Annotated in this window: 31 protein-coding genes and 1 tRNA gene (1 of these 32 running past the window's edge); 17 read left to right on the forward strand and 15 right to left on the reverse strand. The window is 72.2% G+C overall.

What is annotated here, in order from left to right; translation table 11 throughout:
• The 11 genes from ACIRPK_RS24960 to ACIRPK_RS25010 all read left to right on the forward strand — a co-directional run.
• Window positions 1-209, forward strand: the end of a protein-coding gene (locus ACIRPK_RS24960; RefSeq protein WP_403041830.1) for a glutamate synthase subunit beta. 1252 nt of this gene lie to the left of the window's left edge; the window shows 209 of its 1461 coding nt (coding positions 1253-1461); its start codon lies off the left edge, out of view; its stop codon occupies window positions 207-209.
• Between the two features lie 577 nt (window positions 210-786).
• Window positions 787-1041 carry an acyl carrier protein gene (locus ACIRPK_RS24965; protein ID WP_313068733.1) on the forward strand — a complete coding sequence of 85 codons (255 nt, stop codon included), beginning with the start codon at window positions 787-789 and terminating at the stop codon, window positions 1039-1041.
• Window positions 1028-1888 (forward strand): alpha/beta fold hydrolase, encoded by an 861-nt coding sequence (locus ACIRPK_RS24970; RefSeq protein WP_403041834.1) that lies wholly within the window; start codon window positions 1028-1030, stop codon window positions 1886-1888. The genes ACIRPK_RS24965 and ACIRPK_RS24970 overlap by 14 nt, the downstream gene beginning before the upstream one ends.
• Window positions 1889-2061: 173 nt before the next feature.
• Window positions 2062-8826, forward strand: coding sequence for an SDR family NAD(P)-dependent oxidoreductase (locus ACIRPK_RS24975; RefSeq protein ID WP_403041836.1), 6765 nt, complete (start codon window positions 2062-2064; stop codon window positions 8824-8826).
• A gap of 93 nt (window positions 8827-8919) precedes the next feature.
• Window positions 8920-16140: a beta-ketoacyl synthase N-terminal-like domain-containing protein gene (locus tag ACIRPK_RS24980; protein WP_403041839.1), complete on the forward strand. Its 7221-nt coding sequence runs from the start codon at window positions 8920-8922 to the stop codon at window positions 16138-16140.
• 41 nt (window positions 16141-16181) lie between these two features.
• Entirely contained in the window at window positions 16182-17792 is a 1611-nt protein-coding gene (locus ACIRPK_RS24985; RefSeq protein WP_403041841.1) for a PfaD family polyunsaturated fatty acid/polyketide biosynthesis protein, read from the forward strand.
• The gene (locus ACIRPK_RS24990; protein ID WP_403041843.1) at window positions 17789-19417 is read left to right on the forward strand and encodes an acyl-CoA dehydrogenase family protein; all 1629 of its coding nucleotides are present in this window, start codon (window positions 17789-17791) and stop codon (window positions 19415-19417) included. Before ACIRPK_RS24985 ends, ACIRPK_RS24990 begins: the two co-directional genes overlap by 4 nt.
• A gap of 28 nt (window positions 19418-19445) precedes the next feature.
• Entirely contained in the window at window positions 19446-21233 is a 1788-nt protein-coding gene (locus ACIRPK_RS24995; protein WP_403041845.1) for an acyl-CoA dehydrogenase family protein, read from the forward strand.
• Window positions 21220-21468: a hypothetical protein gene (locus ACIRPK_RS25000; protein WP_403041847.1), complete on the forward strand. Its 249-nt coding sequence runs from the start codon at window positions 21220-21222 to the stop codon at window positions 21466-21468. Before ACIRPK_RS24995 ends, ACIRPK_RS25000 begins: the two co-directional genes overlap by 14 nt.
• A complete protein-coding gene (locus ACIRPK_RS25005) occupies window positions 21465-22178 on the forward strand; it encodes a 4'-phosphopantetheinyl transferase family protein (RefSeq protein WP_403041849.1) in 714 nt (237 codons plus the stop codon). The genes ACIRPK_RS25000 and ACIRPK_RS25005 overlap by 4 nt, the downstream gene beginning before the upstream one ends.
• Window positions 22179-22253: 75 nt before the next feature.
• Complete coding sequence (locus tag ACIRPK_RS25010) at window positions 22254-23582, forward strand: NAD(P)/FAD-dependent oxidoreductase (RefSeq protein ID WP_403041852.1); 1329 nt, start codon at window positions 22254-22256, stop codon at window positions 23580-23582.
• Between the two features lie 7 nt (window positions 23583-23589).
• Here ACIRPK_RS25010 and ACIRPK_RS25015 read toward each other — a convergent pair whose 3' ends face one another.
• Window positions 23590-24216, reverse strand: a complete 627-nt coding sequence (locus ACIRPK_RS25015) for a MerR family transcriptional regulator (protein ID WP_403041855.1) — start codon at window positions 24214-24216, stop codon at window positions 23590-23592.
• A 123-nt stretch (window positions 24217-24339) separates the two neighbouring features.
• On the opposite strand from ACIRPK_RS25015, the gene ACIRPK_RS25020 reads away from it, so the two are divergent.
• Entirely contained in the window at window positions 24340-24750 is a 411-nt protein-coding gene (locus ACIRPK_RS25020; protein WP_403041905.1) for a DUF3291 domain-containing protein, read from the forward strand.
• A 40-nt stretch (window positions 24751-24790) separates the two neighbouring features.
• Window positions 24791-26254 carry an MFS transporter gene (locus ACIRPK_RS25025; RefSeq protein ID WP_403041858.1) on the forward strand — a complete coding sequence of 488 codons (1464 nt, stop codon included), beginning with the start codon at window positions 24791-24793 and terminating at the stop codon, window positions 26252-26254.
• Window positions 26255-26299: 45 nt separating this feature from the next.
• Here ACIRPK_RS25025 and ACIRPK_RS25030 read toward each other — a convergent pair whose 3' ends face one another.
• From ACIRPK_RS25030 to ACIRPK_RS25040, 3 genes are all read right to left on the reverse strand, one after another.
• Window positions 26300-27193 carry a hypothetical protein gene (locus ACIRPK_RS25030; protein ID WP_403041860.1) on the reverse strand — a complete coding sequence of 298 codons (894 nt, stop codon included), beginning with the start codon at window positions 27191-27193 and terminating at the stop codon, window positions 26300-26302.
• An 81-nt stretch (window positions 27194-27274) separates the two neighbouring features.
• Window positions 27275-29089, reverse strand: coding sequence for a bifunctional metallophosphatase/5'-nucleotidase (locus ACIRPK_RS25035; RefSeq protein ID WP_403041863.1), 1815 nt, complete (start codon window positions 29087-29089; stop codon window positions 27275-27277).
• 154 nt (window positions 29090-29243) lie between these two features.
• Window positions 29244-29903, reverse strand: coding sequence for a LuxR family transcriptional regulator (locus ACIRPK_RS25040; RefSeq protein WP_403041865.1), 660 nt, complete (start codon window positions 29901-29903; stop codon window positions 29244-29246).
• A 224-nt stretch (window positions 29904-30127) separates the two neighbouring features.
• On the opposite strand from ACIRPK_RS25040, the gene ACIRPK_RS25045 reads away from it, so the two are divergent.
• Window positions 30128-32896: an AAA family ATPase gene (locus tag ACIRPK_RS25045; RefSeq protein ID WP_403041867.1), complete on the forward strand. Its 2769-nt coding sequence runs from the start codon at window positions 30128-30130 to the stop codon at window positions 32894-32896.
• A gap of 14 nt (window positions 32897-32910) precedes the next feature.
• On the opposite strand, the gene ACIRPK_RS25050 is transcribed toward ACIRPK_RS25045, so the two are convergent.
• Genes ACIRPK_RS25050 through ACIRPK_RS25060 form a run of 3 tightly spaced genes read right to left on the reverse strand, consistent with a single transcriptional unit; the run spans window position 32911 to window position 36056 of the window.
• The gene (locus ACIRPK_RS25050) at window positions 32911-33372 is read right to left on the reverse strand and encodes a hypothetical protein (protein ID WP_403041870.1); all 462 of its coding nucleotides are present in this window, start codon (window positions 33370-33372) and stop codon (window positions 32911-32913) included.
• Window positions 33359-34975 carry a substrate-binding domain-containing protein gene (locus ACIRPK_RS25055; protein WP_403041872.1) on the reverse strand — a complete coding sequence of 539 codons (1617 nt, stop codon included), beginning with the start codon at window positions 34973-34975 and terminating at the stop codon, window positions 33359-33361. The genes ACIRPK_RS25050 and ACIRPK_RS25055 overlap by 14 nt, the downstream gene beginning before the upstream one ends.
• A gap of 1 nt (window position 34976) precedes the next feature.
• Window positions 34977-36056 carry a hypothetical protein gene (locus ACIRPK_RS25060; RefSeq protein WP_403041875.1) on the reverse strand — a complete coding sequence of 360 codons (1080 nt, stop codon included), beginning with the start codon at window positions 36054-36056 and terminating at the stop codon, window positions 34977-34979.
• 249 nt (window positions 36057-36305) lie between these two features.
• Between ACIRPK_RS25060 and pyk the strand changes: the two genes are divergently transcribed.
• On the forward strand, window positions 36306-37736 hold the full coding sequence (pyk, locus tag ACIRPK_RS25065; protein WP_403041878.1) for a pyruvate kinase: 1431 nt from the start codon (window positions 36306-36308) through the stop codon (window positions 37734-37736).
• Window positions 37737-37912: 176 nt separating this feature from the next.
• Here pyk and ACIRPK_RS25070 read toward each other — a convergent pair.
• Window positions 37913-37985: transfer RNA gene (locus ACIRPK_RS25070), tRNA-Leu, on the reverse strand.
• A gap of 98 nt (window positions 37986-38083) precedes the next feature.
• On the opposite strand from ACIRPK_RS25070, the gene ACIRPK_RS25075 reads away from it, so the two are divergent.
• Window positions 38084-38737 (forward strand): ANTAR domain-containing response regulator, encoded by a 654-nt coding sequence (locus tag ACIRPK_RS25075; RefSeq protein ID WP_403041881.1) that lies wholly within the window; start codon window positions 38084-38086, stop codon window positions 38735-38737.
• 58 nt (window positions 38738-38795) lie between these two features.
• Here the strand turns inward: ACIRPK_RS25075 and ACIRPK_RS25080 are convergent, their stop codons facing one another.
• The 7 genes from ACIRPK_RS25080 to ACIRPK_RS25110 form a co-directional block, all read right to left on the reverse strand.
• The gene (locus ACIRPK_RS25080) at window positions 38796-39512 is read right to left on the reverse strand and encodes an ABC transporter ATP-binding protein (protein WP_403041884.1); all 717 of its coding nucleotides are present in this window, start codon (window positions 39510-39512) and stop codon (window positions 38796-38798) included.
• The gene (locus ACIRPK_RS25085) at window positions 39509-40345 is read right to left on the reverse strand and encodes an ABC transporter ATP-binding protein (protein ID WP_403041906.1); all 837 of its coding nucleotides are present in this window, start codon (window positions 40343-40345) and stop codon (window positions 39509-39511) included. The genes ACIRPK_RS25080 and ACIRPK_RS25085 overlap by 4 nt, the downstream gene beginning before the upstream one ends.
• A gap of 8 nt (window positions 40346-40353) precedes the next feature.
• On the reverse strand, window positions 40354-42105 hold the full coding sequence (locus ACIRPK_RS25090) for a branched-chain amino acid ABC transporter permease (protein WP_403041886.1): 1752 nt from the start codon (window positions 42103-42105) through the stop codon (window positions 40354-40356).
• 5 nt (window positions 42106-42110) lie between these two features.
• Window positions 42111-43040 carry a branched-chain amino acid ABC transporter permease gene (locus ACIRPK_RS25095; RefSeq protein ID WP_403041888.1) on the reverse strand — a complete coding sequence of 310 codons (930 nt, stop codon included), beginning with the start codon at window positions 43038-43040 and terminating at the stop codon, window positions 42111-42113.
• A 131-nt stretch (window positions 43041-43171) separates the two neighbouring features.
• Complete coding sequence (locus ACIRPK_RS25100) at window positions 43172-44401, reverse strand: branched-chain amino acid ABC transporter substrate-binding protein (protein ID WP_403041890.1); 1230 nt, start codon at window positions 44399-44401, stop codon at window positions 43172-43174.
• A 288-nt stretch (window positions 44402-44689) separates the two neighbouring features.
• On the reverse strand, window positions 44690-45112 hold the full coding sequence (locus tag ACIRPK_RS25105) for a hypothetical protein (protein WP_403041892.1): 423 nt from the start codon (window positions 45110-45112) through the stop codon (window positions 44690-44692).
• Between the two features lie 314 nt (window positions 45113-45426).
• On the reverse strand, window positions 45427-45879 hold the full coding sequence (locus tag ACIRPK_RS25110; protein ID WP_403041894.1) for a PaaI family thioesterase: 453 nt from the start codon (window positions 45877-45879) through the stop codon (window positions 45427-45429).
• Window positions 45880-46081: 202 nt separating this feature from the next.
• Between ACIRPK_RS25110 and polA the strand changes: the two genes are divergently transcribed.
• Window positions 46082-48760: a DNA polymerase I gene (polA, locus tag ACIRPK_RS25115; RefSeq protein ID WP_403041907.1), complete on the forward strand. Its 2679-nt coding sequence runs from the start codon at window positions 46082-46084 to the stop codon at window positions 48758-48760.
• Window positions 48761-48851: the final 91 nt, after the last annotated feature.

Below are 48851 nucleotides of genomic sequence, written 5' to 3' on the forward strand. Positions count from 1 at the left end.
ACGCCCGGGGCAACATCGACCGGGACGCCAAGTTCTCCACCAACGTGGACGGCGTGTATGTCTGCGGCGACGCCGGCCGAGGCCAGTCGCTGATCGTCTGGGCCATCGCGGAGGGCCGTTCGGCCGCCGCCGCGGTGGACAGGTACCTGGGTGGCAAGACCGCGCTGCCCGCCCCGATCCGCCCGACCGACCGCCCCCTGGTGGTCTGACCGACCCTCACCTGATACCGCCGGACGCCCGTTGTCCGGCCGCACCAACCGCTTGCCCGTCAGAGCCGCCGGGCTCATGCGGTACCCACGGCACCTGCCCCCTCCCCGACCAAGTGGGGGGCAGGTGCCGTTCCGCGTTTTCCGGGTGTTTCCTCCCCGGCGGTTCAGCGCCGGTTCAGCGGCCGTTGGGCCGGGCGGGGCTGACGGAGTGACCCTGAGTGTTCGCTGAGGGTGCGCGCCGATCTGACGACAACTGTCGTACCGTTCCTGGGTTTTGGCACGATCTGCCACATTGCGTCAGGTACAGGCTCTGATCCGGGCCGGTCAAGTTAGTTGACGGTTGAATAGCAGGTCACCCAGGGCTCACAGTGGAACCAGTGGCGATCGGGCCCGGGTTCGAAGTCGACGGCCCCCGGCACCACTTCTCTTCGGTGCTCAACGCCCGCTTCCCACTGCCCGCTCTCTCTTCGTACTGCGTACGGACCGTCCCGTCAAGGGCGTCCGGCGCACCCGAAACCGTCGATGCGGTGCCGGTCAGGCTCGGCCGGCCCCAGAGGAAGGACCAACCGTGGCTCAAGTGACGGCAGTCGAGGCCCAGCAGTGGCTGATCGAGAAGATCGCCCACCGGCTCGGAGTGGCGCCCGGGGAGGTCTCGCCCGAGCAGTACTTCGACGAGCTGGACCTGGACTCCACCGAGGCGCTGATCCTGGCCGGCGAGATGGAGAACTGGCTCGGCTTCGAACTCGGCACCACCACGCTCTGGTACCACCCCACCATCAAGGACCTGGCGGCGCACATCGCCGAGGAGTGCGGTCAGCGTGCCTCCGCGTAGACCCGGGCCGGTCCCGGTCCTCCCGTTACGCCCGGCTGCCGAGGGCGGTCCCACCGTCCACCTGGTGCACCCCGGGGCGCTCGCCGCCCAGGTCCACCGCACCCTCGCCGAGGCCCTCCCCGAGGGTGTCGGACTGACCGTGCTCGACATCTCGGCCCTCCCCGAGTACGGGGAGGCGGCCCTCACCGGCGGCCGGGCCGACACCACCGTCGAGGCGCTCGCCGACTGGCTGGCCACCGAACTGACGCAGCCTCAGTTCGCTTTGGTGGGATGGTCGTTCGGCGGAGTGGTGGCCCAGGCGGCGGTCGGGCGACTGCCCGCCGGCCGGCGGCCGGAGCGGCTGGTGCTGCTGGACAGCATCGCGCCGACCGAGGAGTACCAGCAGCCCGACGAGGCCCTCGAACCCCCGCTGCTGCTGGGCTGGTTCGCGATGTACCTGGGTGCCAAACGCGGCCGCCCGGTACCGCTCGACCCGGCGGCCCTGGCCGGTCGCGGCGTCGACGACGGGCTGCCGCTCGTCCTGGACGCCGCCACCGCGAGCGGGGCGCTCCTGCCGGACACCCCGCTCCCCGGGCTCCGCAAGCTCTACGACACCTATGTCGACGGGCTGTTGCGCAACAACCGGCTCACCGCGCCGTACCGGCCGAGGCCGTCGAGCGTCCCGCTGGTCCTGGTGAAGGCCGAACGCAGCCTGATTCCCGAGGACCCCACGCTCGGCTGGCAGCCGCTCGCCCCGCACGGGCTCGACCTGGCGGTGGCACCCGGCGACCACTACACCATGCTCACCCGACCGGACGCGGCCCAGGTCATCGCCCGCCTGGTCCACCCGGCCCCCGGGCCCGTCTGACCCTCCCCGTCGGGTCCGGCCCGCCCGGCCCGCACCCTCGCCGCCCGACCCGGCCCGCTCCGACGCCTGCCGTCGGACCGGCCCCAGGTCCGCGCACACCACCCGGTCCGGCCCGTGCCCGCAGCGGGCCGTGCCCGGGTGGCCTCCGGCCACCGAGACCAAGAGAGCCCGCCGTGAACTCTTCGCAGCCTGCGCACTCCTCGAACAATCCGACCGTTCCACCTCAGGACAGCGCCGCCAGACCGAGCGAACGCGAGCTGGACCGCCGGCTCGCCCGCGACCCGATCGCCATCGTCGGCCTGTCCGCCCTGTACCCCAAGTCCCGTGACCTGCGGGAGTTCTGGGGCAACGTGGTGGCCGCGGCGGACTGCATCGAGGACGTCCCGTCGACCCACTGGGACCTCGACGAGCACTACGACCCGGATCCGACCGCCCCGGACAAGACCTACTCCCGGCACGGCGGGTTCATCCCCACCGTGGACTTCAACCCGATGGAGTTCGGCCTGCCGCCGACCACCCTGGAGGTCACCGACGTCCTCCAGCTGCTCAGCCTGGTGGTCGCCCGCGACCTGCTCAAGCACGCCGGGGCCGAACAGCCCTGGTACGACGCCTCGCGCACCGGTGTGGTGCTCGGCATCACCGGCGCCAACCAGCTCACCCAGCCGCTCTCGGCCCGGCTGCAGACCCCGGTGCTCAAGGAGGTGGCCCGCAGTGTCGGCCTCTCCGAGCGGGACGCCGAGGAGATCGCCGAGAAGTTCAAGCTGGCCTTCGCGCCCTGGGAGGAGAACTCCTTCCCCGGCATGCTGGGCAACGTGGTGGCCGGGCGGATCGCCAATCGGCTCGACCTCGGTGGCACCAACATGACCATCGACGCCGCCTGCGCCAGCTCGCTCGCCGCCGTGAAGACCGCCGTCAGCGAACTGCTGGAGGGGCGCGCGGACACCATGCTGGCGGGCGGCTGCGACGCCGAGAACACCATCTTCATGTACCTCTGCTTCGCCAAGACCCCGGCGTTCTCCAAGGCCGGCCGGATCCGGCCGTTCGACAAGGACGCCGACGGCACGCTGATCGGCGAGGGCATCGGGATGCTGGCGCTGCGCCGGCTGTCCGACGCCGAGCGGGACGGCAACGAGATCTACGCCGTGATCCGGGGCATCGGCTCGTCCAGCGACGGCCGGTTCAAGTCGATCTACGCCCCCCGCAAGGAGGGTCAGATCGTCGCCCTGGAGCGGGCCTACGAGGATGCCGACTGCTCACCGGAGAGCGTCGAGCTGTTCGAGGCGCACGGTACCGGCACGGCGGTCGGCGACGCGACCGAACTGTCCGCGCTGGCCGCGGTGGTGTCGGGGGCGACCGAGGCGAAGCAGTACGCCGCGGTCGGCAGCGTGAAGTCCCAGATCGGGCACACCAAGGCGGCGGCCGGCGCGGCCGGGCTGATCAAGCTCTCGATGGCGCTGCACCACAAGCTGTTGCCGCCGACCATCAACGTGGACGAGCCGAACCCGGCGATCGACTTCGCCAACAGCCCGTTCTACGTCAACACCGAGAGCCGCCCGTGGATCCGGGACCCCGAGCGGGAGCACCGCCGGGCCGCGATCTCCTCGTTCGGCTTCGGCGGCACCAACTTCCACTTCGTGCTGGAGGAGTACGGCGACGGCGACGACCTCAAGGTGGTCTTCCCGGTCGCCCGGGTGCACCAGTGGCACGCCCCGACCGTGGCGGCGCTGGCCGGTGCGCTGGCCGGCCCCGCGCAGTCGGGCCCGGCTCCGGCCGACCACCCCCGGGTGGCGCTGGTGGCCAGGAACGACGCCGAACTGGCGGAGCTCACCGCGCTGGCCGTCGCCGAGCTGACCGCCAAGCCGGACGCCTCGGACTGGGCGCACCCCAAGGGCGTGTACTTCCGCCGCCGGGCCGCCGAGACCGGCAAGGTCGGCGCGCTGTTCGCCGGCCAGGGCAGCCAGTACGTCAACCCGGGCCACCGGGCCGTGCTCGCCGTACCGCCGCTGCGGGCCGCCTTCGACGCCGCGAACCGGCAGTTCACCGGGGCCGAGCCGCTCTCCCGAGTGGCCTTCCCGGCGCCCGCCTTCGACCCGGCCGCCAAGGCCGGGCAGGAGGACGCGCTCCGCCGCACCGAGTACGCGCAGCCCGCGATCGGCGCGCTGGCGGCCGGTCAGTTCCGCTACCTGAGCGAGCTGGGTTTCGTGGCCGACGGCCACCTCGGCCACAGCTTCGGCGAGTTGACCGCGCTCTGGGCCTCCGGCGCGCTGGACGACGACGCCTTCTTCGAGCTGGCCCGGGCCCGGGGAGCAGCGATGGCGCCGCCCGCCGAGGCCGGGTTCGACCCGGGCGCGATGGCCGCGCTCAGTGCCACCGACGTCCAGATCGCCGAACTGCTGGGCCGGTTCGGCGGGTTGACGGTCTGCAATCGCAACGCGGCCGACCAGATCGTGGTCGGCGGCGGCACCGAGGAGGTCGAGCAGCTGGTCGCGGCGGCCAAGGCGGCCGGAGTCCGGGCGAGCCGGCTGCCGGTCTCGGCGGCCTTCCACACCCCGTACGTGGCGCACGCGGTCGAGGCGTTCCGGGCGAGTGTCGAGCGGGTCGAGATCCGCGCGCCGCACAGCCCGGTGTACGCCAACACCCCGGGTGCGGTGTACGGCGCCGACCAGGCCGCCAACCGGCGGGTGCTGACCGAGCAGTTGGTGAACCCGGTGCACTTCGCCGACCGGGTCGAGGAGATGTACGCGGCCGGGTTCCGCACCTTCGTGGAGTTCGGGCCCAAGGGCGTGCTGACCCAGCTGGTCCGCCGCATCCTGGGCGACCGGCCGCACGTCGCGGTCCAGCTCGACCCCGGGCCGGGCGCCGACGCCGACCTCGCGCTGAAGCGCGCGGTGGCCCAACTCGTCGTGCTGGGGCTGCCGTTGTCGGTGGCCGACCGGTACGTCCTGGTGCCGGAGCCGGTCGCGCCGGTGAAGGGCATGACCGTCCCGCTGAACGGCATCAACCACGTCCCCGAGCACCGGCGGGCCGCCTACCGGGAGGCCATCGACCACGGCTACCGGGTCACCCTGCCGACCGTCGAGGTCCAGGTCGAGGTGCCGGTGCACGTGCCGGTCGAGGTGCCGGTCGACGTACCCGCTTCCGTTCCCGTTCCGGCCCCCGTGGCCGCCGTCGTCCAGGAGACCGAACCCGTGGACCACGATCGTCAGCCCGACCGGCTGTCCGAGCTGATCACCGATCACCTCGCCCTGCACGACGACTACCTGAACGGGCAGTTGCAGAGCGCCGAGCGGCTGGCCGGACTGCTGGAGAACGCCGCCGACCAGGGCCGCCTGCCCGAGATCCTGGGCGGCGTGACGGCGGTCAAGGAGCACGGCCTCGCCATCGGCCGGACCCACCTGCGGGCGAACGAGATCCTCCGCGACCTGGCCGCGCTCGAACTGGGCGGCGCTCCGGCTCCCGCCGTGACCGTCGCCCCGGTGGCGGCTCCGGTGCCGGCTCCCGTGCTGGCCCCCGCACCGGCCCAGGTCGCGCTGCCGCCGGCTCCGGTGGCCGCCGCCCCTGCCCCGGTGGTGGCACTGCCCTCGGCGCCGGTCGCGACTCCGGCCTCTGCTCCGGCCCCTGTTTCGGTTCCGGTTCCGGTGGTTGCCGCCGGTCCGTCGGCGGCGGAGGTGGCTGCCGCGCTGCTGGCGGTGGTGTCGGTGAAGACCGGTTACCCGGCGGAGATGCTCGAACTTGAGATGGATGTCGAGGCGGACTTGGGGATCGACTCGATCAAGCGGGTCGAGATCCTGGGTGTGCTGTCGGAGCAGTTCCCGAGTGAGGTGCACGTCGGTCCGGAGCAGCTCGGCGAGCTCCGGACGCTGGGCCAGATCGTCGAGTTCATGTCGGCGAGTGCGGGCTCTGTTCCGGTTCCGGTTCCGGTGGTTGCCGCCGGTCCGTCGGCGGCGGAGGTGGCTGCCGCGCTGCTGGCGGTGGTGTCGGTGAAGACCGGTTACCCGGCGGAGATGCTCGAACTGGGCATGGATGTCGAGGCGGACTTGGGGATCGACTCGATCAAGCGGGTCGAGATCCTGGGTGTGCTGTCGGAGCAGTTCCCGAGCGAGGTGCACGTCGGTCCCGAGCAGCTCGGCGAGCTGCGCACGCTGGGTCAGATAGTCGAGTTCATGGCCGGTGCCACGGCTTCCGCCGGGCCGGCCGCCCCGGTGGCGCAGGCTGGTCCCTCGGCGGCCGATGTCACGTCGGCCCTGCTCGCCGTGGTCGCCGCGAAGACCGGCTATCCGGCGGAGATGCTGGACCTGGAGATGGATGTCGAGGCGGACTTGGGGATCGACTCGATCAAGCGGGTCGAGATCCTGGGTGTGCTGTCGGAGCAGTTCCCGAGTGAGGTGCACGTCGGCCCGGAGCAGCTCGGTGAGCTGCGCACGCTGGGTCAGATCGTGGAGTTCATGTCCGGTACCACGGCCCCGGCGGCTCCCGAGCCGCAGCCCGAGCCGGTCGCGGCTCCCGCCCCTGCTCCCGCTGCCGCCCCCACCGCCGTGGTCCCCGGCCGGCTCGGCCGGGCCCAGGCCACGCTGGTCGACCTCCCGCTGCCGGACCGGCTGGTGGGCGCGTACCCGTCGGGTGCCGGCGCCCTGCTGGTGGACGACGGCGGTGAGCTCGCCCCCGAGCTGGCCGTGCGACTGACCGCCACCGGCTGGCAGGTCCAGCTGCTCCGACTGCCCGGGGTGACCCGGCAGCTGCCGGGGGTCCGCGACTTCGCCCTCACCGGCTGGGGTGTCACCGAACTGGCGGAGAAGATCGACCAGTTGACCCCGGTCAGCCTGGCCGTCACCTTCTCCACCCGGCCGGACAGCGACTGGGCGGACGGCGTCCGCCGGCTGTCCCACGCGCTGCTCACCGCCAAGCACCTGGTCGAGCCGCTGACCCGGGCCGCAGGAACCGGCCGCGCGGGCTTCGTGACCGTGACCCGGCTGGACGGCGGCTTCGGTCTGCACGGGGTCGAGGAGGCGCTCACGCCCTCCGGCGGCTTCGGCGGTCTGGTGAAGACCCTCGCGGTCGAGGCGCCCGAACTGTTCTGCCGCGCGGTCGACCTGGCGCCCGGGCTGTCTGCCGGCACCGCCGTCGCGCTGCTGCTCGACGAGCTCTCGGACGCCGCCACCGAGCCGGTCCAGGTCGGTCACGACGGCACCCGCCGGGTCGCCCTCGGCCTGACCGAGCAGTCCACCGCCCCGCTCGCCGGCGAGGTCGCCCCGCTGACCGCCGAGGACCTGATCGTGGTCACCGGCGGAGCCCGCGGCATCACCGCCCGCTGCGTGGTCGACCTGGCCACCGCCCACCGTCCCGGCTTCCTGCTGCTGGGCCGCACCGCGCTCGGCGACGAGCCCGCCTGGGCCCACGGGGTCACCGGCACGGCCGAGTTGAAGGCCGCCGCGGTCGACCAAATGAGGACGGCGGGGGAGAAGCCGACCCCGAAGCGGGTCGAGCAGCTCTTCCAGTCCGTGGTCGGCGAGCGGGAGATCCGCCGCACGCTGGCCGAGGTCGCGGCCGCCGGCAGCCGGGTCGAGTACCTGGCCGTCGACATCACCGACGCCGCCGCGACGGCTGCCGTGCTCGCCCCGTACGCGGGGCAGGTCACCGGTGTCGTGCACGGCGCCGGGGTGCTGGCCGACCAGCTGATCAGCGCCAAGAAGGCCTCCGAGATCGAGCGGGTCTTCGCGCCCAAGCTGACCGGGCTGCGCTCGGTGCTGGACGCGCTGCCCGCCGACGGACTGCGGCACGTGCTGCTGTTCACCTCGGTGGCCGGGTTCTTCGGCAACCGGGGCCAGTCCGACTACGCGATGGCCAACGAGGTGCTGAACGCCTGGGCGGCGGGCTGGAAGCGCAAGCACCCGCAGACCCGGGTGACCGCCCTGAACTGGGGCGCCTGGGACAGCGGGATGGTCTCCCCGCAGATCAAGGCGGTGTTCCAGGAGCGTGGCATCACGCTGATCCCGGAGCCCGTCGGTACCGCCCTGTTCACCGGGCAGTTCTCGCCGGAGCACGGCAACGACGTGGTGACGGTGCTCGGCCCGACCACGCCGCTCTCGGTACGGGAGACCGCGGTTGTGGCCGCGACCGTGCTGGAGCGCAGGCTCGACGTGCTGGCGGCCGAGCCGATCGTCGCCGACCACGTGATCGGCGGGGTGCCGGTGCTGCCGGCCGCGCTGGCCCTGGGCTGGGCGATCGGTGCGGTCGAGCGGCTCAGCGGGGGGACGGTCCGTCAGGTCCGCGACTTCGCGGTGCACAAGGGGGTGCTGTTCGACGGCACCGAGCAGGGCAGCTTCCAGCTCAGCGCGGCCCCGGCCGGGGACGGCGCCACCACCGAGGTGACGATCCGTTCGGTGGCCGCCGACGGCACCGTCCGCCCGCACTACGCGGCCGGGGTGGTGCTCGGCGCCGACCCGGCGACCGAGACCAGCCGGCCGAGCGTGGCCGGACTCCCGGCGCTCGGCCAGGGCCGGGACGCGAGCGGCTTCTACACCGACGGGACGCTGTTCCACGGCGAGTCGCTGCGCGGTCTGCGGCGGGTGCTCACCGAGCAGGAGTCGCGGCTGGTGCTGGAGGCCGCGCTGCCCGAACACCGGCCCGGCAACGGGGCGTTCGGCGGCCAGCTGTACGGCCCCGGCACGGCGGACCTGCTGCTGCAGGCCGGTCTGGTCTGGATGAAGCTGTACCGCGCCACGGCCAGCCTGCCGCTCTCGGTGGCCCGCGCCGAGTTCCACCAGGAGCTGCCCGACGGCAAGCCGTTCCTGATCGTGGTCGAGCCGGTCTCCAGCAACGGCAGCACGGCCAGCCTGACCGTGACCGCCTGCGCCCCGGGCGGGCGGGTGCTGGCCCGGCTGGGCGGGGTGAGCCTGGTCTCCACCCCGCAGCTGGCCGCCAAGTTCGTCACCAACTAGGCGTACTCGCCCCCCTCGGCCCGGTTCCCGGTCGGCCACCTCCCCTGTGGTGGCCGGCCGGGCCCGGCCGACAAGCTCCGGAAGGACCACAACGTGAGCAAGTACGCCATCGTCGGCCTGTCCTGCCTCTTCCCCGGGGCCGGGACGCCCGAGGAGTTCTGGCAGAACCTGAGCGGCGGCGTCGACAGTCGCCGGGAGGGCGGGTCCGAGGTCTTCGGCCCGGCCGCCGACCCGCGCGACGAGGACCCGGCACACCGGATCTACTGCAGCAAGGGCGGTTTCGTCACCGGCTTCGAGTTCGACCCCAGCGGCTACCTGCTGGACGCCGACCGGCTGGCCCGGCTGGACCGGGTCTTCCACTGGTCGCTGCACGTGGCCCGGGAGGCGCTGCGCGACAGCGGCTACGCCGACCGCGCCGAGGTGCTCGCCCGGACCGGCCTGATCCTCGGCAACTACTCCTTCCCGACCCCGGGTTCGGCCCGGCTCAGCCTGCCGCTGGTGGACCAGGCGGTCCTGGCGGGCCTGCGGCTGGCGGGCCTGGAGGGCCTGGCCGCCCCGGCGGCCCCGGCCGCCGAACCGGAGGACGCCCGGGTCAGCGGCGCCCCGGCCCGGGTGGCCGGCGCCGCCCTCGGCCTCGGCGGTCCGCGGTTCGCCCTGGACGCCGCCTGCTCCTCCGCGCTCTACGCCCTCAAGCTCGCCTGTGACCAGCTCGCCGCCGGCCAGGCCGACCTGGTGCTGGCGGGCGGGGTCTGCGCACCCGACCCGACCCTGATCCACCTCTCCTTCTCCGATCTGCACGCCTACCCCGAGAACGGCTTCAGCCAGCCCTTCGACGCCGCCTCGGCCGGCATCCTGACCGGCCAGGGCGCCGGCATGGTGGCGGTCAAGCGGCTGGCCGACGCCCAGCGCGACGGTGACCGGATCCACGCCGTGATCGACGGCATCGGCCTCTCCAACGACGGTGCGGGCCGCCATCTGCTGGTCCCCAACGCGGCCGGACAGCACCGCAGTTACCAGCTCGCCTATGCCGAGGCCGGAGTGGCCCCGGGCGACATCGACTACCTGGAGTGCCATGCCACCGGTACCCCGATCGGGGACACCACCGAGGCCGACTCGGTGGTCCGCTGGTTCGGCGAGCAGGGCTCGGTGCCACTGCTCGGCTCGGTCAAGGGCAATATCGGCCACCTGCTGACGGTGGCCGGTCTGAGCAGCCTGCTGAAGGTCGTGCTGGCCATGCAGCACGGCGAACTCCCGCCCACCATCGGCGTGTCCGCGCCGGTCAACGCGGCGATCGGCGGTGCGCTGGTGCGCGAGCGGACCAGCTGGCCCGCGCACGAGGGGCCGCGCCGCGCGGCGGTCTCCGCCTTCGGCTTCGGCGGCACCAACGCCCACGTGGTGCTGTCCGGTGCGGCCGACCCGGCGCAGGCCGAACCCCCGGTCGCCGCACCGGCGCTGGACATCGTCGGCCTGGGCGCGCACTTCGGCTCGCTGGAGTCGCTGGACGCGTTCGAGCGGGCCCTGCACGACGGCGGCGACGCCTTCCGTCCGCTGCCCGAACTCCGCTGGCGCGGACTGGAGTCCACCACCGGCGGTGCACTGGAGCAGGCCGGCTTGGGCGCCGGGACGCTGCCCGAGGGCGGCTTCGTCGACCAGGTCGCGATCGACCCGGCCGACTACCGGATCCCGCCCGCCGACCTGCGCAACTACAACCTCCAGCACGCCCTGATGGCCAAGGTCGCCGACGAGGCGCTGACCGACGCCGGTTTCGACCGGACCGCCCCGGCCGGGCAGTCCGGGCCCGCCCCCCGGCGGGTCGCGGTGCTGGTCGCGATGGAGATCGAGCCCAGCGCCCACCTGCACCTGGCCAGGTACGGCCTGGCGGGCCGGCTGCGCGAGGCGTACCGGGCGGCCGGTCTCGACCTGACGGACAGTCAGGTCGAGGAGCTGGCCCAGGCCGCCCGGGACGGTGTGCACCAGCCGATCGTGGCCAACGAGGTGCTGAGCTACATCGGCAACATCATGGCCAGCCGGATCTCCTCGCTGTGGAACCTGACCGGCCCGTCCTTCACCATCTCCTCCGACGGCGCGGGCACCGCCGAGGCGCTCGACATCGCCCGGCTGCTGCTGCTCGACCCGGAGATCGAGGCCGTGCTGGTCGGCGCGGTGGACCTGGCCGGTTCGCCGGACGGGCTGCTGCTCCGGTCCGCCCCGCCGGTGGCGGGCGCCGGGCTGAGCTTCGGCGCGGGCAGCCAGGGCTGGCGGATCGGCGAGGGCGCGGGCGCGGTGGTGGTCACCCGTCCCGGTGGCGACCGACCGGTCTACGCCCGGCTGGACGCCTCGGTGGTCCGGCACGCCGTGCCGGTCGGCGGCGCGCTGCCGCAGGCGGACCCGGACCTGCTCGCGGACGTCGCCCGGCAGGCGCTGGAACTGGCCGGCATCGGCGCCGACCAGGTCGGCTACCTGGAGGCGCACGCGGGCGGCACACCCGCCCTGGACGCTGCCGAACTGACCGCGCTGGCCGCCGTCTACCCGGCCGGGCGGACCGAGCTCGCGCTCGGCAGCGCCAAGGCGCAGCTCGGCGACACCCAGGGCGCCGCCACCATGGCGGGACTGCTGCGCGCGGTGCTCGCCCTGCACCACGGCTACCTGCCCGGCGTCCCCGGCTGGCAGCAGCCGGCCGAGGAGCACACCGAGCGGTTCGCGGCCGGCGGCTTCTACCTGCCGGAGACCTCCCGCCCCTGGCTGCGGACCGAGCGCTCGGCCCGGCGGTACGCCGGGGTCAGCTTCCTCGGCGCCGGCGGCGCGCACGGCCACCTGGTGCTCTCCGCCGGGCAGACCCGGGGCTCAGTCGTCGAGCGGGACTGGCGACGGGCCGCAGGCCCGGTGCTGCTCGCGCTCGGCGCCGAGGACCACCCGGGCCTGCTCGCCGACCTCGACCGGCAGCTGGGGCTGCTGGCGGACGGCGCCGACCCGTACGCGCTCGCGGTGGCCGCCGCCGAGCGGCTGACGGAGCGGCAGACCGCCCGGGCGGTCCTGGTGGCCACCGACGCGGCCGGACTGCGCGGGCAGTTGGAGGCCGCCGTCCGCGACCTGCCGGGTGCGCTGGAGCGCGGCGAGGAGTGGGCCACCCCGGCCGGCAGCTTCGCCACCGCCCGGCCGATCGGTCCGGACGGCAAGGTCGCGCTGGTCTACCCGGGCGCCTTCAACTCCTACCCCGGCCTGGGCCGGGACCTGTTCCGGGCCTTCCCCGGACTGCTCACCCGGTTCGAGACCGAGGCGGAGCAGCCGGACCGGGCGTTCCGCTCGGCCATGCTCCACCCGCGTGGTCAGCAGGCCTTCGGCAAGCGGGAGTTGATGGCGCTGGAGGAGAAGCTCGGCGGCGACCTGCCGTTCATGCTGGCCACCGGCACCAGCTTCGCGATCCTCTACACCGACCTGGTGCGCGAGCTGCTCGGCGTCCGGGCGCACGGCGCCTTCGGCTACAGCCTGGGGGAGAGCAGCATGCTGTTCGCCACCGGCGGCTGGCAGCGCGAGGCCCGCCGGGACGACCGGATCAGCGCCACCCCGCTGTTCAAGGACCGGCTCACCGGCGCCCGCCGGACCGTCCGCGAGCTCTGGCAACTGCCGGACGACACCCCGGATCCGGCGGTCTGGGCGAGCTTCGTGCTGCTCACCGACGCGGACCGGGTGCGGGACGCGCTGGCCCGGTACGACCGGCTCTTCCTGACCCATGTGAACACCCCGACCGAGGTGGTGATCGCCGGGGCACCGGACCAGTGCCGGGCCCTGATCGCCGAGTTGGGCTGCCCCTCGGCCCGCTCCCCGGTCAACTCGGTGATGCACTGCCCGGTGGTGGACGGCGAGCTGGCCGGTCTGGCCGAGCTGAACGACCACCCGGTCGGTTCGCCCGGCGACCTGCAGCTGTTCAGCGCGTACGACTACGACACCGTGGCCGGGCTGTCCCGGGAGACCGTGGCGGAGCGGATCGCGCACACGCTGCGCAGCACCATCGACTTCCCCCGGCTCACCCGCACCGCGTACCAGCAGGGCTTCCGGTACTTCATCGAGGTCGGCCCGAGCTCCACCTGCACCCGCTGGGTGCGCGAGTCGCTCGGCCAGGACGCCCACGTGGCGGTCTCGGTCGACCGGCGCGGGGTACCGGCCGCCAGGTCGGTGGCCCAACTGGCCGCCCGGCTGCTGGCGCACGGCGTACCGCTGGACCTGTCCGCCCTGCTGGGCGTGCTGCCCGCGCCGGCCCGCAGGCGGCTGCGCTTCCCGGTCGGCGGTGGCCCGGCCATCCCGGCCGCGGTCGCGGCGGCGGTCGGCCCGGTGCTGAGCCGGGCCCGGGTGCCCGCGATGGCCGGTGCCGCCGGGTCCGCTCCCGTACCCGCCGCCGCACCGCCTCCCGCCGCCGCGCCGGTGCCCCCGGTGCCCGCCGCTGCCGCGCGGGTGCCCTCGTCTTCTCCGTCCGGACCAGTCGGTCCCGTCCCGCTGGAGGGCCACGCCCCGATGCCTGTCGACCCGTCAGTCGCCGATCCCGAGGTCATCGCCTTCGACGGCGAGCCGATCTCCTTCCTGCCCTGGGCCGAGCCCGAACCGGTCGCCGACCCCCGTCCGGCGGCGGCCGCCCCGGAGCGCCCGGCGCCGGTCGGCGGGTCCGCCGCCACCGAGCTGGTGCGCGAGCTGCGCGAGCAACTGCTCGCCACCCACTCGGTGGTGATGGAGACCCAGCGCGTCCTGCAGGAGTCCACCCTCGCCCGGGCCGAGGCGCTGCTCACCGAGGCCCCCGCCGACCCCGGGCTGCCCGCCTTCCCGGCGCCCGAGCCGATCAGCTTCTCGGTCCAGACCGCGCTGCCGGCCGCCCCGCCGCCCGCCGCCCGGCCCGAACTGCCGCCCGCCGCCCAGGACGTCAGGGCGCCCCGGCCGGACGGGGTGATCTGGGACCAGGCCGACCTGCTGGAGTTCGCCACCGGCAGCCTGGCCAAGGTCTTCGGCGCCGACTTCGCCGAGATCGACGGCTACGGCAAGCGGGTCCGACTGCCCGCCCCGCCGTACCACTTCGTCACCCGGGTCACCGACCTGAAGGCGGAGCCCGGTGTCTACCAGCCGTCCTTCATCCGCACCGAGTACGACGTGCCCGAGGACGCCTGGTACACCGTCGACGGCGGCGTGCCGCCGGCCGTGGCGATCGAGGCCGGTCAGTGCGACCTGCTGCTGATCAGCTACCTGGGCATCGACTTCCGGAACAAGGGCCAGCGGGTCTACCGCCTGCTGGATTCCACCCTGGTCTTCCACGGCGACCTGCCGAAGGCCGGCCAGACCCTGCGCTACGACATCTCGATCAACCGCTTCGTCACCCAGGGCGAGACCACGCTCTTCTTCTTCTCCTACCTCTGCTACGCCGACGGGGAGTTGATCCTCGAACTCAAGGACGCCTCGGCCGGTTTCTTCAGCCAGGCCGAGCTGGACACCCCGCTCGGCGTGGTGACCACCGAGAAGCAGAAGGCCGCCCGGGCCGCCCTGACCAAGGGCTGGTTCAAGCCGCTCGCCGACACCGACCACAACCGGCTGACCGGCGCCGACCTGGAGCTGCTCGCCCAGGGCCGCCCCGGCGAGGTGTTCGGGCCGCACCACGCCCAGGACGCCGGGCTGAACCCGGCGCTGCGCCTGCCGGTGGCCAAGCTCCGGATGATCGACGAGCTGAGCATCGACCGCACCGGCGGCCCGCGCGGCCTCGGCCTGCTCACCGCGAGCAAGCGACTGGAGCCGAACGCCTGGTACTTCGAGTGCCACTTCCCCGACGACCCGGTGCTGGCCGGCTCGATGGTGGCCGAGGGCGCGGTGCAGGCCCTGCAGGCGTACCTGCTGCACCAGGGCATGCACCTGGTGCTGCCGGACGCGCGCTTCCAGACCATCATCGGCCTGCAGACCGAGGTCCAGGTCCGCGGCCAGATCACCCCGCAGCACTCGGAGATCCGGTACGAGATCGAGGTGATGGAGCTGACCCTGCTCCCGCGCCCCTCGGTGATCGCCGACGTGCTGGTCCACCTCGGCGACAAGCCGGTGATCCGGATGCACAACTTCGGTATCCAGATCCGGGAGAAGGAGGGCACCCCGTACCGTCCGGGCGAGGGCGGCGTGCCGGTCTTCCTGGGCCGCCGGAACCGCTCCGGCGAGCCCGCGATGATCAACGAGCTGCACCTGGCGCACGCCGCCAAGGGCGACCTGGGCACCGCGATGGGCCCCGAGTTCGACGTCTACGCGAACAGCCGGGCGCCGTACATCCCGAACGGGGACTTCCAGTTCGTCGACCGGATCATGTCCCTCAAGGGCACCCGGGGCGACCTGAACCCGGGCTCCGAGATGGTCACCGAGTACGACTCCCCGGCCGACGCCTGGTACTACACCCACAACTCGCACCCGCACATGCCCAACGCGGTGTACATGGAGAGCTCGCTGCAGGCCGCCATCCTGCTCGGCTACTACCTCGGCGCCACCCTCAAGCGGCCCGAGGAGCAGTACGCGATCCGGAACCTGGACGGCCGGGCCACCCTGGTCAAGGACCTGGACCTGCGCGGGAAGACCATCCGGCACCACTCCAAGCTGCTGATGACCAGCGCGATGTCCGGCGCGGTGCTGCAGAACTTCAGCTACGAACTCTCCGCCGACGGCGAGGTGTTCTACACCGGTGAGTCGCTGTTCGGCTACTTCAGCGACGCCGCACTGGCCAACCAGGCCGGGCTGGACGCCGGGAAGTTCGTCGCCCCCTGGATCGAGCAGCAGAAGCCCGCCGCCGAGCGGGTCCGGCGGATCGAACTCCCGGCGGGCGCACCGGCGTTCACCGACCCGAGCGGCGGCCGGCTGCACCTGCCGGGCGGGCACTACGCACTGGTGGACCGGGTCGACCTGGTCGCCGACGGCGGCCGGCACGGCGCGGGGTACCTGCACGGGTACCGCGAGGTACGGCCGGACGAGTGGTACTTCGACTGCCACTTCCACCGCGACCCGGTGATGCCCGGCTCGCTCGGGGTGGAGGCGGTGCTCCAGGCGCTGCGGCTGTTCGTGCTGGAGCAGGGCCTGGCCGAGGGGGTCGCGAACCCCCGGTTCGGGCCGGCCACCGAGATCGAGACCAGTTGGAAGTACCGGGGTCAGATCCTCCGGCACGACCGGGAGTTGAGCTTCGACGTGCACGTGAAGGAGATCCGCCGCGAGCCCGGACGGGTGGTGGTGATCGCCGACGCGGACCTGTGGAAGCCCGGGCTGCGCATCTACGAACTGACCGACGTGGCCATCGAGGTCCGCTCCGAAGCCTGACGACCCCCCCACCTCCACGCGCTAGGAGAGACACCCCACCCATGGACACCTTGGAATCCACCCCGTTGCGCTGGTACGGGGAGAGTTACCCCGCCACCGACGCGGCGGGCATCTACCAGGCGCTCGCCGAACTCGACCGCCCCTGCTTCATCGTCCGCACTCCCGAGGGCATCGGCGCCGCCGCCGAGGGCCGGGCCGCCGCGAGCGGCACCCGGCGCGGCGGGGCGGCCGGACTGCCGCTGCTGGCCGCCGTCGCCGCGCTGCCCACCCACCGGCTCGGCTCGCCCGAGTTCAGGGCCGCGCACGGGGTCCGACACCCGTACCTGGCCGGCGCGATGGCGGGCGGCATCGCCTCCGCCGACCTGGTGATCGCGCTCGCCAGGGAGGGCTTCCTGGCCTCCTTCGGCGCCGCCGGGCTGCTGCCCGAGACCATCGAGGCGGCGCTCACCCGGTTCGCCGAGGAGATCCCCGGCCTGCCGTACGCCGTCAACCTGATCCACAGCCCGAGCGAGGAGCGGCTGGAGCGCGAGGCGGTCGAGCTGTTCCTGCGCCACGGGGTGCGCTGCGTGGAGGCGTCCGCCTTCATGGCGCTCACTCCGCACGTGGTGCGCTGGCGGCTGGCCGGGCTGCGGCAGGGCCCGGACGGCCGGGTGCTCGCCGAGCACCGGCTGATCGCCAAGATCTCCCGGACCGAGACCGCCGAGCGTTTCATGCGCCCGGCCCCCGCCGCGATGGTCAGCACGCTGCTGACCCAGGGTCTGATCACCCACGAGCAGGCCGAACTGGCCAAGTACGTCCCGATGGCCGACGACATCACGGTGGAGGCCGACTCGGGCGGCCACACCGACCGCCGGCCGCTGCCCGCGCTGCTGCCGAGCATCCTGCGACTGCGCGACACCGTGCAGCGCGAGCACCGCTACCCGGCCCAGATCCGGGTCGGCGCGGCGGGCGGCCTGGGCACCCCGGTCGCGGTGGCGGCGGCCTTCGCGATGGGCGCGGCGTACGTGGTGACCGGTTCGGTCAACCAGTCCTGCGTCGAGTCGGGCGCCTCCAAGGCGGCCAAGACCCTGCTCGCCGAGGCTGGCATCGCCGACTGCGAGATGGCGCCGGCCGCCGACATGTTCGAGATGGGCGTCGAGCTCCAGGTGCTCAAGAAGGGCACGCTGTTCCCGATGCGGGCCAAGCGGCTGTACGAGCTCTACCAGGCGTACGACGGCCTGGAGGCGCTGCCCACCGAGGAGCGGGTCCGGCTGGAGACGCAGATCTTCCGCCGCCCGCTGGACGAGGTCTGGCAGGACTGCGTCGGCTACTTCTCCCGCCGCGACCCCGAGCAGCTGGCCCGGGCCGAGGGCAACCCCAAGCGGCGGATGGCGCTGGTCTTCCGCTGGTACCTCGGGATGTCCTCGCGCTGGTCCACGGTCGGCGACCCGGACCGCACGCTGGACTACCAGATCTGGTGCGGCCCGGCGATGGGCAGCTTCAACGACTGGGTGACGGCCAGTTACCTGAAGACCCCCGGCAACCGCCGGGTGGCCGAGGTCGCCCAGCACCTGATGCGCGGCGCCGCCTTCCACACCCGGGTGGCCCAGCTGCGCACCTCCGGCGTCCGGATCCCCGCCTCGGCGGCCGACTACCGGCCGGTGCCGCTGTGAACACCCACGCCGAGGAGCTCGACCGCGAGCTGGGTGACCCGACGGATGCCGCCAACCCGTTCGGGTACGCGGCGGCCGTCGGCCGGGACGAACGCGACGAGTTCCCCGAGGAGCTGTGCGCCGTCCTGCGCAAGCGGGACTTCCACCTCAACTACCTGCCGGCCGAACTGGGCGGCAGCTTCCGGTCCTTCGACCACAGCCTGACCCTGGTGCGGACCGCCGCCCGCCGGGACCTGAACGTGATGCCCGGCACGATGTTCAGCATCACCGCCGCGACCTGCGTCCTGCTGCACGGCTCGACCGCGCAGCAGGAGCGGGTGGCCGCGATCCTGCACCGGGGCGGCTCGGTGGCCTTCGCGATGTCGGAGGCCGAGCAAGGCAGCGACCTGCTGGCCAACACCGCCCGGCTCACCCCGGCCGGCGACGGCCGGGAGCTCAGCGGCACCAAGTGGATGGTCGGTCTCGGCCACCGCAGCGAGGCCGCCTACCTGGTGGCCCGGACCGGGGAGCGCGGGCCCGCCGCGTTCTCCGCGATCCTGCTCGACCTGGACGACCGGGTCGAGCGGGGCCCCCGGGTGCCGACCGGCGGGATGCGCGGGATCGACTTCGCGCACCTCACCTTCGACCGGCACCCCGTCCCGGCCGACGCCCTGGTCGGCCGGGACGGGGAGGCCCTGGAGGCGGCGGTCAAGGCCCAGCAGGTGGTCCGCCTGATGAGCACCGCGGGCAGCCTCGGCTGCGCCGACACCGCCCTGCGGCTGACCCTCGACTTCGCCGGGGGGCGCCGGATCGGCCGCACCCCGCTGCTGGATTCCCCGTACCCGCGCCGGGAGTTGGCGATCGCCTCGGCGGCGCTGCTGGCCGCCGACGCGGTCGCGCTGGCGGCCGCCCGGGGCATCCACGTGGCACCGGAGAGCTTCAGTGTCTGGGGCTGCGCCGCCAAGCACGTGGTGGCGGAGGCGGTGGAGGACCTGATGCTGCGCTGCGGCACGGTGCTGGCCACCCGGTCGGTGCTGCGGACCGAAGGCCCGGGCGGTGGCCTGTTCCAGAAGCTCCAGCGGGACGCCGCACTAGTCCGGGTGGTGGACACCAGCACGGTGGCCAACCTGCGCTCGTTCGCCGGTCAACTCCCCGCCCTGCTAGGCAAGCCGGCCGAGCCCGACCCGGCGACGGTCCGGACGGTCTTCGACCTGACCGCCGAGCTCCCGCCGTACCACCCGGCCCGGCTGGACCTGAACGCCCGAGGCCGCGACCTGGTCACCGGCGGCCCGCTGCCGACGGCCGACGGCAGCGGGCAGGTGGCCCGGCTCCGGGCCGCGCTGGCCGGGCTGCCGGAGGAACTGGCCGGGGCCGACCCGAAGGACAACGGCCTGGTCGACCTGGCCGAGCGGTTCGCCTGGCTGCACGCCGCAGCCGCCTGCGTGCACCTGCACGCGGCCAATCGGGACGACGAACTGCTCGGCCGGGCCGACTGGTTGGCGGCAGTGCTCGGCTACCTGCTGGCCCGGGCCGACGGCACCGCGCCGCGCCGGGTGGCCGGGCCGCTGCTGCCCGCGCTGGCGATCGCCCGCGAACTGCACGCGGCCAACCGCCTGTTCTCCGCCGTCCCGGTCCACCTGGCCTGATGTCCAGCCTCACAGGAGAGAGAACCCCGTGCCGAAGGCAGACCTGACCGAGCTCGCCGCGCGGCTGGAAGCGCACCTCGGAGACCCGCACGACCCGACCAGCCTGATGCCGTTCGAGCAGATCCTCGACCACGACGAACGGGAGGAGTTCCCCTACGCCTTCGTCAACCTGCTCCAGCGCTGGGGCGTGCACGAGTACGTGATCCCGAAGGCCCAGGGCGGCAAGGCGGGTGACGTCGAGGTCGGCTTCAACCTGCTGCGCCTGATCGCCCGCCGCGACCCGACCTCGGCCACCGCCCTGATGCTCACCAGCCTCAGCTTCATGCCCGCCTGGATCGCCGGCACGGACCAGCAGAAGCAGTACGTGGTGGACCTGATGAAGCAGGGCAGCAAGCTGGCCTGGGGCCTGTCGGAGCGTCACCACGGCAGCGACGTGCTCGGTAACGAGATGCGCGCCGAGAAGGTGGACGGCGGCTACCTGCTGACCGGCGAGAAGTGGCTGATCGGCAACGCCACGGTGGCCGACGGTGTGAGCGTGTTCGCCCGGACCGACCCCAAGGGCGGCCCGGCCGGCTACTCCATCTTCCTGGTGGAGAAGCGCAACACCCCGGCCGGCGCGGTCGAGGAGCTGCCCAACGAGCGGCTGCACGGACTGCGCGCGCTCGACATGAGCGGCATCCGGCTGGACGGCGTCTTCGTCCCGGACGAGGCCCGGCTCGGCCACCAGGGGCAGGGTCTGGAGATCGCGCTGAAGAGTGCCCAGGTGGCCCGCACCACGATCGGCTCGATGGCGCTCGCGGCGGTGGACACCGCGCTGCGGGTGACCCTGGACTTCACCGAACAGCGCGAGATCTTCGGCAAGAAGGTCAGTGACATCCCTTACTCCCGGCGGCAGTTGACCGAGGTGTTCGCCGATCTGATGATCGCCGACGCGGTCAGCCTGGGCGCGGTGCGCAGCCTCCAGGTGGTGCCCGAGCAGACCAGCGTCTGGTCGTCGGTGGCCAAGTACTTCGTGCCGACCCTGCTGGAGCGCTCGATGGCCCAGCTGAACATCGTGCTGGGGGCCCGGCTCTACCTGCGGGCCCACCCGCACTACGGCATCTACCAGAAGATGCTCCGCGACCTGCTGGTGGCGATCTTCGCCGACGGCAACACCGTGGTGAACCTGAAGAACATCGCCCTCCAGCTGGACGGCCTGCTCGGCACCGCCGCGCAGGACACCGCCGCCCGGGCCGCCGCCGAGCAGCGGGTCCCGCAGCTGTACGGCATCGACCAGGAGTTGCCGCCGTACCGCCCGTGGGACCAGGAGCTGTTCAGCCGGGGCCGGGACGATGCGCTGCTGGCCGCACCCGCCACGCTGGACCGGCTGCGCGAGCTGGCCACCGAGGCCAAGGGCGACGAGCGGGTCTGGCTGACCCGGGCCGCCGAGGTGGCGGCCGGGCTGCTCGGCCGGGCCGAGCCGATCCACCGGCAGGCCGGTGAGCTGCGGGCCGCCCTCGGCCGCGAGTACGGCCAGTCGGCCGAACTCTTCGACCTGGCCAAGCAGTACAGCACCCTGCACGCCACCGCCGCCTGCCTGCACACCTTCGTGCACTCGGGCGCCGTGCTGGACGACCCGCTGCCCAGCGGCGCCCTGCTGCTGCTCCAACTGGAGCGGCTGCACCGGCTGTTCGGCCCGCACGAGTCGATCACCGACGCGGCCGTGGTGGACGAGGTGATGCGGGTGCTGCGGCACCTGCACCGGGAGAACCGGCTGTTCTCCTACTGGCAGTTCCCGCTCGCGACCCGCACCGGAGCCGTCCATGCCCAGAGCTGACACCAACCGGGCCCACCGCACCCACGCCCGTGCCGAGACCCGAACCGCGATCTGCAACGGCTGCCAACAGCGCTTCGACAAGGAGGAGTTGGACCACACCCTGAAGGTCTGCCCGGCCTGCCGGAGCGGCTTCCGGCAGTCGATGGACGAGTGGCTCAAGCACCTGCTCGGCCTCGGCGCGCTGGCGAACCCGCCGGAGCAGCGGCCGGCCGCCCCCTACCGGGTGCGCCCGTGAACGGCCAGACACCCGTGGGGGTCGACGGCCACCTGTACCTGCTGACCGAGGCGGGGGTGGACCGGTTCGCCGAACGGTACGGCGGCGACGTCCTGCTGACCCGGGAGGAGCGGCTGCGGATGGCCCGGCAGCGCACCGAGGCGGCCCGCCGCCGGTTCCTCGGGGCCCGGCTGCTCTCCCGGCACGCACTGAGCGACCGGGACGGCCGGCCGATGGGGGAGTGGCGGTTCCGGACCAGCGCGGCCGGCCGCCCCGAGCCCGAACCGGACGGCCACGCGCTGCGGTTCAACCTCTCGCACACCGACGGCCTGGTGGCCTGCCTGGTCACCGAGGGCGGCTCCTGCGGGGTGGACGTCGAGCGGACCCCGGCCCGGCCGGACGCGGTGACCCACCTGCCGCGCTGGTTCGCCCCGGCCGAGCGTGGCGAACTCGACCTGATGAGCGCCGGGTTGGCGACCGGAGTGGCCGCCTACTGGGTGCTCAAGGAGGCCTACCTGAAGGCCATCGGCACCGGCCTGCGCCGGGAGCTGGACGGCTTCGCGTTCTCCGCCCCCTGGCGGGCACCGATCCGGCTCACCGATCCGACCCTGCCGCCCGGCGAAGCGTCCCGCTGGCGGTTCGAACTGGTCAACCCCGCCCCGGGGTTCGTGCTCGCCGCGGTGGTCGAGAACGGCGCCGCCGGCCGCCTGCACCGCACCTGGGTCGGCTGACCCGCCGCACCCCGTACCCCGTACCTCGCAGCACCCCGCTCGCCCCGAAGCCCCGCTCACAGTGAGGAAGCCTCCATGTCCAGCAGCACTCCCCCCGCCCGTCCGCTCGGCCGCAAGCCCCGGGTCGCCGTGGTCGGCGCGGGTGTGGCCGGCCTCTCCGCCGCCTACCGGCTGCGGGAGCACGCCGAGATCACCCTGTTCGAGCAGGACGACCGGCCCGGCGGCCACGCCAACACCATCGAGGTGGAGGAGAACGGCCGCACCCTCGGCATCGACACCGCCTTCGTGGTCTTCAACCAGCCCAGCTACCCGAACCTGACCAGGTTCTTCGCCGAGCTCGGGGTGGAGACCAAGCAGCACCTCGGCGGCTTCAACTTCTTCGACCTGGACAGCGGCCTGCAGTACGGCACCGCCGAGATGGCCCTGCCCGAGGAGGAGGTGAACAACCGCTACTCGGAGGAGTTCCGGACCATCTGGCGGGAGGCCCGCCGGTTCCACGAGGAGGGCCGTAAGAACTTCTTCCGCAAGCGCACCGACCTGCCGCTGGGCGAGTACCTGGACCGGGGCGGCTACAGCCAGGAGTTCCGGTACGGCTACGTGATCCTGCTCTGCACCGCCGTCTGGTCGGTGCCCGCCGAGCTGATCTGGGAGATGCCGGCCACCACCGTGATCGCCTTCTTCATGGCGCACGACGAGGGCGGCCTGGGCGGGCGCGGGGTGGAGTGGCGGACCGTCAGCGGCGGTTCGATCAACTACGTCCGCAAGGCGATCGCCGCGATCGACCCCAAGCTCCGGCTGGCCGAGCCGGTCACCGGTGTGCGCCAGGAGCCGGACGGCGTCACGATCGCCACCGTGAACGGCGCCGAGCGGTTCGACTACGCGATCGTGGCCACCCACGGCGACCAGGCCAGGGAGCTGCTCGCCAACCCGGACGACGTGCAGCGGAACACCCTGGAGAAGATCCGCTACAACGCCTCGACCGCGATCCTGCACACCGACCCGACCGCGATGCCGGGCGACCGGGAGCGCTGGGACAACTGGAACTACGGCAAGGTGACGGTGGCCGGTGCGGTCCGCCCGTACGTGGCGTACTACATGAACCGGCTGCACGGCTTCGAGGCCGAGCAGGACTACTTCGTCACGCTGGACTACCCCCGGGCGCTGCGCGAGGAGTCGGTGATCCGGGAGCTGAGCTACTCGCACCCGGTGATCGACATCGACCTGCGCCGGCTGCAGCAGACCATCTACCAGGTGAACGAGGGCACCAGGGTCAAGCTGGCGGGCTCCTACTTCCACTCCAAGCAGCTCTACCACGACCAGATCGGCTCGCACGAGGCCGCGTTCTCCTCCGGCGCCGAGGCGGCCGCCCAGCTCCTCCGGGAGCTGGACGGCCGGCAGGGCTGAGCCACCGTCAGGGCCGGGGATGCCGCTTGGCGGACTCGTTCTCCTGGGCCATCCGGCGCAGCGCCAGCAGGACCGGCTCCAGCAGGATGGTGAGCAGGACGGCCCGCTCGACCCGCTCCAACGGATCCTCGGTGTCCTCCAGTTGGGCCAGGTCGAGCTCGGCCGTCCGTTCGGCCAGCCGGGCGTACGGGACCAGGGTCTGCCAGTCGGCCGGCAGGCCCAGGTCCCGCAGGGTGTGCAGGGTGTCGGTGACGGTGGTGCGGGTAGGAGCCTTCTCGCTGATCTCCCAACCCAAGGCGGAGATCAACTCGTCCGCGGGGGTGGGCTCTTGCGGTTGGTCCGAGGAGGAGTCCGGCTCGTCCGTGGAGATGGCGCCGAGGGCCAGGCCGAACAACAGGTGGAGGTCGGTGGAGTGCTCGTCCAGCGCCCGCAGCACCTCGCGGGTGGTGGACACCGACAGTCCGCGCACCGCGATCAGGGCCCGGGCCAGCCGTAGCCGGCGCAGGTGGTGCTCGTCGTACTCGGCCTGGGTGGCCGAGGTAGCCACACCCGCGGGCAGCAGCTCCTCCCGCAGGTAGTACTTGATGGTCGCCACGGGGACACCACTGCGCCGGCTCAACTCCGAGATCCGCATCTTCTCCGCTCTCCACTGGAAAATTGGGTAGCTCTACTGTCTAATATAGATAGTGCCACACTCCAATGGTGTGCAGCACCCCTGCGCGGACGCCCGTACCGGTACCACCGAAAGGCCGTGACCATGCCCACGCTCCCCTGGACCACCCCGAACGCCCCCCGGCCCGACGCCCAGGTCCTGGTGATGGCCTCGCGCCTGGAGGTCGGTTCGCTGAAGCACTCCGCGCGGTTCTTCCTCAAGTCGCTGGCCGCCTGGCGGCAGGTGCGCAGCGCCCCCGGGGCGGTGGGCGCCTCACTGATCGCCCAGCCGCTCAAGGGCGTGTTCTGGACGCTCTCCGCCTGGGAGGACCGCAAGGCCCTCTACACCTACGCCAAGACCGAGCCGCACCACTCGATCATGACCTCGCTCCGCACCGTGACCAAGGCGTCCACGTTCGTCTTCTTCGAGGTCGGGGCCGAGCAGCTGCCGATCACCTGGACCGACGCCAAGCACCGGATCGCCGAGCAGCAGCGGCTCGACGCCGCCGCCAAGTAGCACCCACCGCCCAGCTTCGTCTCACGAGGAGAACCCCACCATGTCCGTCCCCGAAAGCCGTCCGGCCCCGGCGGGTACAGCCGCCGGGCGAAAGTTCCCGCTCTGGCTGGTGATCGTCGCGTGCAGCCTGCCGATGTTCATGGTCGCGCTGGACAACCTGGTGGTCTCCACCGCGCTGCACACCCTGGCGGTCGACCTCAAGGCCGGCACCCAGGACCTCCAGTGGTTCGTCAACGCCTATGTGCTGAGCTTCGCCTGCCTGCTGCTGACCGGTGCCGCGCTCGGTGACCGGTTCGGGCACCGCAAGGTCTTCACGCTCGGCATCGCGCTGTTCACGGTGTCCTCGATCGGGTGCGGACTCGCCGACACCAGCGGTCAGTTGATCGCCGCCCGGGCGATCCAGGGCTTCGGTGCGGCGGCCGTCATGCCGCTCTCGCTGACCCTGCTGTCGAACGCGGTGCCGGAGAAGATGCGCAGCCTGGCGCTCGGGCTCTGGTCGGCCGTCAGCGGCCTGGCGATCGCGCTCGGCCCGGTGGTCGGCGGCGCGGTGGTGGAGGGGCTGGACTGGGAGTGGATCTTCTGGATCAACATCCCGGTCGGCATCGTGGCCGTCCCGCTGGTGCTCGTGGTGGTGAAGGAGAGCCGCGGCGAGCGGGCCCGGCTCGACCTGCTCGGCATGGTGCTGGCCACCGCCGGTCTGCTGGCGCTGGTCTGGGGCATCGTCAACGGCAGCGAGGACGGCTGGACCGACGGCCGGATCGTGGGCGCGTTCGGCGCGGCCGTCGTGCTGCTGGTGGCCTTCGTGGCCTGGGAGCGCCGGGTCGAGCACCCGTTGCTGCCGCTGCGGTTCTACCGGGTCAGGGCGTTCACGCTCACCAACATCGTCTCCGCCTCGATGTACTTCGGGGTCTTCGGCTCGATCTTCTTCCTGGCCCAGTACCTGCAGATCGCCCCGCCCCGCACGCCGCTGCACGCCGGTGTGCTGACGCTCTCCTGGACCCTGATGCCGATGGTGATCGCCCCGATCGCCGGTGCGATCACCGACCGGGTGGGCGGTGGGCGGCTGATGGCCCTCGGCCTGTTCCTGCAGGCGGTCGGCCTGTCCTGGATCAACCTGGTGGCCTCCGCCGACACCCCGTACTCGCAGCTGGTCGGCGGGATGCTGGTGGCCGGGGCCGGCATGGGCTTCGCGATCGCGCCGACCGCGGCCGTGGTGCTCGGCGCGGTCGGCCCCGAGCACCGGGGCAAGGCCTCCGGCGCCAACACCACCGTCCGGGAGATCGGCGGGGCGCTCGGCATCGCGGTGCTCAGCAGCGTCTTCACCGCCCACGGCAGCATGGCCACCCCGGCCGCCTTCGCGGACGGCCTGCACCCGGCGGTCTGGGTCGGCGTGGCCGTGGTGGTGGCCGGCGGCCTGTGCGCGCTGGCCATCCCGCGCAACCCCCGGCCCGCCGCCGAGCCCGCTCCCGTGCTGGTCGACACCCCCGCCCCGGTCGCGGTCTGACGGGTCCTCAGCGGGCCCGGGGCGCACGGTGCGCCTCGGGCCCGCTCACTGCTGGTCCGGCGGCAGCTGGGGCAGCCCGGTGCCGAGGTCCAGCACCACCCGGTCGCCGAGCGGCCGGGCCAGCCGGACGGTCACCGGGCTGAACCTGAGCACCGCCGCGCACGCCTCGGCGGCCGGCGGCAGCAGGTGCCCGATCAGCACCACCACCCGGTCGGTCTCGTACGCCTCGGCGCCGGTCACCCGGTCACAGCCGCCCTGCGGCAGACTGCCGGTGACGGTCAGTCCGTCGGGGGAGACCGAGGCCGGACCGACGGAGCGGGCGCGCAGCTCGTCCGGCACGGCCCCACCCGGTGGGGACGGCTGCTGCGGGGCGACCGCCGGGTAGGCGAACGGCTCGGTGTACCCGGCGACGGTGAACTCCCAGACCGGGACGGCGGCCCGGCCCCGGCTGGTGGCCACCGGGCGGGTGCCGGCCCGGACCTCGGTCACCCGGAGCCGCCTGCACCGCTGGTCGGGGCAGGACCTGCCGTCGACCAGCTGCCGGAACACCTGCTCCGGCGGGAGCAGCGGCAGGGTCAGCCGTCCGCCGTCCCGCCAGACCACCTCGGTGTCGGCCGGCGCCGGTGGCACTGCCGCCGTCAGGTCCAACTGGCCACCGAGATAGCCGAGTTTGTCGCCCTCGTCGTGGAAGGCGTCGGCGGGCAGCCACTCCTGCCGGGGGTCCAGCGGGTAGTACCCGGAGCGCCAGACCTGCTCGGCCGCCGACCCCGGCCAGGCCGCCGCGAGCCGAGCCGCGAGCTGCTGGACGGTGCCCGCCGAGGACGCCGAGGACGCCGAGGGCAGCGGGGCCGGCGGAGTCGCGGTCGCGTCGTCCGGTCGGATCGGGCCGCAGGCGGTGAGCAGCAGCGCCGCGAGGCCCAGCAGGACGGTCTTCTTCACTGTCGTCCCCCGTACGGGAAAGCCGAATTGGCGGCACTGGGACGTCCGGTGCCGCCCATCGGTTCCGCTGCGGAGCGGAGGCTAGAACAGCGGGACCCCGGCCCGGACCAGGCGCCAGGTGCCGCCGCCGAAGTCGGCCGGGTCGATGACGCCCTTGGCCTTCACCCAGCTGATCATCGTGTTCCGGATCTCCTCCGAGTTGGACCACGCCACCGGGGCCTTGGCCACGTGCGGGAAGTTGCCGCCGCCGTTGGCCCGGTAGTTGTTCACCGCCAGCACGAACTGCGCGGCCGGGGCCACCGGGGCGCCCTCGAAGGTCAGGTTGGTGATCCGCGAGCCGACCGGCTGGGTCAGGTCGATGTCGTAGGAGACGCCGTAGATCGAGTCGTAGTTGTAGTCCGGAGTGTTCGCCTGGTTGGTCAGGGTGGCCAGGTCGACCGGGGCACCCACCGCGAGCTGGGCGAAGTACTTCGCGGAGTACTCCAGGTAGTCCTTGACCTGGGCCCCGGTCAGCACCCGGGCCTCCAGGGTGTTCTCGTAGATGTACAGCCCGGCGGCGTCCCGCAGCTTGACGGTGCCGGCCGGGATCACCGCGGTGCGGTTGAACGGCGCGGCCTGGGCCAGCACCGGCAGCGCGGCGTACGAGGTGCCCACCAGGGCGGCCTTCACGGTGTCCGCCTGCACCCGGCCGATCAGGTCGATGATCGGCACGTCCTTGAACGGGGCCTCGGCGATCGAGAGTTCGGCCTTGCAGGTGCCGATCACCTGGTTGACGTAGGCCACCGTCTTCTTGTGCTGCTTGTCGATCAGGCGGACGATCCCGGCGTCCTCCGGGACGGTGTTGGAGTTCAGCACCCGGGAGGTCACGCCGGTCACCGTCCACTCACCCCGGGCGTACTCCACCTCGAAGTCGAAGCAGGTCAGCCGCTGGCCCCAGGCGAACGGCTCGGAGAGCACCACGGTCCTGCCGGTCTCCCGGTTCACCACCAGGCGCTGCGGGATCTCCTTGTGCGCGTGGCCGACCAGGATTGCGTCGATGCCGGGCACCGCGGCCGCCAGCTCGCCGGAGACGTTCTCGCCCCAGGGCAGCTGGTCGCCCCAGGAGCTGGGCTCGTCCACGCCGGAGTGGCAGGCCACCACGACCACGTCGGCACCGGCCGCGCGGAGCCGGGGCACGTACTTCTTCGCCTGCTCGACGATGCCGGGGAAGACCAGCTGGCCGGTCACGTTGGCCTTGTCCCAGATCGCGATGCCCGGGTTGGTCAGGCCGAGGATGCCGACCCGCAGCGGCCGGCCGCTGCCCAGGTGCATCTCCTTGATCACGTACGGCGGGAAGGCCGGGCGCTCGTTCTTGGCGTCCAGCGCGTTGGCGCCGAGCAGCGGGAAGTCCAGCTGGCGCTCGAAGGCGCGGAGCAGCGGGATGCCGTAGTTGAACTCGTGGTTGCCGAGCGCGGCGGCGTCGTAGTCCAGCGCGTTCATCACCGCGGCCATCGGGTGGACCGGTCCGCGCTTGCCGGTGATCGGCTCCACCCGGGCGTAGTAGTAGGCGAGTTGGGTGCCCTGGATGGTGTCACCGGCGTCGATCAGCAGGGTGCGGTGGCAGCCCTTCTCGGTCCGGACCTGCTTGACCAGGGTGGCGATCTTGGCCAGGCCGATGTCGTTGTGCGCCTTGTCGTCGTACTCGGCGTCGGTGAAGTAGTCCCAGTTGAGCACCCGGCCGTGCAGGTCGGTGGTGCCCATCACGGTGAACGTCTGCTTCTTCGGGGCCTTGCCGCGCTGCTCGGCGGGCGCGGCGGCGGCCGGGGCGGCCGTCAGCAGCGGCAGTCCGCCGGCCAGGGCGGCCCCGGCGGCGGTGACCGCCGAGCGGGCGACGAAGTCACGACGGTTCAAGGACATGGACGACTCCAACGTGGGGCGGACGGTCCGTCAGCAGGGGTGGTGACGCGCGTAGAAGTCTGCCCGCAAAAGTCCGCGCGGAACAGCCCCCGGCACGTTTCCAGCAGGTGAGAACCAGAAGTCCCGGACGTGACGGCCTGCCCCGGGGCAGGGCCTAGATGTAGCCCTCACGCAGCGCGTGGGCCACCGCGTGGGCCCGGTTGCGCAGGTTCAGACGGCTCGTCAGCCCGTGCAGCACGTTCTTCACGGTGCGCTCCGAGTAGGAGAGCTTGCCCGCGATCTCGCCGGTGTCCCAGCCCTCGGCCACCAGCCGCAGGATGTCCGACTCGCGCTCCGAGATGCCCGGCGGCGTGAAGCCGGGCAGCCCCTGGACGCTCCGCTGCAGCCGTCCCATCTGGGTGATCAGCCGTCCGAGCAGGTCGCCCGGCAGGTCGCCCTCGCCGCGCGCGGCCGCCAGCACCGCCTGCTCCAGCCGCTCCGCCGTGGCCTCCCGCCGCCGCAGGATCGCCGACACCCCGCACTCGACGGCCTCCAGCAGATCCGCCTCCCGGATCTGATCCACCACCAGCACCACCCGGTGCTCCTCCAGGTGCACCAGCCGACGCAGCGTCGCGGTCACCGCCCGGTCCACCGTCTCGGCCACCAGCACCGCCACCGAGCCGGGACAGCCCTCACCGTTCTCGGCGATCTCCAGGCCGGCGCACCGCCGGAGCTGGCTGACCGCCCCGGCGTGCGAGATCGGGTCGGTCGCCTGGATCAGCACCCGGACCACGGCCGGCGCTCGGAGCGTTTCGGCGACGTACTCGATGGTCACGGCTTCCCCCTGCTGTTGTCTTTCCCCGGACAGGGGGAGAACGGTCGCACCCGGGCCCCACCCCGGCCCCATGCTCACCGCGCGTGGTGCGGCCCTACCATCGTGGTAGACCACGAGATCGGCCCGTGAGAGCAAGCTCACAGCGATCTGCCGACGGTCCGGGCAACCTGGCAGCCCGGTCGACCCGTGGCATTGAACGGGTGCGACCGGAGGGTGAAACACAGATGATCAGCAGTGCCGCCGGCGCGTGCGCCGGCCAGCACGGGTTCGGGCCTGAGTTGGTCGAACGGCACTCCGTGCTGGACGAGGCGGCCCGGCTGGCGGACCAGGCCCGGCACGGCCGGGGCAGCCTGCTGCTGCTCACCGGCCCGACCGGGGTCGGCCGCAGCGCCCTGCTGAACGCCCTCGCCCGGTCCGAGGCGGCCCGCCCGATGACCGTCCTGCGCGCCAACTGCGCCGCCGACGAGGCGGGCCACCGGTACGCCGCCGCCCGCCAACTGGTCGGCGCGGGCAACGAGCTCGGCCCCGGACCGGACGGCGTCACCCCCTGGGAGCTGCTCCGCGAGCACGCCGTCCGGCGGCCCCTGCTGCTGCTGGTCGACGACGTCCAGTACGCCGACGCCCCCTCGCTCAGCTGGCTCCGCCAGCTCGGCCGACGGCTGGAGCGCCTCCCGGTGCTGGCCGTGGTGACGGAACGCCGCGAGCCAGGCCGGGCCGGCCGGACCCCCGGATTCGGCCAGGACCTCCCGGCCGACGCCGTCCACCCGTACCGGATCGGCCCGCTCACCCGCCGGGGCGTCGCCGAGCTGCTCGCCACCCGGCTCGGCGGCCCCGCCCCCGAGGACCTGGTCGACGACTGCCTGCGCGCCACCGGCGGCACCCCGCTGCTGCTGCACGCCCTGCTGAACGCCCTGCTCACCGACCTGAACGGGCCGGGACACCCGCTCGGCGACACCCCCGGCGGGGCGTTCCAGGACGCGGTCGGCCACTGGCTGCGCGCCGCCGCCGAACCCGTCACCGGCGCCGCCCGGATGCTCGCCCAGCTGTCCGGCCACCGCACCGGCGGCGCCGACCTGCCCACCCTGGCGGGCGACAGCACCGGCCGGGTCGCCGACTGGCTGGTCGGCCTGCGCGCCCACGGCATGCTCCAGGACGGCAGCGCCGGACGGCTCGACGAGTTCGCCCACCCCTGGCTGCGCACCGCCGTGCTGGCCGACTGGAGCCAGGAGCGCCGGGCCGAGGTGCACCACCGGCTCGCCGTGCTGCTCTACGAGCGCGGCGAGCCCGAGGAGCTGATCGCCGATCAGCTGCTGCACACCGAGGTCGGCGGCACCGAGTGGGCCGCCGACGTGCTGATCGGCGCGGCCCGCACCGCGCAGCGGGCGGGCCGGACCGAGCGCGCCGTCCGGCTGTTCCGGCGGGCCCTGCGCGAACCGCTCACCGGCCACCGGCGCGGTACCGTCCTGGTCGAACTCGGCTGCCAGGAAGTCACCCTGGGCCCGCCCGAGTCGGTCACCGGCACCCGGCACCTGGCCGAGGCGGTCCGGCTGCACCAGTCCGACGAGACGGTGTTCGAGGCCGCCAACGCGCTCGGCTCGGCGCTGGCCGGGCGGGGTGAGACCGCCGCCGCCGTGGAGGTGATGGAGGACCTGGCCGAACGCTTCGCCGACCACCCCGAGCTGGCCCGGGCCGTGCACGCCGCGGCGGCCCTGATCGCCTCGCACGACGGCGTCAGCTGGCTCCAGGTGGTCGAGGGGCTGCGCCGGATCGAGTCCCGCACCCCCGGCGGCCTGGCCCCGGCCGCACTCGGCATGCTGACCGAGTACGACGCCACCAGCGGACTGCTCTCCGCCGCCGAGACGGCGGCCCGGATCGAGCAGTTGACCACCCAGGCGCCGGACACCTTCTCCCGCAGCTACGTCAACGCCACCGCCGCCACCCTGGCGCAGTGGGCCGACCTGCTCCCGCTCGCCGACCGGCTGGTGGCCGACGGACTGGCCGCCCACCGCGGCACCCCCCTGCACCCCGCGTACCAGAGCCTGCTCAGCGTCCGCGCCGAGAGCCGGATGATGCGCGGTCAGTACGCCGTGCTGCTGGCCGAGTTGAACAGCACCGAGGACCACCGGGGGGTGCTCGCCCTGAACAACTCGCACCTGACCTCGCAGGCGGTGCTCGCGCTGCTGGAGACCGGCCGTCCCGCCGAGGCCCGCGAACTGGCCGACGCCGTCCTGGCGGAGACGCCCGAGGGCAGCGGGGGCTCCTGGGAGTGGAACGAACTGCGCTACGCCCGGGGCCTGCTCCGGCTGGCCGCCGGTGAGCCCGCCGAGGCCCTGGCCGACCTGCTGGAGTGCGGTCGGCGGCAGAGCGAGCGCGGTGCCGACAGCCCGATCGTCACGCCCTGGCGGTCCGCCGCCGCCGACTGCCACCTGCTGCTCGGCCAGCCCGGTGCGGCCGCCGAACTCGCGGCCGAGGAGCTCAGGTTGGCCCAGGTCTGGGGCACCCCCCGGGTGGTCGGCCGGGCACTGCGGGTGCTCGGCGCCAGCACCGGGGGCCGGCGGGGCCTGACCACGGCCCGCGAGGCGGTCGCGCTGCTGCGTGGAGACGGCCTTGAGGTCGAATTGATCCCCGCGCTGCTCGGCCTCGGCCGGCTGCTGCTCTGCGGCGGCCGCCGGGCCGCCGCCCGGGACACCCTGCGGGAGGCGGTCACGCTGGCCGAACGGATCGGCGCCCGGCGGTTGGTGACGGTCGGTACCGGATTGCTGCTGGAGTCCGGCGCCCGCCCGGTCAAGCAGGCGCACACCGGTGCCCAGGCCCTCACCGACAGCGAGCAGCGGGTCTGCCGGCTGGCCACCGAGGGCCACTCCAACCCCGAGATCGCCGAGCTGCTGCACCTGGCCCTGCGGACCGTGGAGACCCATCTGACCAACAGCTTCCGCAAGTTGGGCATCCGCCGGCGGGCCGAGATCGCCGCCAGGCTGTCCGAGGCCGACTGACCCGGCCGGCCAGGTCAGAGCAGCCCCGACATCCGGTCCAGCTCCGCCTTGAGCGCCGCGGTCGGGTCCACCCCGCCCGGCGCCAGGGCCTCCCAGCAGCGGGCCCGGACGTAGCCGTCCAGCGCCACCGGCAGCTCCCAGCGCACGATCCGCTCCACCCGGCCCGGGTCGGCCGCCCCGAGGGCCGCCAGCACCTGCTCGGCGCCCACCGAGCTGGGGAGCCCGATCGCGGCCACCCGCTCGGCCAGCCCGGTCAGTTCGACGCCCGGGCCGAGGGCGGCCGGCGGCGTGGACATGGATGTGGACGCGGACGGCGGCACGATGATCGCCCCCGCCAGGTACAGCGCCACGATCACGGCCGGCCCCCAGCCGCCGGTCAGCCCGGCCAGCGACAGCCCCACCCCACCGGCACCCGCGGCGCACCCGACCAGGTTGCGCCGCGACTCCAGGTACCTCAGCACCTTACTGATAGCCACGGATCTCCTCGAACGCCCCGTCCAGGGAGCCCGTACCGTCGAACAGCTTGCCGCCGGTCAGCTCGGCGATGCCCTGCAGCTGGGCCTTGGCCGCCTCGCCGAACTGGATCGGGAAGACCGGCACCGCACGCTGACGCTCGCTCAACGTCTTGAACCAGCTGCGGAACTCGTCCTCCTTCATCCCCTCGTTGCTCTCCCCGTCGGTCATCAGCACGATCGAGGTGAACCGGTCGTCCCCGGCCGCCGCCTGCTGCCGGGTGAGCAGCTCGTACGCCTCGCGCAGCGAGCTGTAGACCGCCGTGCCCTCGTTCGCCTGCATCGCCCGGACGTCCGACTCGATCCGGGCCAGCTCGGCGGCCGGTGCGCCGTCCGGCACGGTGTACGTCCGCTCCGACTTCACCTTCGAGGCGAACTCCACCAGGGTCACCTCCTCGCGCTCCCGGAACCGCCGCACCCCGCGCTGGTCCTGGAGACCGGTCAGCCGCGACATCGCGGTCTTCAGCGCCTCCAGCCGGGGGCCCTTCATCGACCCCGAGGTGTCCAGCACGTACACCGTCCTGGACGGGCGGCGCAGGTCGTTCTGGTAGGCCGACAGCAGCCCGTCGGCCACCGCCCGGGTGCCCGGGAACGGCAGCTCGCGGCGCAGGTCGGTCGGCACCCCGGCGGCCGGGGGGACGTTCGGGGTCACCGGGCGGCGCAGGGTCGCCGCCGAGATCCGCTGCTGGGCGTCGGCCGTGGTCAGGTACCGGGCCAGCCGCTGGAAGGCGTCCTGGGCGGGCTGCCCGGCCGAGGCCAGCAGCGAGAGCGGGTAGTCCGCCGAGATCACCCCGTCCGTCGGCCGGACCACGGTCAGCCTGTCGGCCTCGGGCAGCGTCCGGTTCATCGAGAGCAGCACCGACTCGTAGTTCACCAGCGCCCCGACCTTGTTCTGGCCGGGCTTCCGGTACGCCTCGGCCAGCCAGCCGGAGGACCCCGAGGTGAGCCGCTGGCCGGTGAAGAACCGCTGGAGCGAGGGCGCCGCCTTGGTGACGTCGGCGTCGGTGAGGGCCGCACCCGCCCCGGAGAACGCCGAGGCCAGCGCCACCAGGGCGGAGAAGCCGGAGTTGGAGCGGGACGGGTCGGCCATCCCGTAGGACAGCTTCCCGACCACCGCCGCGTCCCCGAGCTGACCCCAGGTCACCTGGGAGCCGTCGCCCCAGCCCAGCTCGCTGAGCATGCCCGAGCGGATGCCGACCGCGACCGGGGTGGTCATCACCGGCGTCTCGGAGAGCAGCTTGCCCTTGGCCGCCGGGTCCAGCCGGAGGTAGCGGTTGGACGGGAACCAGACCGCGTCGTACTTGCCGTCCGCCTGCCCGGACGCGACGGTGTCGGCACCGTCCAGCGAACCGGTCCAGGTGAACTCCACGCTGACCCCGGTGGCCTGCTTGGCCTCGGCCAGCACCGGGGCCATGTCCTGGAGTTCACTGCCCGCCAGCACCCGCAGCACGCCGTCCTTGGACGGGTTCGGGCCGGGCGGCGGGGTCGCCTCGCTGGTGCAGGCCGTCCCGGCCAGGGCCAGGGCCAGCACGACCGGGAGCATCCGTCGGAACACAGCAGTTCTCATCTCACTTGCCCTTCGCCGTCTCGACCAGCTTGGCCAGCACCGGGAAGGTCGCCACCGGGGCCTGCTTGACCCCGGCGGCGGCGAGCTCCTGGGCGAAGGCCGGTCCCGGGTGGCCCTCCAGCGCCTTGCCGAACGCGGCCTGGTCGGCCGTCGGACGGAAGCCGTGCCCGGCCTCCAGCGCCCGGAGCTTCGGACTGTCCTTCAGCAGGTCGGCCACCCTGCGCCCGTCCGGGGTCAACCCGACGGCGGTGTGGTCACTCGAAACGGTGGTGTCCGGATAGAGCACCACCAGGTCATCCGTCGAAGTCCCGTGCGCCGTCAGGGCGGCCACCTGGGACTCGTACACCAGCACCAGCGCGTTGCCGACCCCGGACCGGAAGTCGCTGAACGGGCCGTCGCTGCTGGTCTTCTGCTCGCCCTGCTTCTCCGTCAGCCGCTTCAGCAGCGCCCCGACCGCGCTCACCCCCGCGTCGTCCGCCACCACCTGCTCGTGGTTCTCCAGGTAGGAGGCGGCGGCCAGGAACAGCGCCCCCGAGGACGAGGTGCGCGGATCGGTGGTGGTCAGGTACATCTCCCCGGTCAACTCGGCGTTGCCGGCCGCCCCCTGGAACTCCGACCACTTGGCACCCCGCTTGAAGGCCGCCAGGTACTTGTCCATCCGCAGCTTCCACGGGGCCTCGCCGGTCTGTTCGGCCAGGCCGTTCTTCGCCAGCACCTCCGCCACCTTGCGGTGCGCGATCACCACCAGCGGCGAGTAGAACGGCCGGACCAGTTCGGTGCTGATGCCGTGGTCGGCCGCGATCTTCTCGGCCGGTCCCCGGCTGGACGGAAAGGCCAGGTCGACGTCCTTGAGGTCGGCGGTGACCATCGACCAGGAGCCGATGGTCTGCGGCCGGACGTCGAGCCCGTTGGCCCTGAACTCGGCGATGACCTCAGGGTCGTTGAAGAACCCGGCCTTCTCCGATCCGATCAGTACCCGGACCTGCTTCGGCTCGGCCGGGTCGTCGAGGTTCCGGACGACCACATAGCCCACCCCGCACAGCAGTACCACGGCCACCAGCACGCTGATGACTCTTCTCATCGCCAACCCTTCCCCCGTGAGCGGCAGTTCAGGACCTTGAGGGTCCCGCCCGGCCGGGAGCGGGGTGCGAAGCAGGGGTGAACCAGCGGTGAACAGCCCTTCACGGAACCGCATCGAAGTTCCCAACCCCGGCCGCACCCAGGTGAAGTCACGGCGTGTCACTTCGTTCACCCAATCGTTCAACAACCGCCATGGTGAAGTCGGCCGGAACGTCGAAGTTACGTCCCGGTAATGCCTAGGCTCGGTGCCATGCGCCGAGCAAAAATCGTCTGTACCCTCGGGCCCGCCGCCGACTCGTACGACCAGATCAAGGCACTGGTCGAGGCCGGCATGGACGTCGCCCGCTTCAATCTCAGCCACGGCTCCCAGCTCGAACACGAGGAGCGTTACCGCCGGGTCCGCAAGGCCTCGGACGAGACCGGCCGCAGTGTCGGCGTCCTGGTCGACCTACAAGGCCCGAAGATCCGACTCGACACCTTCGCCGAGGGGCCCGTACTCCTTGAACGCGGCGACGAGTTCACCATCTCGGTGGAGGACGGGGTGGTCGGTGACCGGGACATCTGCGGCACCACCTACCGCGGCCTGGCCAACGACGTGTCCCGGGGCGAACGCATCCTGGTCGACGACGGCCGGGTCTGCCTGGAGGTCACCCACGTCGACGGCCCCCGGGTGCACTGCATCGTCATCGAGGGCGGTCTGATCTCCGACCACAAGGGGCTCAACCTGCCCGGCGTCGCCGTCTCGGTGCCCGCGCTCAGCGACAAGGACGTCGCCGATCTGCGCTGGGCCCTGCGGACCGGTGCGGACGTCATCGCGCTCTCCTTCGTCCGGAGCGGCAAGGACGTCGAGGACGTGCACCGGATCATGGCCGAGGAGGGCCGGACGATCCCGGTCATCGCCAAGATCGAGAAGCCGCAGGCGGTCGACAACCTGGAGTCCATCGTCGACGCCTTCGACGGCATCATGGTCGCCCGTGGTGACCTGGGCGTCGAGATGCCGCTGGAGCAGGTGCCGTTGGTGCAGAAGCGGGCCATCAAGCTGGCCAAGCGGAACGCCAAGCCGGTGATCGTCGCCACCCAGATGCTGGACTCGATGATCAACGCCTCCCGCCCCACCAGGGCGGAGGCGTCCGACGTCGCCAACGCGGTGCTGGACGGCACCGACGCGGTGATGCTCTCCGGCGAGACCTCGGTCGGCAAGTACCCGGTCGAGACGGTCAAGACGATGTCCCGGATCATCACCGCCGTCGAGGAGGACACCCTCGCGGCCGGCCTGCCCCCGCTCACCGAGCGGAACAAGCCCCGCACCCAGGGCGGCGCGGTGGCCCGGGCGGCGGCCGAGATCGGCGACTTCCTGAACGCCAAGTACCTGATCGCCTTCACCCAGTCCGGCGACACCGCCCGCCGGCTGTCCCGCTACCGCTCGCCGATCCCGGTGCTCGCCTTCACCTACGAGCCCGCCGTCCGCAGCCAGCTGTCGGTCACCTGGGGCGCCGAGACCTTCCTCGGCCCGTTCGCCCCCACCACCGACGAGATGGTCGCCCAGGTGGACGCCCAGCTGCTCTCCCTCGGCCGCTGCCAGAAGGGCGACATCGTGGTCATCACGGCCGGCTCCCCACCCGGCCTGGCCGGCTCCACCAACCTGGTCCGGGTCCACCACGTCGGCGAACTCGACAACTGACGGCACGACGGCTGACGGTGCGGTGCCCTGCGGGGTGCCGCACCGTCGGTGCGTCCGGGTTCGGTGCGTGGGGCTCGGGGCGGCCGGTTCGGGGCGGGACGGCGTGGGACAACCGTCGGACCACCCGGAAGGGCGAAGATCGAGAAAAGGTCTGCGACCTTGGAAAGGAAGGAAAGTACCCCGGGTGGGATTCGAACCCACGCTGGATGGTGTTTGAGACCATTGCCTCTACCGCTGGGCTACCGGGGCGCCCGCAGAATCGAAGGCAAGCCCCGACCCTGTGCGACCAAACATACCGTGTCTGGGTAGGCTCGTGCATGCAGCACCCCGCCGGAACGAGGAGCCCCGTGAGCACCGCCGACGAGCAGGCCCAGCCGCTTGACACCGACTTGCCCCAGATCACCCGAATTGTCATCGCCGAGGACGAGACCCTGATCCGTCTCGACCTCAAGGAGATGCTCGAGGAGGAGGGCTACATCGTCGTCGGCGAGGCCGGTGACGGCGAGACGGCGGTGAAGCTGGTCGAGGAGCTCAGGCCCGACCTGGCGATCCTGGACGTGAAGATGCCGGTCCTGGACGGGCTGTCGGCCGCCGAGCGGATCCACGAGGCGCACCTCGCCCCCGTCCTGATGCTGACCGCGTTCTCCCAGCGCGAGCTGGTCGACCGGGCCCGGGACGCGGGCGCGATGGCGTACATCGTGAAGCCGTTCAGCAAGAGCGACCTGGTGCCGGCGATCGAGATGGCCGTCTCGCGCTACACCGAGATGCGCACGCTGGAGGAGGAGATCGCCGACCTCACCCAGCGCCTGGAGACCCGCAAGCTGGTCGACCGCGCGAAGAGCGTGCTGCAGACCAAGTTCGGGCTGACCGAGCCCGCCGCCTTCCGCTGGATCCAGAAGACCTCGATGGACCGCCGGATGACCATGGCCGCCGTCGCGGAGGCCGTGATCGAGGAGGGCGTCGCCCAGGACAAGAAGAAGGCCGAGCCCGCCGAGGGCTGAGGCCACGACGCGAAGGGCCCGGCCGTATGACGGCCGGGCCCTTCGTGAGGACGGGAGGTCAGTCCTCGCCGAGGTAGGCCTTGCGGACCGAGTCGTTGCCGAGCAGGTCGCGGCCGGTGCCGGTGAGCACGATCCGGCCGGTCTCCATCACGTAGCCCTGGTCGGAGAGCGAGAGCGCCGCCTGGGCGTTCTGCTCGACCAGCAGGATGGTGGTGCCGGACGCCTTGAGCTCGACGATGGTCGCCATGATCTTCTGCATCATCAGCGGGGAGAGACCCATCGAGGGTTCGTCCAGCATCAGCAGCTTCGGACGGGACATCAGGGCCCGCCCCATCGCGAGCATCTGCTGCTCGCCGCCGGACAGGGTGCCGGCCGCCTGCTTCCGGCGCTCGCCGAGGATCGGGAAGAGCGTGTAGGCCCGCTCGACGTCCTCGGCGATGCCGGCGGCGTCCTTCCGGAGGAAGGCACCGAGGAGCAGGTTCTCCTCGATCGTCATCCGGGGGAAGATGTGCCGGCCCTCGGGGGAGTGCGCCAGGCCGAGCGAGACGATCTTGTGGGCGGGCACCGTGCCGAGCGGCCTGCCGTCGAAGGTCACCTTGCCGCCGGTCGGCTTGAGCAGCCCGGAGAGGGTGCGCAGGGTGGTGGTCTTGCCCGCCCCGTTGGTGCCGATCAGGGTGGTCACCTCACCCTGGTGGACGGTGAAGCTGATGCCCTTGACGGCCTCGATCTTGCCGTAGGCGACGCGGAGGTCCTCGACCTCAAGCAGCGCGGTCATGTGGCGTCCTCCGCCTGCTCGTCGGTGCTGGTCGCGGTCTCCAGCGGCGCACCGAGGTACGCCGTGATGACCCGCTCGTCGTTCTGGACGGTCTCCTTGTCGCCCTCGACGATCTTCTGGCCCTGGACCAGGACGGCCGTCCGGTCGCACAGGTTGAAGATGAACTTCATGTCGTGCTCGATCACCAGGATCGCCACGCCCAGGTCGCGGATCGCGAACACCAACTGCTCGGCGGCGTTGGTCTCCTGGGGGTTCATCCCGGCGGTCGGCTCGTCCAGCAGCAGCAGACCGGGGTCGCTGGCCAGTGCCCGGGCGATCTCCAGCTTGCGCTGCTCGCCGTACGGGAGGTTCCGGGCCAGGTGCTCGGCCTTGGCCGCCAGACCGGTGAACTCCAGGAGCTCCATGGCCCGTTCGCGGCTGGCCGCCTCGGCCCGGTGGAAGCCGGGGCCGCGCAGGATGGCCGAGAACAGGCCCTCCTTGGTCCGGGTGTGCCGGCCGACCAGGACGTTCTCCAGCACGGTCATGTTGCCGAACAGCCGGATGTTCTGGAAGGTCCGGGCGATGCCGGCCTGGGTGACCAGGTGCGGCTTGGGCGGCAGCACCGTGCCCTGGTAGCTGACGCTGCCCTCGGTCGGGACGTACAGCCCGGTCAGGCAGTTGAAGAAGGTGGTCTTGCCGGCCCCGTTGGGGCCGATCAGGCCGACGATCTCCCCGGCGTTGACGGTCAGTGAGACGTCGTTGACGGCGGTGAGTCCGCCGAACCGCATGGTGACGCCCCGGACGTCCAGCAGGGCGGCACCGACGGTGGTGGCCGGGGCGGTGGAGGTGGTCATCTGGGTGTTCACGCCCCCGTCTTGGTGAGTGCGGGCTCGCTGGGCGGCGAGGCCTGGGCGGGGATGTCCGCCTCGTGGTATTCCAACTGGGCGCGCCGGTTGGCGATCATGCCCTCGGGACGGACCCGCATCAGGATGATGAGCGTGATGCCGAACGCCAACAGCTGGTAGTTGGAGAGGAATTCGAGCTTCTTCGGGACCAGGAAGAGCAGCGTCGCGCCGACCAGCGGCCCGCTGATGGTGCCCATGCCGCCGAGGATGACGGCGGCCAGCAGGAAGGCCGAGTTCGGCGGGAGCGCCTCGGCGAAGGTGTACTGGTCGGGAGTGACGGTGTAGCTGACGTGGGCCTGGACCGTACCGGCCAGGCCGGCCAGGCAGGCGCCGAGGGCGAACGCGAGCAGCTTGAGGCGGAAGCCGTTGATGCCCATGGCCTCGGCTGCGGTCTCGTCCTCGCGGATGGCGACCCAGGCGCGGCCGATCCGGGAGTCGCCGACCCGGGCGAAGACCAGGACGACGAACGCGGTGACGATCAGCATCAGCAGGTAGTAGTTGGAGAAGCGGCCGAGTTCGACGCCGGCGATGGTGTGCTTCTGGCCGAGGTTGAAGCCGAGGATCTCCAGGTCCGGGATGCGCGGGATGCCGTTGGAGCCATTGGTGATCTTCGGCCCGGTGGTCCCGTTGAGGTTGTTCATGGTGATCCGGAAGATCTCGCCGAAGCCCAGCGTGACGATGGCGAGGTAGTCGCCGCGCAGCCGCAGGGTGGGGGCGCCGATCAGTACGCCGAAGATCATCGAGGCCGCCGCGCCGGTCAGCATGGCCGCCCAGAACGGGAACTCGACGTGGATCGGGGAGGCGGGGGAGCCGGAGACCAGGGCGGCGGCGTACGCGCCGACGCCGAGGAAGGCGACGTACCCGAGGTCGAGCAGACCGGCCAGGCCGACCACGATGTTCAGGCCCAGGGCGACGGTGGCGAAGATCAGGATGTTCGCCGCGACCGAGGTGTACTGGTCGCTGGTCTGGGTGAACGGGAATCCGGCGGCGGCCGCGAAGGCGGCGCCGGTGGCGACCGGGCGGTGCTTGATCGTCAGGGCCCGCAGCCGGGGCAGCAGTCCGGACCTGGTGAGGGCGGCGATGACGAACCCGGCCAGGATCAGGTACCCGGCGAACAGCTCGCCGTACTCGGTGTCGATGCCGAAGGTGATCGCGAACAGGCCGATCGCGAAGGCCACGACGATGAGCAGGACCTCGACCGTGGAGGGCAGCTGACGGGGCTTCGGCAGCGGCCGGTCGGACTTGGCGAGCCGCAGGCCCCAGCTGGTGCCCTTGGGGTGGCGGTCGACCGGCAGGCCGAGCGCGCCGACCAGGGCGACCAGGGAGGCGAGGCCGGCGACCCAGCCGCCGGCCTCGAGGTTGGCCAGGCCGTTGAGGTCGACGGCGATCGCGATCAGGGTGAACCAGGTGATCGCGGCGCCGCCGAGGGCGGCGTACAGCAGACCGTTGTCGCTACCGCTCGGGCTGGTCCAGCGCAGGCCGGGGACGCCGTAGGAGGCGAGGGCGAGCACCAGCGTCAGCAGGCCGGCCGTGAGGGTGAGCCACTGGAGGCCGCCCGGGTAGCCGGTGACGGTGAGGTCGCCGGGGAAGTCGGCGGTCCAGGTCCAGGCCAGGAAGGCCGAGGCCGCGGTGGCCAGCGCACCGCCGGCGGTGATGGCCCGGGCAGCGCCGAGCGGGAGGGGGATGACCGGGGTGGTCTCGGTGCTCATGGTGGTCACGCCCTGTCCGCGACGCGCTCGCCGAGCAGGCCTTGTGGCCGGACGAGCAGTACGACGATGAGGAGTACGAAGGCCCAGACGTCCTTCCAGGCGGCGCCGCCGAAGAGGTCCATGCCGGGGACGTGCTGGATGTAGGCGGTGGCGAGCCCTTCGGTGAGGCCGAGGGCGAGGCCGCCGAGCATCGCGCCGTAGATGTTGCCGATGCCGCCGAGGACGGCGGCGGTGAACGCCTTGAGGCCGAGCAGGATGCCCATCCGGGAGTCGACCTGGCCGGTGCGCAGGCCGTAGGCGACGGCGGCGACGGCGGCGAACGCGGCACCGATGGCGAAGGCCATCACGATGATGCGGTCGGTGTCGATGCCCATCAGCTTGGCGGTGTCCGGGTCCTGGCTGGTGGCCTGCATGGCCCGGCCGGAGCGGGTCTTGGCGACGAACCAGCCGAGGAGGAGCATGCAGAGCGGGGCCGCGACGAGCAGGAAGATGTCGCTGCGCTGGATGGTGACGCTGCCCAGTTCGAAGGGGTCACCGGGGATCTTCGGGAAGACCCGGGCCTTCTTGGCGTCCGGGTAGAAGGAGAAGACCAGCTGCTGCAGGACAATCGAGAGGCCGATGGCGGTGATCAGCGGGGCGAGCCGGGGGGCTCCCCGCAGGGGCCGGTAGGCGAACCGCTCGGCGCCGACGGCGACCAGGGTGGAGACCACGATGCCGGCCAGCAGCATGAGGGGGATGGCGATCCACAGGCTGGTGCCACCGGGCAAGGCGAGGAAGGCGGTGAGGGCTCCGAAGCCGCCGACCATGAAGATCTCGCCGTGGGCGAAGTTGATGAGCTGGACGATGCCGTAGACCATCGTGTAGCCGATCGCGACGAGCCCGTAGAGGGCTCCCAGGATCAGGCCGTTGGCCAGCTGCTGCGGTAGTTCGTGCACCGCTCGGCCTCCGTAGTGCGCGCGTGGTACGCGTGTGGGGTGGATGTGGGTGCGCGGGGGCGCTCGTGGCGCCCCCGCGCGGGTGGTTCAGGAGTTGACGGCTGCTCGGCCGGTTGCCCGGCCGGTCAGATTCAGCCGCTGAAGGTGCCGGACTTCTCCACGGCCCACTTGGCGTCCTTGACGGCGTAGACGGTGAGCTGCTTGTTGGTGGTGTCGCCGTACTCGTCGAAGGAGACCTTGCCGGTCACGCCCTCGAACGAGGCGGCCTGGACGGCTGCGACGACCTTCGCGCGGGCGTCCGCGGGAAGCTTGCCGTTGTTGGCGGCGACGACGGCCTTGACGCCCTGGATGAGGGCCCAGGCGCTGTCGTAGGAGTAGCCGCCGTAGGTCTCGTAGGCGTCCTTGTAGGCGGCGGCCTTGTAGTCCGCGATGAACTTCGCGGCGGAGGGCAGCTGCTCGACCGGGAGGCCGACCGCGGTGGCCAGGTCGCCCTGGCTCTTCGGGTTGAGCTTGATGAAGTCACCGCTCTGGATGCCGTCGCCGCCCATCAGCGGGATGTTGACGCCACCCTCCTTGAGCTGGAGCGAGAGCGGACCGGCGGCCGGGTACTCGCCGCCGTAGTAGATCGCCTCGGCGCCGGAGGACTTGACCTTGGTGACGATCGCGTTGAAGTCGCGGTCGTCCGGGTTGACGTGCTCCTCGCCGACGACGGTGCCGCCGAGCTTGGTGAACTCGCCCTTGAAGGTACCGGCGAGACCGGCGCCGTAGGTCTTCTGGTCGTCGATCAGGAAGACCTTCTTCTTCTTCGCCTCGTTCACCAGGTACTGGGCCGCGAACGGGCCCTGCACGGCGTCGGTGGTGGAGGTGCGGAAGTAGGACTTGAACGGGCGGGCCTTCTTGCCGGCGGCCCAGCCCTCGCCCTGGCTGAGCGCGACGCCGGTGTTGGCGGGGGAGATCAGCGCCAGGTTGGCGTCGTTGAAGATCTGCTGCATCGACTGGGCGACGCTGGAGTTGAGCGGGCCGACCACGCCGATGATGCTCTTGTCGGCGACCAGGTTGGTGGCGTTCTGCTGGCCGGGGCCCGGCTTGCCGGTGTCGTCCAGGGCCTTGATCTCGAACTTGACGCCCGGGACCTCGTTCTTGGCGTTGGCCTGCTTGACGGCCAGGTCCACCGAGTTCTTGATGCCGAGGCCGAGGGCCGAGAGGTCACCGGTGAGCGGGGCGTCGACGCCGATGGTCACGGTGGTGCTGGTACCGGCCGCACCGTCTTCGGCCTTCTTCTCACCGCGCGAGCCGCAGGCGGAGAGGGAGAGCGCGCCGACGACTGCGATGCTCACGACAAGCAGTGAACGATTACGCACGAGGGGTCCCTTTCTGAGGAAAACACCAGGCCGGAGGAGGCGGGGTGCCGGGTCGCGCGCTCGGGCCAAGCCCGATCCGTTGGCGCGGTGACTGGCCGTGACTCTAGAACGTGTTTGGCGCCTCGGGCAGGGGTGCGGGCATGCTGTGATTCTCTTGTTATGAGGCATGCCGACGTAATCTCACATACTGAACAGTCGCTCGTGACCGGACACCATGTGCTGGAGGGGGTCCAGGGTCACGGAGTGGTGAAACCACCGGAATCGGCAGGTGGTCGCGGATCTCTCCGATTATCGGACGCTTCCGTCCGGGGTGGTCTCCTTGGGTACCGATGTCCGGATATCGGACTCCGGGCAGGCGATGTGCAGGTTCCGGGACAGGTCGGCGGCGTAACGGTCGCCCAGTATCTGGCTGAGCGTCTGGATTGCGCGGACATTACGCAGCGTTACATCGAGATAAGGCAGCCCCGCGTCCGGTGGCGCGGCCGCACAGTCCACCACGGTGTACTCCACGTCCAGCGGAGCGCTCTGACCAGGCATCACGCTGTACGGCAGGCCGCGCCGCGCCGCGACGGTCAGCCCCGGGTACCCCTGACGGAGTTCCAGCAGGTCGACCGGCTGCGTGCCGCTCACCGAGAAGCTCACCCGGAGCGCGAAGTCGTGCCCGCCCGGCACCGCGTCCCGGGCGGGCCCGGAGTAGTCGAAGGCGGTCACCTGCGAAGGGTACGGCGGCGGGGGGTCGCCGGTCGAGGACGGGGCGGGCCCGGAGCGGAGGGTGATGAGAGCGGTCACCGCCGCCACGAGGGCTGCGGCCACCCACAGTTGACGACGCCTCAGCCGTGGGCGGGGTGGCTCGGGCACGGTCGGTGGCACCGTCCCCGGACCGGCCTCGACCGGGCCCAGGCTGTCGCCCGGCCCCTCGCTCCGCCGTCCACCCCCGGACATGCCGCCGCCCCCTTGTCTGGACCAGGGCCTGCCCAGTGGCGGGTGCGGTCAAACAAGAGGGCGGGCAGGGCTCGGGGCGTCGGTCAGAGGTCGCGCAGCATGCAGGTCAGCCGGCAGCTGGTGATCCGCTTGCCGGTGTCGTCGGTGATGGCGATCTCGAAGGTGGCGGCGGTCCGGCCCTTGAAGACCGCGGTGGCCACCCCGGTCACCAACCCGGAGGTGGCGGAGCGGTGGTGGGTCGCGTTCAGGTCCACGCCGACCGCGTACCGGCCGGGGCCGGCGTGCAGCATCGCGCCGATCGAGCCCAGCGTCTCCGCCAGCGCGGCCGACGCCCCGCCGTGCAGCAGCCCGTACGGCTGCTGGTTGCCCTCCACCGGCATGGTGCCGACCACCCGGTCCGCGCTGGCCTCCACCACCTTGATGCCGAGCCGGTCGCCGAGGTGGCCGCCGGAGAAGGTGGTGGGGTCGACGCCCAGCTTGGCGAAGTGATCGAGGACGTCCTGCGGGACGTTCAGGATCGGGGCCGCGTCGGTCATGGTGCTCCTGCCGGTCGAGGGTCTCTGCTCGTGCTCCCGTGATCGTACGACCGTCGCTCGCGGCGGCAAGAGGTTGTCGGCGGCGGGCCATAGGATCGGTTCTCGGCAGAGCAAATCGGCAGGAACGGACGTTGACGTGGCTACGCAGAGTGCAGACAAGAGCGCGCCGGGTGGCACCGGTTCGGGCGGCCGGCCCCGGCTGATGCTGCTCGACGGGCATTCGATGGCCTACCGGGCCTGGTTCGCGCTGCCCGCGGAGAACTTCTCCACCGTCACCGGCCAGACCACCAACGCGATCTACGGCTTCGCCTCGATGCTCGCCAACACCGTGCGGGACGAGCAGCCCACCCACCTCGCGGTCGCGTTCGACCTGTCCAGGAAGACCTTCCGCTCCGAGGAGTTCCCGGACTACAAGGCCAACCGGGCCAAGACGCCGGACGAGTTCAAGAGCCAGATCGGTCTGATCCACGAGCTGCTCGACGCGATGCACATCGCCCGGATGTCGGTCGCGGGCTTCGAGGCCGACGACATCATCGCCACGCTGGCCACCGCCGCCGCGGCCGAGGGCTTCGAGGTGCTGATCGTCACCGGCGACCGGGACGCGCTCCAGCTGGTCACCGAGCACGTCACGGTGCTCTACCCGACCAAGGGCGTCTCCGAGCTCACCCGCTACACCCCGGAGAAGGTGGCCGAGAAGTACGGCGTGACGCCCAGTCAGTACCCCGACCTGGCGGCGCTGCGCGGTGACCCGTCGGACAACCTCCCCGGCATCCCCGGGGTCGGCGAGAAGACCGCTGCCAAGTGGGTCAACCAGTTCGGCTCCTTCGACGAGCTGGTCTCCCGGGCCGACGAGGTCAAGGGCAAGATCGGCGAGAAGCTGCGCGAGCACCTCGACTCGGTCAAGCGCAACCGGGTGCTCACCGAGCTGGTCCGCACCGTCGAACTCCCGCTGGGTGTGGCCGAGTTGGCCCGCATCCCGTTCGACCGCGAGGCGGTCGGCCAGCTGCTGGAGTCGCTGGAGTTCCGCAACCCCAACTTCCGCGAGCGGGTCTACGGTGTCGACCCGGCCGGCGCGGAGCTGGCCGAGGAGGTCGCCGCGGCCCCCGGCATCGCGGTCGAGGGCACCCTGCTCACCGAGCCCGGCGCGCTGGCCGACTGGCTGGCCGGGCGCCCCACCGACCTGATCGCGGTGGCCGCCGTCCACCAGTGGTCGCTGGGCACCGGCGAGGTCGGCGAGATCGCGCTGGCGGCCGGCGAGACGGCCGCCTGGTTCGACCCGACCCAGCTCGCCGAGCAGGACGAGCGCGCCTTCGCCGACTGGCTCGCCGACGCCGACCGGCCCAAGGCGCTGCACATCGCCAAGCAGGTCATCCGGGCCTTCGCCGAGCGCAGTTGGACGATCCGCGGCATCGTCGCCGACACCGCGCTGGCCGCCTACCTGGACAAGCCCGGCCGCCGCACCTTCACCCTGGACGTGCTGGCCGAGGAGTACCTGTCCCGCTCGCTCGCCCCCGCCGAGGTGGCCGAGAGCGGCCAGCTCTCCTTCGACGCCCCCGAGCACGACCCGACGGCCGGCGCCCAGGCCCTGATGGCGCAGGCCAGGGCCGTCCTCGACCTGGCCGCCTTCTTCGAGACCCGGCTCGCCCAGGTCGGCGCGACCGAGCTGCTGCACGGGATGGAGCTGCCGATCGCCGAGCTGCTGGCCCGGATGGAGCGCACCGGCATCGCCGCCGACGGCGAGTGGCTCACCACCATCGAGTCGCAGTTCGCCGCCGAGATCCAGCGGGTGGTCGGGGAGGCGCACGCCGCCGCCGGGCGCGAGTTCAACCTCGGCTCGCCCAAGCAGCTCCAGGAGATCCTGTTCGGCGAGCTGGCCCTGCCCAAGACCAAGAAGATCAAGACCGGGTACACCACGGATGCCGACGCGCTGACCTGGCTGGCCGGCCAGACCACCAACGAGCTGCCGGTCATCCTGCTCCGCCACCGCGACCAGGCCAAGCTGCGCACCACGGTCGAGGGCCTGCTCAAGACCGTCTCGCCGAAGGGCCGGATCCACACCACCTTCAACCAGATGGTGGCCGCGACCGGCCGGCTGTCCTCCCAGGACCCGAACCTGCAGAACATCCCGGTCCGCACCGAGGAGGGCCGGCAGATCCGCCGCGCCTTCGTGGTCGGCGAGGGCTACGAGGCGCTGCTCACCGCCGACTACTCGCAGATCGAACTCCGGATCATGGCCCACCTCTCCGAGGACGCGGCCCTGATCGAGGCCTTCGAGTCCGGCGAGGACCTGCACACCACGGTCGCCTCCCAGGTCTTCGAGGTCGAGCCGGAGGCGGTCGACGCGGAGATGCGGCGCAAGATCAAGGCGATGTCGTACGGGCTCGCCTACGGCCTGTCCGCGTACGGGCTCTCGCAGCAGCTCGGCATCAAGCCCGGCGAGGCACAGGGCCTGATGGACACCTACTTCGAGCGCTTCGGCGGGGTCCGCGACTACCTGCACCGGGTGGTCGAGGAGGCCCGCGCGGTCGGTTACACCGAGACCCTGCTCGGACGCCGGCGCTACCTGCCGGACCTCACCAGTGACAACCGCCAGCGGCGGGAGATGGCGGAGCGGATGGCGCTCAACGCGCCGATCCAGGGCTCCGCCGCGGACATCGTCAAGATCGCGATGCTGAACGTCGACAAGGCGCTGGTGGCGGCGGGCCTCAAGACCCGGATGCTGCTCCAGGTGCACGACGAAATCGTGCTCGAACTCGCGCCGGGGGAGCGGGAGCGGGTCGAGGCGCTGGTGCGGCAGCAGATGGCCGACGCCTACCCGCTGCGCGCCCCGCTCGACGTCTCGGTCGGTGTGGGCCTCAACTGGGAGGAAGCCGCCCACTAGGGTGCGTATTCGGTTGTGATCATTCTGGGAAGTTGTCCTCGCGGTACGGCCTGATCCGGTAGACCGTGTTCCATGACACGTGTGCAACTTT

Origin of the sequence: Kitasatospora sp. NPDC101801 (assembly GCF_044766665.1) — a bacterium.
GTDB lineage: Bacteria > Actinomycetota > Actinomycetes > Streptomycetales > Streptomycetaceae > Kitasatospora.

What these genes read in the sequence shown, in the direction of transcription:
- ACIRPK_RS25020 (WP_403041905.1), top strand. Translation starts at nt 24,340, where the DNA reads ATGCCCACGCTCCCCTGGACCACCCCGAACGCCCCCCGGCCCGACGCC.
- ACIRPK_RS25110 (WP_403041894.1), bottom strand. Translation starts at nt 45,879, where the DNA reads ATGACCGACGCGGCCCCGATCCTGAACGTCCCGCAGGACGTCCTCGAT.
- ACIRPK_RS25010 (WP_403041852.1), top strand. Translation starts at nt 22,254, where the DNA reads ATGTCCAGCAGCACTCCCCCCGCCCGTCCGCTCGGCCGCAAGCCCCGG.
- ACIRPK_RS25015 (WP_403041855.1), bottom strand. Translation starts at nt 24,216, where the DNA reads ATGCGGATCTCGGAGTTGAGCCGGCGCAGTGGTGTCCCCGTGGCGACC.
- ACIRPK_RS25045 (WP_403041867.1), top strand. Translation starts at nt 30,128, where the DNA reads ATGATCAGCAGTGCCGCCGGCGCGTGCGCCGGCCAGCACGGGTTCGGG.
- polA (WP_403041907.1), top strand. Translation starts at nt 46,082, where the DNA reads ATGCTGCTCGACGGGCATTCGATGGCCTACCGGGCCTGGTTCGCGCTG.
- pyk (WP_403041878.1), top strand. Translation starts at nt 36,306, where the DNA reads ATGCGCCGAGCAAAAATCGTCTGTACCCTCGGGCCCGCCGCCGACTCG.
- ACIRPK_RS25035 (WP_403041863.1), bottom strand. Translation starts at nt 29,089, where the DNA reads ATGTCCTTGAACCGTCGTGACTTCGTCGCCCGCTCGGCGGTCACCGCC.
- ACIRPK_RS24985 (WP_403041841.1), top strand. Translation starts at nt 16,182, where the DNA reads ATGGACACCTTGGAATCCACCCCGTTGCGCTGGTACGGGGAGAGTTAC.
- ACIRPK_RS25000 (WP_403041847.1), top strand. Translation starts at nt 21,220, where the DNA reads ATGCCCAGAGCTGACACCAACCGGGCCCACCGCACCCACGCCCGTGCC.
- ACIRPK_RS25080 (WP_403041884.1), bottom strand. Translation starts at nt 39,512, where the DNA reads ATGACCGCGCTGCTTGAGGTCGAGGACCTCCGCGTCGCCTACGGCAAG.
- ACIRPK_RS25055 (WP_403041872.1), bottom strand. Translation starts at nt 34,975, where the DNA reads ATGAGAACTGCTGTGTTCCGACGGATGCTCCCGGTCGTGCTGGCCCTG.
- ACIRPK_RS25085 (WP_403041906.1), bottom strand. Translation starts at nt 40,345, where the DNA reads ATGACCACCTCCACCGCCCCGGCCACCACCGTCGGTGCCGCCCTGCTG.
- ACIRPK_RS25025 (WP_403041858.1), top strand. Translation starts at nt 24,791, where the DNA reads ATGTCCGTCCCCGAAAGCCGTCCGGCCCCGGCGGGTACAGCCGCCGGG.
- ACIRPK_RS25090 (WP_403041886.1), bottom strand. Translation starts at nt 42,105, where the DNA reads ATGAGCACCGAGACCACCCCGGTCATCCCCCTCCCGCTCGGCGCTGCC.
- ACIRPK_RS25060 (WP_403041875.1), bottom strand. Translation starts at nt 36,056, where the DNA reads ATGAGAAGAGTCATCAGCGTGCTGGTGGCCGTGGTACTGCTGTGCGGG.